Genomic DNA, 57,671 nt, shown 5'->3' on the forward strand with positions numbered 1-57,671 from the left:
GGCATGGTGGTCGTGGTGCCGGTGTTCGAGGTCGAGCAGTCGGGCTTCTACTACAACACCGCCGCAGTGATCGACGCCGACGGCACCTACCTCGGCAAGTACCGCAAGCACCACATCCCGCAGGTCAAGGGCTTCTGGGAGAAGTACTACTTCAAGCCGGGCAACGTCGGCTGGCCCGTCTTCGACACCGCCGTGGGCAAGGTCGGTGTCTACATCTGCTACGACCGCCACTTCCCGGAGGGCTGGCGGCAACTCGGTCTCAACGGCGCCCAGTTGGTGTACAACCCGTCGGCCACCTCGCGCGGTCTGTCGTCCTACCTGTGGCAGCTGGAGCAGCCTGCCGCGGCCGTCGCCAACGAGTACTTCGTCGCCGCGATCAACCGCGTCGGACAGGAGCCGTACGGCGACAACGACTTCTACGGGACGAGCTATTTCGTCGACCCGCGTGGGCAGGTTGTCGGCGAGGCCGCCAGCGACAAGAGCGAGGAACTCGTCGTACGTGACCTCGACTTCGACCTGATCGAGCAAGTGCGGCAGCAGTGGGCCTTCTACCGCGACCGCCGCCCCGACGCCTACGAAGGACTGGTGCAGCCGTGACCAAGGACCTGCTGGGACGCCACCGCGCCGTCATGCCGGACTGGCTCGCCCTCTACTACGAGGAGCCCCTGGAGATCACCCACGGCGAGGGCCGCCACGTGTGGGACGCCGAGGGCAACCGGTACCTCGACTTCTTCGGCGGCATCCTCACCACCATGACCGCGCACGCGCTGCCCGAGGTGACGAAGGCGGTGAGCGAGCAGGCCGGGCGGATCATCCACTCCTCCACCCTGTACCTCAACCGGCCGATGGTCGAACTCGCCGAGCGCATCGCCCAGTTGAGCGGCATCCCGGACGCCCGCGTCTTCTTCACCACCTCCGGCACCGAGGCCAACGACACCGCCCTGCTGCTCGCGACGGCCTACCGGCAGAGCAACACGATCCTCGCTATGCGCAACAGCTACCACGGCCGCTCCTTCAGCGCCGTCGGCATCACCGGCAACCGCGGCTGGTCGCCGACCTCGCTGTCACCGCTGCAGACGCTGTACGTCCACGGCGGTGTACGCACCCGTGGTCCGTACGCGCACCTGAGCGACGAGGACTTCATCGCCGCCTGCGTCGAGGACCTGAACGACCTCCTCGGCCACACCCGCCCGCCCGCCGCCCTCATCGCCGAACCCATCCAGGGCGTCGGCGGCTTCACCTCGGGTCCGGACGGGCTGTACGCCGCCTTCCGTGACGTACTCGCCGAGCGCGGCATCCTGTGGATCGCCGACGAGGTGCAGACCGGCTGGGGCCGAACCGGCGACCACTTCTGGGGCTGGCAGGCGCACGGACAGTCCGGCCCGCCGGACATGCTGACCTTCGCCAAGGGCATCGGCAACGGCATGTCGATCGGCGGTGTCGTCGCCCGCGCCGAGATCATGAACTGTCTGGACTCCAACAGCATCTCCACCTTCGGCGGCACCCAGATCACCATGGCGGCCGGCCTCGCCAACCTCTCCTACCTGCTGGAACACGATCTCCAGGGCAACGCACGGCGGGTGGGCGGGCTGCTCGTGGAGCGGCTGCGGGCCGTCGCGGCGCAGGTGCCGCACGTACGGGAGGTGCGCGGCCGGGGACTGATGCTGGGCGTCGAGATCACCAGGCCCGGCACCGACGACGCCGACCCCGCCGCCGCGTCGGCCGTGCTGGAAGCGGCCCGCGAGGGCGGCCTCCTCATCGGCAAGGGCGGCGGCCACAACACCAGCTCCCTGCGGATCGCCCCGCCCCTGTCCCTCACCGTCGCGGAGGCCGAGGAGGGCGCCGCGATCCTGGAGAACGCTCTGAGGAGCATCTAGCAGCATTCGGCCGAGCACGGCCTGAACAAGGCCCGAGCAAGGGAAACACCGCCATGACCACCACCTCGGAGCCCGCGCAAACCCTGGAGCCCGCCCTGTCGGTCCGCCAGGTCCTCACCCTGGAGCGGGTGCTCGCCGGGGAGCCCGAGGTGGTGGCCGGCGCCGGTCAGCTCGACCGGCCGGTGCGCTGGGTGCATGTCGCCGAGGCACCGGACGTCGGGGTGATGCTCACCGGCGGCGAAATGGTGCTCACCACCGGCGTGCTGCTCGCCGGGGACGAGGACAAACAGGCCGAGTACATCCGCTCCCTGCACCGGGCCGAGGCCGCGGCCGTCGTGCTGGGGCTCGGCCGGGCCTTCCCCGCCCCGCCGGACGTGATGCGCCGGGCGGCGGAACGGTGCGGGCTGCCCATGGTCGTCCTGCACCGCCCCTTCCCCTTCGCCGAGCTGACCGAGGAGGTGCAGTCCCGGCTCGTGCGGCGGAAGTTCGCCGCCGTCAGCTTCTCGGAGTCCGTACGGACCGCGCTCACCGGACTCATCACCGCGGGCGCCCCGCTGCAACGGCTGCTCGACGAGGTCGCCTCGCACAGCGCCTGCCCCGTGGTCGTCACCAACCTCGCCCACCGCGTCCTCGCCACGGCGGGGGAGCGGCCGGCCGTGGACGACGTGCTGCGCGACTGGGAGCGCATCGCCCGCCAGGCCGGCGGCAGCGAGGGCGACGGCTGGATCCGCGCCGAGCTGGGCGGGCGCGGGGAGCGGTGGGGCCGGATCGTGCTGTGCGGATACCGGGGCGACACCGCCACCGGACGGCTGCTCGCCGACCGCGCCGCCGAAGCCCTCGTCCTGCACCGCATGCTCGGCGGGAACGCCGCGCACACCTGGGAGGAGCAGTCCGCGCAGAGCCTGCTGACCGACCTCGTCAGCGGGGTCGTACCGGCACGGCAGCTGCTGCCACGCGCGCGTGCGGCCGGACTGCCGGTCAACCGGCGCGCCTTCGTGCCGCTGGTCGTGCGGGACGTCGATCCCGGCCAACTGGAGCGCGTGCTGCGGATGCTGGGGCTGCCCGGGATCGTCGCCGAGCTCACCGAGGGGGCCACCGCGGTCCTGCTGAGCCTCGCCCGGGACCAGGACGCCGCCGTGCTCACGGAGAACTTCGCGGCCCGGGTGCGCTCGGAGTCGGGCGCCGTCCTGACCGTCGTGGCCGCCGCCGACGCGCGTACCGCCTGGGACGACGTACCCGCCGGAGTGCGCGAGGCCCAGCATGTCGCCGACGCCGTCGCCGACTCCTCGGCCGCCCTCGACCTCCCGGCCGTCGTACGCCTCAGGGACGTCCATCTGCGCGGCCTGGTCCGGCTGTTGCGGGACGACCCGCAGGTCCAGTCGTTCGCGGAGCGGGAGCTGGACGGGCTGCTGTGCGGCCCGGACGACGAGGCCGGCGCCCTGCTCGCCGTGCTGCGGACGTACCTCGCCACCGGGCGCAACAAGTCCCGCACCGCGCAGCTCCACCATGTCTCGCGGCCCGCGCTCTACCGCCGACTGGAGGCGATACAGGCGCGCCTCGGCGTCGACCTCGATGACTTCGAGCAGGCTGCCTCCGTACACATCGCGCTCCTCGCGCATGACGCGCAACAGGGGTGAAACATGCGGCGACCTGGGAAAACGGCGGTGAAACATGGGTCCACGACAGGGTGACACCGTGGCACGCCGCGCGCCCGCAGACGTGACACCGTGCAACTCAAACCGGCCTCCCGGACTTCCTACGCTCGCTGCACACCGAGTGACCGGAGGTCCCGATGAGCAGAGTGATCCGTGCCGCGATCTTCCAGACCGCCTGGACCGGCGACAAGGAGTCGATGATCCAGGTGCACGAGCAGGCGGCGCGCGACGCGGCCGCACAGGGTGCGCAGGTGATGTGCTTCCAGGAGCTGTTCTACGGGCCGTACTTCTGCCAGGTGCAGGACAAGGCGTTCTACGAGTACGCCGAGCAGATCCCCGAGGGCCCGATCGTCCGGCGCTTCCAGGCGCTGGCCAAGGAACTGGGCCTGGTCCTGGTCCTGCCGATGTACGAGGAGGAGCAGCCCGGCGTCCTCTACAACACGGCCGCGGTGATCGACGCCGACGGCTCGTACCTGGGCAAGTACCGCAAGCACCACATCCCTCAAGTGCCCGGATTCTGGGAGAAGTTCTACTTCCGCCCGGGCAACGCCGGCTGGCCCGTCTTCGACACCGCCGTCGGCCGGATCGGCGTCTACATCTGCTACGACCGCCACTTCCCGGAGGGCTGGCGGGCGCTGGGCCTCGCGGGCGCCGAGATCGTGTTCAACCCGTCGGCCACCTCGCGCGGACTGTCCTCCTACCTGTGGCAGCTGGAGCAGCCGGCCTCCGCCGTCGCCAACGAGTACTTCGTCGGCGCGATCAACCGGGTCGGGGTCGAGGAGCTGGGCGACAACGACTTCTACGGCACCTCGTACTTCGTGGACCCGGAGGCCCAGTTCGTGGGCGAGGTGGCGAGCGACAAGGAGACCGAACTGGTCGTCCGCGACCTGGACATGGCCAAGCTGCGCGAGATCCGCGACCGCTGGCAGTTCTACCGCGACCGCCGTCCCGACGCGTACGGCCCGCTGACCGCACCCTGACCGAACCGTTCACTCTGGCAGGAGAGGGACCATGAGCAGCCGTACCGTCATCCGCGGTGGTCTCGTCATCACCGCGTCCGACGAGATCCATGCCGACGTGCTGATCGAGGACGGCCGCATCGCCGCCCTCGCCGCCTCCGGCACGCCCGCCGCCGAGGCTTTCAGTGCCGAACGGACCATTGACGCCACCGGGAAGTACGTCATCCCGGGCGGCGTCGACGCCCACACCCATATGGAGCTGCCGTTCGGCGGCACCTTCGCCTCCGACACCTTCGAGACCGGCACCCGGGCCGCCGCCTGGGGCGGAACGACCACGATCGTCGACTTCGCCGTGCAGAGCGTGGGCCACTCGTTGCGCGAGGGGCTCGACGCCTGGCACGCCAAGGCCGAGGGCAACTGCGCGATCGACTACGGCTTCCACATGATCGTCTCCGATGTGAACCAGGAGACGCTCAAGGAGATGGACCTGCTGGTGGAGGAGGGCGTGACCTCCTTCAAGCAGTTCATGGCCTATCCGGGGGTCTTCTACTCCGACGACGGCCAGATCCTGCGCGCCATGCAGCGCTCCGCCGAGAACGGCGGCCTGATCATGATGCACGCCGAGAACGGCATCGCGATCGACGTGCTGGTGGAGCAGGCGCTGGCGCGCGGGGAGACCGACCCCCGGTATCACGGGGAAGTACGCAAGGCGCTGTTGGAGGCCGAGGCCACCCACCGCGCCATCAGGCTCGCGCAGGTCGCGGGCGCGCCCTTGTACGTCGTGCACGTCTCGGCGATGGAGGCGGTCGCCGAGCTGGCACGCGCGCGTGACGAAGGGCTGAACGTCTTCGGCGAGACCTGCCCGCAGTATCTGTTCCTGTCCACCGACAACCTCGCCGAGCCCGACTTCGAGGGCGCGAAGTACGTGTGCAGCACGCCCCTGAGGCCGCGTGAGCACCAGGCCCACCTGTGGAAGGGGCTGCGGACCAACGACCTCCAGGTCGTCTCCACCGACCACTGCCCGTTCTGCTTCGTGGGCCAGAAGGAGCTCGGCCGCGGCGACTTCTCCAAGATCCCCAACGGTCTGCCGGGCGTCGAGAACCGGATGGACCTGCTCCACCAGGCCGTCGTCGACGGCCACATCTCACGCCGCCGCTGGATCGAGATCGCCTGCGCGACACCGGCCCGGATGTTCGGCATGTACCCGAAGAAGGGCACGATCGCGCCGGGTGCCGACGCCGACGTCGTGATCTACGACCCGGGGGCGGAGCAGGTCATCTCCGCCGAGACGCACCACATGAACGTCGACTACTCGGCGTACGAGGGCAAGCGGACGACCGGCCGGGTCGAGACGGTCCTCTCGCGCGGCGAACTCGTCATCACCGAGCGGGAGTACACCGGCCACGCCGGGCACGGCGTCTACACGCCCCGCTCCACCTGTCAGTACCTCAACTAGGAGCGGAGCACATGGACTTCGGACTCGTCCTGCAGACCGACCCGCCGGCCTCGCGGGTCGTGAGCCTCATGAAGCGTGCCGAGCGCAGCGGCTTCACGTACGGCTGGACCTTCGACTCCGCCGTGCTGTGGCAGGAGCCGTTCGTCATCTACAGCCAGATCCTGGCCAACACGCAGAAGCTGAAGGTCGGCACGATGGTGACCAACCCGGGCACCCGCACCTGGGAGGTCACCGCCTCCACCTTCGCCACCCTCAACGACATGTTCGGCAACCGCACGGTGTGCGGCATCGGACGCGGCGACTCGGCCATGCGCGTCGCCGGCCGCAAGCCCAACACGCTGGCCCGGATCAGCGAGGCCATGAAGGTCATCCGGGCGCTCGGCAGCGGCCGCGAGGCCGACCTCGGCGGTGGCACGGTCGTCAGCTTTCCGTGGATCAAGGAGGGCGCCGAACTCCCCGTGTGGATGGCGGCGTACGGCCCGAAGGCCCTGAAGATGACCGGCGAGGAGGCCGACGGGTTCATCCTGCAGCTCGCCGACCTGTATCTGACCGAGTACATGGTGAAGGCCGTGAAGGACGCCGCTGTCGCCGCCGGCCGTGACCCGTCCGAGGTGAAGATCTGCGTCGCCGCCCCCGCGTACGTCACCGAGGACGACTCGCCCGAGAAGCTCGCCCACGCGCGCGAGCAGTGCCGCTGGTTCGGCGGAATGGTCGGCAACCATGTCGCCGACCTGGTGTCCAAGTACGGCGAGCACTCCGCCGCCGTACCCGACGAACTGACCGACTACATCAAGGCCCGAGAGGGGTACGACTACTCCCACCACGGACGCGCCGACAACCCCGACACCGCGTTCGTGCCCGACGAGATCGTCGACCGGTTCTGCCTCATCGGCCCGGTCGAGAGGCACATCGAGAAGCTGCAGGCGCTGCGTGAGCTGGGCGTCGACCAGTTCGCCGTCTACGACATGCACGACGCGCAGGAGAGCGTCATCGACGCCTACGGCACGACGGTCATCCCCGCGCTCAACTCCTGATCCCCGCCCCCCGAGTTCACCGCCCACGCTTCCACCCGACCCCACCCCCCACCTTGTCTCCCTCCCCGTGATCCCGGCCTCCCCGCCGTCCCGTCCCGGAGAGGGGTGGCGGGGCCGGGACGCGGCCTGCCCGCCCCATCCCGGCCCCGCCCAAGGCCCCCGCACGGCCTTTCCCGTCCAGTCCCTGATCGATTGGCCTGCTCATGACCGAAACCGTCCCCACGGGGTCGCCGATATCGCAGTACGCCGGTGCCGACGGCCGGATCGAACTCGCCCCCGAGGCATTCCCCGCCCACAGCCCCTTCGCCAACGAGGACCTGCGTCCCGTCCCGGTCGCCGAGCGCAAGTGGACGACGTACAACTTCGCGGCCCTGTGGATCTCCATGGCCCACTGCATCCCCAGCTGGACCCTGGCCTCCGGTCTGGTCGCGCTAGGCATGGACTGGAAGCAGGCCGTCTTCACCATCGCGCTGGCCAACGTCATCGTGCTGCTGCCGATGCTGGCCACCGGGCACGCCGGACCCAAGTACGGCATACCCTTCCCGGTGCTGGCGCGGGCCTCCTTCGGGCTGCGCGGCGCCAACATCCCGGCGATGATCCGTGCGGCCGTGGCCTGCGGCTGGTTCGGCATCCAGACCTGGATCGGCGGCAGCGGCATCTTCGCCCTCGGGTCAAAGCTCACCGGCGGCCACTGGGAGAACGCGAGCAAGATCGCGGGCAACCCCTGGCCCCTGTGGCTCTGTTTCGTCCTCTTCTGGGCGCTGCAGATCGCCATCATCTACCGCGGCATGGACTTCCTGCGGCACTTCGAGAACTGGGCCGCGCCCTTCGTGATCGTCGGTGCGCTCGTCCTGCTGATCTGGATCGCCGTCAAGGCGGACGGGTTCGGCGCGCTGCTCGACCAGCCGTCGAAGCTGGGCTGGGGCGCGGACTTCTGGCCGGTCTTCTTCCCGTCCCTGATGGGAATGATTGGGTTCTGGGCCACTTTGTCCCTCAATATCCCCGACTTCACGCGCTTCGGCGCCAGCCAGAAGGCCCAGACCTGGGGGCAGTCCCTGGGGCTGCCCACCACGATGACCCTCTTCGCGGTCCTCGCCGTGCTGGTCACCTCCGGCTCCGAGGCCGTCTACGGGCAGGCGATCTGGGACCCGGTCGAGCTGGCCGCCAAGACGGACAACGCCTTCGGCCTGCTCTTCGCGCTCGTCATCGTGCTCGTCGCCACGGTCTCCGTGAACATCGCGGCGAACGTCGTCTCCCCGGCGTACGACCTGGCGAACCTGGCCCCGAAGCTCATCAACTTCCGTACGGGCGCACTGATCACCGGTGTCGTCGGCGTCCTGATCTTCCCGTGGAAGCTGATCTCCACACCCGAGTTCTACATCTTCACCTGGCTCGGCGTCGTCGGCGGCCTGCTCGGCACGGTCGCGGGCATCCTGATCGCCGACTACTGGATCGTGCGGCGCACGGTCCTGCACCTCGCGGACCTGTACACGCCCGGCGGCCGCTACTGGTACTCGTCCGGCTGGAACTGGCGCGCGATCGTCGCCTTCGTCGTCGGTGGCGTCCTGGCGGTCGGCGGCTCGTACTCGGGTGTCGGCGCCGACGGCACCAAGACCGGGCCCTTCCCGGCCGACGGACTGATCCCGTTCCTCAAGCCGCTCGCCGACTACGGCTGGGCCGTGGGCGTGGGCACGTCGCTGCTGCTGTACGTGGTGCTGATGTCCGGACACCGGGAACGTGCCGCGGCCTGAACCGGCTCGGTGTGAGGACGGTCAGGGGGCGGTCAGCCCTTCTGGCCGTCCTCCAGGGCGGCGACCGCCTCCTTGGCCGCCTTGATCGCGCCCTTGTTGATGTCGTCCGAGGCGGGCGCCTTCTTCGACTCGAAGTCGCTTCCGCTGTACGTGATGGAGATCAGCGCGTTGGACGAGCGGACCAGCACCACGCCCTCACGCGTCTGCTGCTTGTCCTCGGTGGAGAGGTTCACGACGGAGTAGCCCGCGTCGCCGATGCCGGGGACGTCACCGCCGCCGCTCTTGTCGGCGACGCGCTCCTTGAAGGACTCCTTCGCCGCGTCGTCCGACTGCGTGATCTCGAAGGAGACGTCCAGCCACCGGTACTCGTATCCCTTGAGCGCGTTCCACGAGCAGGTGCGACGCAGCTTCGAGTCCGTCGAGGGGATCTCCTTGCCGGCCGTCTTGGCGCCCGGAACCAGCGACTTTATGGACTTCGAGCCCAGGCTGTCGCAGGGTGCGGGAGCGGCGGAGTACGTCTTCGACACGGCCTCCGTCGCGGGCGCCGAGGGCTCCTCGCCGTCGGTCTTCTGTGTCGCCGCCCGGTCCTCGGCAGCCGGCGTCGCGGCCAGCGGTCCGGACGACAGCGCCCATCCCGCCGCGGCGAGCACGACGACGGGCGACAGACGCGCGGTGAGGGCGAGCGGCAAAGGAAGAGAACGCACGGCGCACTTTTCGTGGAGGACGGTGCGGAGGGAGTCCGCACTGCGGACGGGACGCCAGTGTCACATGACTCCCTGTGAGGCGGAAGTGCCAACTCGCTCCGTACTGACGCCGTTACGGGACGGCCGTAATTACGTGGTGGCCTGGGCGAGTTACGGGGCCTCCTGGATGATTTGGGAGGAGATAGCGCTTTCGATTCGGTCCACGGCGAGAAACGCGCCGTACGCGACCAGGCGCACCAGGCAGCGGTCGGTGTGCCCCGGCCGCCGCCAGGCCGCCACGTCCTCCGGCGTGATCCGGTACGGCGCCAGGGCGGCCAGCAGCGCGAGTCTCGCACCGGGACGCTCCCGCCGGTCCGGAAAGCCGGGCAGGGAGAGCGGCGGATGCGCACCGTCCCAGTCGTGGATGACCTCCTCGACGAGGTCCTGGTCGTCGGTGTCGAGCAGGTCGGCGCCCGCCAGGGCCGCCCTGAGCAGCGCCGCGTACGCGAGACCGACGGCCGTGCCGTCCGCCCAGGCGGGGGCCTCACCGGGGTCGGCGTGGTCGAGCAGCGCGAGGGCGGCACCCGGGCGGGCGGGGCGGCGTACGGTCCGGGCGAGCGAACGGCCCGTGAGGCTGCGCACCGCCCGGAACCGTTGGGCGCCGGCCGGCAGCAGGTTCTCGGTCAGCAGGGCCGACGCGGTCCGGTTGATGAAGTGGAAGGTGAGCGCGGTGCCGAGGTAGGCCGGGGCGTGCGCCTGCGGGAAGGGGTACGGCGCCAGGGCGGCGCCGGGCACACGCGTGTGCTTCCCCCAGGCCAGCACGCGTGCGTGCGCCTCGTCGCGCGGGGCCTCTCCCCGTGCCAGCCGCTCCGCCAGCGCGTGGTCGCCGGTGGCGTGCAGCAGCACGGTGTGCGCGTCCACGCAGAACGGGCACTTGTTGGCCAGCGACACCCCGAGCGCCACCAGCTCCTTGCCGGTGCGGCTGCCAGTGCCCGCGATGAGCGACTCGCGCATCAACGCCCAGGTGGGAGCGAGGAGTTCGGGGGCGGCGGACAGGACCACGAAGGTGGAGGGTGCGGCGATGCCGAAGTCGAGGGCGATCTGCGCGTACACCTCGGCGACGGTGCCTGCGGCCGACCTGGGCGGGAGGGGTTCGGTGTAACGGAAGGGTGTGGACATGGCAGCAGCGTGCGCCCGCCGGGCGGCCCGGGTCGTCGTACCGGCGAAGGGAGTCGGCGCTGCGACGGCCGGGCGGGGCGGCGGTGGTCACTACTACACAGGGAGTAGTCCGGGAGCCGTCCACAGGGCTGACGTCGCTGTCGGTGCCGCGGTCTAGTGTGCGTGCATGGGCGGGCTTCGAATCACACGCGAGCGGTTCGCCGACGCGGCCGTCGCGGTCGTGGTCGGCGCCATCACCCTGTTCGCCGCCGTGGCGGACGACCGTGCCGGACTCCTCGACCTGGCGCTGATCGCGGTCGGTTCACTGGCCCTCGCCGCACACCGCAGCGCCCCGCGCGTGGTGCTCGCGACCACCACCGGCTGCCTGCTCGCCGAGGTCGTCCACGCGGGACCCGCGGCCATCATGGCCCTGCCCGTCGCGGGCGCGGTGCACACGGCGGGACGGACCGGGTACCGGGGCACGGCCGCCGCTGCCGCCGCCGTCTTCCTCGGCGGATACGTGGCGGCCGGCTCGGCGAGCGCGGAGGTGGCACGCGAGGCACTGCTCCTCGCCGGCTGGTTCCTGTGCGCCGTGGTGACAGGGCTGGCCGACAGCAACTGGCAGGCGTATCTGCGCCAGACCGAACAGCGGGCGCTGGAGGCCGAACGCACCCGGGAGGAGGCGGCGTTGCGCAGAGCGGGCGAGGAACGCCTGCGCATAGCCCGTGAGTTGCACGACTCGCTCACCCACAGCATCTCGATCGTCAAGCTCCAGGCGGGCGTCGCCGTGCACCTGGCCCGCAAACGGGGCGAGGAGATACCGCCCGCGCTGCTCGCCATCCAGGAGGCGAGCGGCGAGGCGATGCGCGAGCTGCGCGCCACGCTGGAGGTGCTGCGCACGGACGAGCCGACCGGCACCCCCGCCCTGCTCGTGGAGCGGGCGCGGGCTGCCGGGCTCGCGGTCGAGCTGACGGTGACGGGGGAGGAGCGGCCGCTCGCGGCGACGGTCGACCGGGCGATGTACCGCATCGTCCAGGAGGCCCTGACGAACGCGGCACGGCACGCGGGACCGGCGAAGGTGGGTGTTCAACTCGCCTATGGTGAGGGTGACTTGATGATCCATATCGAGGACGACGGCGCCGCCGACCCGTCCAGCCCGCCCGCCCCCGGCATCGGTCTGACCGGCATGCGCGAACGCGTCACGGCCCTCGGCGGCACCCTGGACGCCGCCCCGCGCGCGGAGGGTGGCTTCGCGGTGCGGGCGCGGCTGCCGCTGGGGGAGACGGGATGACGGACGACGTGATAAGGGTGGCCCTCGTCGACGACCAGGCGCTGATGCGGGCGGGTTTCCGGGCCCTGCTGGACGCCGAGGACGGCATCGAGGTGGTCGGCGAGGCGGCGGACGGTGAGCGGGGCCTGGAGCTGATCTGCGCCCAGGTCCCCGACATCGCGCTGGTCGACGTACAGATGCCGGTGATGACGGGCATCGAGGCGACGCGCAGAATCGCCGCGGACCCGGCGCTGGCGGCGGTCCGTGTGGTGATCCTGACGAACTACGGCCACGACGAGTACGTCTTCGAGGCACTGCGCGCCGGAGCGAGCGGGTTCCTTCTCAAGGACACCGAACCGGCCGACCTGCTCCAGGCGATCGAGGTGGTGGCACGCGGGGAGGCGCTGCTGTCCCCGTCGGTGACCCGCACCCTGATCGGCGAGTTCGTGTCCAGGCCGCCGGACCGGGCCACCGCACCCGGCCTGGAGTGCCTGACCCGCCGTGAACGCGAGGTGACGGCGCTGGCGGCGCGGGGGCTGACGAACGAGGAGATCGCCGAGCACATGGTGATCAGTCCCTTCACGGCGAAGACGCACATCAGCAGGGCGATGACGAAGCTGGGGGCGCGGGACCGGGCCCAACTCGTCGTGTTCGCCTATGAGTCGGGTCTGGTGGCTCCGCGCAGCCCGGACGTGTCGGCACCCTGAAGGCCTTCGCCGACCGCATGGCGGTGCTCAACGGCGGCAGGCTCGTTGCCCAGGGGCAGGCTGAAACCGAGTTGAGGCCGTTCTGAACCGCCGCGGCCGCAAGCTCTCCGGCATGACGACGAACCACGAACTTGCGATCGCAGCCACCGGGCTGCGCAAGTCCTACGGGGACAAGACCGTCCTCGACGGCATCGACATCCGCGTGCCCGCCGGCACGATCTTCTCCCTGCTCGGGCCGAACGGCGCCGGCAAGACCACGGCGGTCAACATCCTGTCCACCCTGATCTCCGCGGACGGCGGACAGGCCCGGATCGCCGGGCACGACCTCGGCGCCGAGGCCCACGCGGTACGGGCCGCCATCGGTGTCACGGGTCAGTTCTCCGCCGTCGACGGCCTGATCACCGGTGAGGAGAACATGTGGCTGATGGCGGACCTGCACCATCTCTCCAAGCGGGAGGGACGGCAGGTCACCGCCGAGCTGCTGGAGCGCTTCGACCTGGTGGAGGCCGCGAAGAAGCCCGCCTCCACCTACTCCGGCGGCATGAAGCGCCGCCTGGACATCGCCATGACGCTGGTCGGCAGCCCGCGCATCATCTTCCTCGATGAGCCGACCACGGGCCTGGACCCGCGCTCCCGGCACAACATGTGGCAGATCATCCGCGAGCTGGTCACGGGCGGCGTCACCGTCTTCCTCACCACCCAGTACCTGGAGGAGGCCGACGAACTCGCCGACCGCATCGCGGTGCTCAACGACGGCAAGCTCGTTGCCGAGGGCAGTGCCGAGGAGCTCAAGCGGCTCGTTCCCGGCGGCCATGTGCGACTGCGTTTCTCCGACCCGGCGGTGTACGAACAGGCGGCGACCGCACTGCGCGAGACGACGAGGGACGACGAGTCGCTGTCCCTGCAGATCCCGAGCGGCGGCAGCCAGCGCGAGCTGCGCGCCATCCTCGACTGGCTCGACGCCGCGGGCATCGAGGCCGACGAGCTGTCCGTGCACACCCCCGACCTGGACGACGTGTTCTTCGCCCTGACCGGCAACCCCGTACCCGCCCCGTCCCCGCAGACCACCCCCAAGGAGACCGTCCGATGAGCGCGACGATCAGCAGGACTTCGAGCCCGGCGCCCGCATCCCGGCGGACCCACCCCTTCCGCGACAACCTCACCATGCTGCGGCGCAACCTCCTGCACGCCCGCCGCTACCCCTCCCTCACCCTCAACCTGCTCCTCACCCCGGTGATCCTGCTGCTGCTCTTCGTGTACGTCTTCGGCGACGTGATGAGCGCCGGCATGAACGGCGGCACCGCGGACCGCGCCGACTACATCGCCTACGTGGTCCCCGGCATCCTCTTCATGACCATCGGCGGGATCGCGATCGGCACAGCGGTGTCCGTGGCCATGGACATGACCGAAGGCATCATGGCCCGGTTCCGCACCATGGCGATCTCCCGCACCTCCGTGCTGATCGGCCATGTGGCCGGCAGCGTGATCCAGTCGCTGATGGCGCTGGCCGTGGTGCTGGGCGTCGGCCTGGCCATCGGCTTCCGGCCCGACGCCTCGCCGCTGGAGTGGCTCGCGGCGGTGGGCCTGCTGGCGCTGTTCAGCACGGCGCTGATCTGGCTCGCGGTCGGCATGGGCCTGGCGTCCCCCAACGCCGAGGGGGCCAGCAACGCCGCCCAGCCCCTGATGATCCTTCCGCTCCTGGGCAGCGCGTTCGTGCCGGTGGACGCCATGCCGGGCTGGTTCCGCTGGTTCGCCGAGTACCAGCCCTTCTCGCCCGCCATCGAGACCCTGCGGGGGCTGTTGATGGGCAGCGAGATCGGCACCAAGAACGCCGTCCTCACCGTCGCCTGGTGCCTGGGACTGACCCTGCTGGGCTACTGGTGGTCCAAGGTCCAGTTCAACCGCGAGTCCCGTCGGTGAGCTCCCGCAGGGCCGCTGCCCGCAGCTCCTCCCGCCCCAGGGCGGCGTACCTCGTCCCCGCGTCGGCGTACGCCGCCCTGTCGGCCTTCTCGGCCGCCTGCCGGGACCGGGCCGACGAGAAGGTGGGGAACTCCCGCACCACCGGCATCCGTTCCGCCAGCGCCATCAGCCGGACGGCCGACGTATCGCCCCGGGCGAGCCCGGCGAATCCGAGGGCGAGCAGGACCGTTCCGTACACCGGCAGTTCCACCGGAGCCCCGTCACCGGAGGAGCCCGAGGAACCGGAGGAGCCGGACGACAGCATCTCCAGCAGCCGTTCCCGCAGCCGCTCGGCCAGCTCGGCCACCGGCTCCAGCCGACCGTGCTGGGCGTGCGCGGCGACCGCGGCCGACTCCATCCGGAGCAGCCACGTATCCACGAACGGATCACCGGCATGGCGGAGACTGCCCTCCCGCATCCGCTCCACAGCCTGGCGCCACAGCCCGAGTCCGACCTCCGTCAGCCCCCGGGCCAGCGCGATCTCCGCCCGGGCCGGCAGATCGGAGTTGAAGGTCTGGGTGTCCTCGGGCTGCGGGTCCGACGCGGCGAGCCCCAGCCAGTACTCCGCTTCCTCGATCTCCCCGCGCTGCAGGCAGGCAAGGAGCAGTCCCCAGCGGACGCCGCCCGAGTCCAGCCAGCCGGCGAACCCGCCGAGGTCGTCCAGCGCGGCCCGCAGGTGGTGGTAAGCCTCCGCGCCCCGCTCGGACTGCAGGCACAACTCGCTGATCCGTCCGTGCGCGAGCAGTTGCATGGCCGGATTGGCGAGCGGCGTCAGCGAGTCGAGCATCTGCCGGGCGCACTCCAGCGCGCGCTCCGTCTGGTGCTCGGATTCCCATACGTAGCTGGCGACCCCGGCCGCCATGCCCGCCAGCATGGGCTCGTCGGCGTCGCAGAGTTCCTGCAGCCGCGCGTACTGCGGCGGCCGGATGTCCGGGACGGCACACAGCACGACGGCCATCGCCCGCATCAGGGTGTCCGGCGGGGCGGGCGGCAGCCGGCGCAGCGTGACCAGCTGGCGTACGGCGTGCGGGCCGAGGCCCATGAAGAGGCTTGCGGCGCACACGGTCGCCGCACTGCGGGCCGGCTCCACGTCCTCGGGGTTCTCGGGGCCGGGAAGGAAATGGGACAGCGGCCCGCCGGTCTCGGTGGCGAGGGCGGAGAGGCGGGCGTAGTCGCTGCCGGTGGCCCACAACGACGACAGCACGGCGGTGACGGCGGCGGTGGTGGGGCCCTCGGCACGGGCCAGCGCGTGGCGCAGTGCCAGGACGAGGTTGTCCTGCTCGGCCCGGATGCGGTTCCAGGAGGGCGTCGCGTCGCCGCCGAACAGCACATCGTGGTGGGCTCGGCCGAAATCCCGGGCCCAGGACAGGAACCGGTCGGTGACCACCTCCTCCTCGCCCGCCTCCGCCCGCCGGCCGGCGCTGAACTCCCGCAGCGTCTCCAGCATGCGGAAGCGCACCCCGGAAGGGCTGTCGTCCACCTTGATCAGGGACTGGTCTGCCAACTGCTCCAGCAGGCCCAGCGCGTCCCCTGCCTCGCCGAGTACGTACTGCGCCGCGTCCTCGGTGAAGCCGCCGGGGAACACCGACAGGGCCCGCATCGCCGTCCTGCCGTCGGGCTCCAGCAGATTCCAGCTCCACTCGACCACGGCCCGCAGGGTGCGATGCCGCTCGGGAGTATCGCGGGCACCGCCGCGCAGCAGGGTGAAGCGGTTCTGGAGCCGGCGGGAGATGTCGGCCACGGACAGCACCCGCACCCGGGCCGCGGCGAGTTCGACGGCCAGCGGCAGCCCGTCCAGGTGGCGACAGATCTCGGCCACCTGGTCGGCGGGCAGTTCCACGCCGGGCCGGGCAGCCCGTGCGCGCTGCACGAAGAGTTCGGCCGAGGTCGCCAGGGACAGCTCCGGCAGCGCGTACACGGACTCCGAGCTCAGTCCCAGCGGAGCCCGGCTGGTGGCCAGGACCCGCAGCCCCTTCGACCGCGACACCAGCGCCTGTACGAGATCGGCGGCGCCGCGGATCACGTGCTCGCAGTTGTCCAGCACCAGCAGTACGGGCCCCGGACCCAGCGCGGTGACGACGCGGGACACCGCGTCCGCGGCGCCGGCGAACTGCCGCCCTTCCCCGGCGCCGACGGCCGAGGCCACCTCGTCGGCCACGTCGTCGTCGGCGAGGACGCCGGCCAGGGTGACGAAGTGGACCACCGGCTGCTCGGCCGCGCGGCTCACCGCATGGGCGAGGCGGGTCTTGCCCAGCCCGCCAGGACCGATGACGCCGACCACCCGGACCTTGCGCAGCAGCTCCGCCACGGCAGCGATGTCGGCGTCCCGGCCCAGCAGCTGGTTCGGCTCGTGGGGCACGCCGTGACGGACCGGCGCGGCATCCGCGTGCAGCAACTCCTGGTACACGGACCGGAGTTCGGAGCCCGGATCGGTACCCAGCTCATCGCGCAGCCGACGACGATAGGCGTCGTACCGGGTCAGCGCGGCAGCCCGGCCCGCGGCCGCGGCCTCGCAGCGCAGCAGCTGCGCCAGCACTTCCTCGTCGTGCGGCAGTTCGCGGGCCAGCTCGGCCAGCGGCGCCACGGCCTCCTCGCGCCGCCCCAGCCGGGCGAGCGCGAGCGCCCGCGACCGGACCAGCGAACGGAACGCCCGGACACGGTCGACGCGCAGCGCGATCACCGGATCATGCAGGTCCTCTCCCGTGCCGGCACCCGCGCTTCCGTCCCACAGGGCCAGGCCCGCCTCGGCCTGCGTCAAGGCGCCCTCGTGATCCCCCGCCCTCGCGCGTTCGGCGCTCGCCGTCTCGTGCAGCAGCAGCGCGGAGCTGTCGACCTGGGCCTCGTCGAGCGCGATGCGGTAGCCCGTCGGCGTGCTCACGATCAGATCGGCACCCAGTTGTGTCCTGAGCCGCGACACCAGGATCTGCACCGCCTTGGCCGGCCGCTCCGGCAACTCCTCCCGCCACAGGCCCTCCACCAGCCGAGCAGTGCTGCAGCCGGTGCGCAGTTCCTCGGCGAGCAACGCCAACAACCCGCGCAGCCGCGGCGCGGTGATCTCCCGCCCACGACAGGCGACTCGGGACAGCAAGGTCAACTCGGTGGTCACACCCGAAGACTAGCCAGCAGGGTGCCGACCACGGTTACCGTGCTGCCCACCGCGATGCCGCGCACGTTCGCGGTTGCCGCCGACCGCTCCACCCGGGCGATGCCCCGAGTGTCTTGCTTCGTACGGCATCGGATCCTCGGCGAGGCGGCCGCCGGGTACAGCCACTGACCTGGTTCGTCCCACCGGATTCGAGGGCGTGACCCGGGTGAACTCGTCACCACGCCCACTTCGTGCCTGAGGTGGGGAAGACCTGAGGCGGAGAGGAAGGGACGCAGGGCGATCGATAGCCTGCCGGGGGAGTGGACGGAGGAGAGCTCCGGCCGCAACTCCACAGACAGCGAGGTGAGAGTCCCCATGTTCACCACCCGCCCCACCCTCCAGGGCACCTTCGGAATGGTGTCCTCCACCCACTGGCTGGCCTCGCAGTCGGCGATGGCCGTGCTGGAGGGCGGCGGCAACGCCTACGACGCCGCCGTGGCGGGTGCCTTCGTGCTGCATGTCGTCGAGCCGCACCTCAACGGGCCCGCCGGGGAGGTGCCGATCCTGCTCGCGCCCGCCGGCGGTGAGGTGCGGGTGCTGTGCGGGCAGGGCGTCGCGCCGGCCGGGGCGACGGTCGCGCACTACCGGGCACTCGGCCTGGACCTCGTCCCCGGCACCGGCCCGCTCGCCGCCGCCGTGCCCGGCGCCTTCGACGCCTGGATGCTGCTGCTGCGGGACCACGGCACTCGTACGCCCGCCGAGGTGTTGCGGTACGCCATCGAGTACGCCGAACACGGGCACGCGCCCGTGGAGCGCGTCGGCGAGACCGTGGAGACCGTGCGGAAGCTGTTCGAGACGGAGTGGCCCTCGTCGGCGGAGGTGTATCTGCCGGGCGGCAGGGCACCCCGGCCCGGCGAGCTGCTGCGCAATCCCGCCCTCGCCGCCACCTGGAAGCGACTGCTCGACGAGGTGGCCGGGGCCGGGGACCGGGTCGCGCAGATCGAGGCGGCACGGGAGGTGTGGCGTACGGGATTCATCGCCGAGGCACTCGTACGGCAGGCCCGGCGCCCCACCATGGACACCAGCGGCGAGCGGCACTCCGGCACGCTCACGGCCGCCGACCTCGCCGGCTGGTCCGCGACCTACGAGGAGCCGGCGACGTACGACTGGAACGGCTGGACCCTGTGCAAGGCCGGCCCCTGGAGCCAGGGCCCCGTCCTGCTCCAGCAGCTGGCGCTGCTCCCGCCCGAACTGCCCCGGTACGGGTCCGCCGAGTACGTCCATCTGCTGATCGAGGGCTGCAAGCTGGCCATGGCCGACCGGGAGGCCTGGTACGGCGACGCGGCCGAGGTGCCGCTGGCCGACCTGCTCTCGGACGAGTACAACGCGGCTCGGCGGGAGCTGATCGGCGCGAAGGCCTCCCACGAACTGCGGCCCGGCAGCCCGGGCGGCCGTGCCCCACGCATGTGCGCGCACGCGCGCGTGACGGCCGTCGGTGAGCCCGGCCACGACGTGCTGGGCGCCGGGGAACCGACGGTCGCCAAGCGCCCGGCATCGCCGGTGCCGGGCGAGCCGGACGTCTGCGCCGACGGCACCACCCGCGGCGACACCTGCCATCTCGACGTCGTCGACCGCTGGGGCAACATGGTCGCGGCCACGCCCAGCGGCGGCTGGCTCCAGTCCAACCCGGTCGTTCCGGAGCTGGGCTTCCCGCTCGGCACCCGGCTGCAGATGACCTGGCTGGAGGAGGGCCTGCCGAACTCCCTGACGCCCGGCCGCCGCCCCCGCACCACCCTCACGCCCTCCATCGCCCTGCGTGGCGGCGTGCCCGTGATGGCCTTCGGCACGCCCGGCGGGGACCAGCAGGACCAGTGGCAGCTGCACTTCTTCCTGGCCGTGGCGCTGCGCGACCGGGTCCGCGGCGGCCTCGACCTCCAGGGCGCGATCGACGCCCCGAACTGGCACAACGACAGCTTCCCGGGCTCCTTCTACCCGCGCGGGATGCGGCCGGGGAGCGTGACCGTCGAGTCCCGGACGGATGCGGAGGTGGTGGAGGAGCTGCGGCGGCGTGGTCATGACGTGACCGTCGGTGACGACTGGTCGGAGGGGCGCCTGTGCGCGGTCGCTCGGGACCCGGAGACCGGGGTCCTGTCGGCGGCGGCGAACCCGCGGGGGATGCAGGGGTACGCGGTCGGGCGCTGAGGCAGAAGGCCGAGGACCGCGGGCGGATGCCGACGGCAAGGCCCTGACCTGCTGGTTCGCGCCCCTCATGTTCACGCTGACGCCATCCGGCGGCCACTCGGCGGGCAGGGATTGTCAGTGGGGCGTGTTCTCATTGACACGTGATCGGATACAACGAAACCAACGACGAGTTTCTCGCACTGCACTCGTTTCTCGCACAGCACTCGGCCGACGTGGAGGAAGCCGTCCGCAAGGCGGCCGCGGCCGAGATCATGCCGCGCTTCCGGCAGCTCGGCCTGCACGAGGTCGACCAGAAGAGCGGACCGCACGACCTGGTGACCGACGCCGACCGGCTCGCCGAGCAGCACCTCACCGAGGCGCTCGGCGCCCTCCTGCCCGGCTCGGTCGTGGTCGGCGAGGAAGCGGTCCACGCCAACCCGGCGACCTATGACGCGATACGGGGCGACGCCCCGGTCTGGATCGTCGACCCCGTCGACGGCACCCGCCAGTTCGTGCACGGCGACGACGGCTTCTGCACCCTGGTCGCCCTCGCACAGCACGGCGTACTGCTCGCCTCCTGGACCTACGCCGCCGCCCGCGACCAACTGGCCACGGCGGTCCGGGGCCAGGGCGCCTTCCTCGACGGCGAACGCCTGCTCTCGGGTGCGCCGGAACCCGGCCGGGACCTCGAAGTCGCCACGTCCCACCCGGACTACACGACCGACGACGAGAAGCGCGCGCTGCGCCCACTGTGGACCGACGGCGTCGCACCGCGCGCGTGCGGCTCGGCGGGCCTGGAGTATCTGGCCGTCGCCCGGGGCGAGTTGGATGCGACGGCGTTCTCCTGGGAGGCCGCGTGGGATCACGCGGCGGGCATCCTCCTGGTCGAGGAGGCCGGCGGCGCGCACCTGACCCACACGGGGGAGCCGTTCCGTATCACCGGGCGCAACGCACTGCCGTTCACGGCGGCGCGGGACGCGGCCACGGCTCGCCGGGTGGCGGGACTGCTGCGGCAGTAGGCGACGCAGGCCGCACCGCTCCTCTGTCAGTGCCCGGGCATATCCTGATCCTTCAAGGCCATCGGCTGACGAAGGAGTCCGAAGGTGCCGTCGATGCTCGATGCGGTCGTGGTGGGTGCGGGGCCGAACGGACTGACCGCTGCCGTGGAGCTGGCCCGCCGCGGCTTCTCCGTGGCCGTGTTCGAGGCGCGTGACACCGTCGGCGGCGGAGCCCGCACCGAGGAGCTCACCCTCCCCGGCTTCCGGCACGACCCGTGCTCCGCCGCGCACCCCCTCGGCATCAACTCGCCCGCGTTCCGCGCCATGCCACTCGACCGCTACGGCCTGGAGTGGCTGCACGCCGAGCTGCCCATGGCACACCCCTTCACCGACGGCAGCGCCGCCGTACTGTCCCGGTCCGTCGCCGAGACCGCCGCCTCCTTCGGCCCGCGCGACGCCGGGACGTACCGCAGGCTGGTCGAGCCGTTCCTGCCGAAGTGGGACACGCTGGCCCGTGACTTCATGTCGCTGCCCCTGACCGCGCTCCCGCGCGACCCGGTCACCCTCGCCCGCTTCGGCCTCGCCGGGCTGCCCCCGTCGACCTGGCTGACGCGCCGCTTCCACGACGAGCCTGCCAAGACCCTGTTCTCCGGGCTCGTCGCCCACGTCATGGCCCCGCTCGGCGGCTTCGCCACCGGCGCCATCGGCCTGGTCTTCGCCCTCGCCGCCCACGCCCGCGGCTGGCCCCTGGCCCGCGGCGGCTCCCAGTCCATCTCCGACGCCCTCACCGCGTATCTGAAGGACCTCGGCGGCGCCGTCCACACCGACTACGAGGTCAAGCGGCTCGACGACCTGCCGCCCGCGCGCGCGTACATCTTCGACACCTCACCCACCGCCCTGGCCCGCATCGCCGGGTTCGGCCGGTACTACGAGGGCTATCGCTACGGCGCCGCCGCGTTCAAGATCGACTATGCGCTGGACGGCCCGGTGCCGTGGACCGCTGCGGAGGCCCGGCGGGCCGGCACCGTGCAGATCGGCGGGAACAGCGCGGAGATCGGCGCCGCGCTGCGTGCCGCGTCACGGGAGGGCCGTGCGCCCGACAAGCCGTTCATGATCACTGTGCAGCCCAGTGTCGTCGACCCGGGCCGGGCGCCCGAGGGCAAGCACGTCTTCTGGGCCTACGGCCATGTGCCCAACGGCTGGACCGGCGACCTCACGGACGTCCTCGAACGCCAACTGGAGCGCTTCGCCCCCGGGTTCCGCGACCGCGTCCTCGCCCGCGCCACGGCCGGACCGGCCGAACTCGCCGCCCGCAACGCCAACTACGTCGGCGGCGACATCGCCTCCGGCGCGGCCTCCGGGCTCCAACTCCTGCTGCGCCCCAAGCTGTCGCTCTTCCCGTACTCCACCCCGCACCCGGCGGTCTTCATCTGCTCGTCGGCGACCCCGCCCGGACCGGGCGTGCACGGCATGTCGGGGCACAACGCGGCCAAGGCGGTGTGGCGGCGGCTGCGGCAGCAGCGGTGAGGCCGCTCAGGTGGGACTGGTCATGCGTGGCCGGTCATGTGCGGCTGCTCAAACGACCCACGTTTACCGTCAGTTCGGGCCTCACGGTAAGAAGAGGACCGTGTCTACTTTGTCACTTGTCCTATCGGGGGTAGGTACCTGAATGCTCAACTGCCGCGAAGTATGGTGCGGGCATGAAAGATCGGAAAGCGGTTGCTCGCCTCGGATCCCGGTCTGCCGTGCGCCTCACCGACCTCGCCCAGCTCGTCAGGGCGCCGGCCGCGCTGAGTGTCCCCGGTGACGTGATCGCGGGAGCGGCCGCCGCCGGGCGCCCGCTGGGCGCCCGTACCCTCGGAGTGATCGGTTCCTCCGTCTGCCTCTACTGGGCCGGCATGGCCCTCAACGACTACGCCGACGCGGCGGTCGACGCCGTCGAGCGGCCCGAACGGCCGGTTCCCTCGGGGCGCGTTCCGCGCCGCACCGCGCTTGCCGTGGCCGGGGGGCTGACCGCTGCGGGGCTCGGCCTCGCCGCGGTGGCGGGTGGGCGCCGTAGTGTGTCCGTCGCGCTGCCGTTGGCCGGGCTGGTCTGGGCGTACGACCTGAAGCTCAAGTCCACGCCGGCCGGGGCTGCCGCGATGGCGGGGGCGCGGGTTCTGGATGTCGTGGCCGGAGCGGTTGTGGCTGCGCCCGGTGCGGGGTCGGTTGGTGGCGCACTTCGTCGGGTTACTGTGCCTGCCGCGTTGGTGGGGGCGCATACCGGGACGTTGATGGCGCTCAGTCGGCATGAGATCTCCGGTGCGGCGGTGCGGGTTCCCGTTGCGACGCTTGCTGTGTCGGCGGCGACGGCGGCTGCCACGGCTGTTCCGGTTGCGCGGGGCGACGTAGGAAGTGCCGCGAAAGATCGTTTGTCGTCTGCTGCGCCGTCGTGGCTTGTCGCGCCCCGCGGCGGAGCCGCAGATGAACACAGCCCCGCGCCCCTCAAGGGGGTTGCCGGCGCCGTCTCTGCCAAGAAGCTCGGGGCTGTCGTCGGTGCCCTTGCCTACCTCGGTACCTACGGCACAGCCCAGGTCCGCGCCGTTCAGGAGCCCTCGGGGGAGAACCTGCGGCGGGCCGTCGGGGCCGGGATCCTTGGGCTGATGCCCCTTCAGGCGGCGCTGACCGCGCGGGGCGGGGCGCCTGGCGTCGCCGCGGCGCTCGGTGTCGTCCACCCCCTCGCGCGACGGCTGGCCCGGCGCATATCGCCCACCTGAGACCTACCCACCTCCGTGTGAGGAACCGGCACCATGAGACCTCCCCCCACCCCCCTCAAGTTCGGCTACGGCACCAACGGTTTCACCCACCATCGGCTGTCCGACGTCCTGACCGTCCTCGCCGACCTCGGCTACGACGGCGTCGCGCTCACCCTCGACCACAATCACCTCGACCCGTACGCCGACGACCTGCCCCGGCGCGTCAGCGCCCTCACCCGGCAGCTCGGGCGGCACGGTCTGGACGTCACGGTGGAGACCGGCGCGCCCTACTTCCTCGACCCCTGGGGCAAGCACCTGCCGACGCTGATGTCGGACGGCTCCGAGCTCAGGATCGACCTGCTGCGCCGCGCCCTGCGTATCGCCGCCGACCTCGGCTCGCCCACCGTCCATCTGTGCAGTGGTCCGGCGCCGGGCGAACTGCCGGAGGCGGAGGCCTGGAAGCGGCTCGCGGCCGGTGTCGGGACCGTGCTGGAGGCTGCCGAGAAGTACGGGGTGGCGCTCGCCTTCGAGCCGGAGCCGTACATGTTCGTCGACACCGTCGAGCGCTGTCTGGAGCTGGCTCGACTGGTCGGCGGGCATGAGCTGTTCGGGATCACCCTGGACATCGGTCACGCGCACTGCGTGGAGGAGCGTCCCGTACTCGACTGCGTGCGTCTTGCGGCGCCGATCCTGCGCAACGTGCAGATCGAGGACATGCGGCGCGGCGTCCACCAGCATCTCGAATTCGGCGCCGGTGAGATCGACTTCCCGCCCGTGCTGGCCGCCCTGCGCGAGCTGGGGCACCGCGGCCTGGTCTCCGTCGAGATCCAGGGCGGCTCACTCGACGCGCCCGACGTCGCCCGCCGCTCGATCGAGTTCCTGCGGGCGGCGGCCGTGCAGACCGCTACTGCCGCAGAGACTCCCGAGGCCGCAGGGACGTCCAAGGCCGCAGAGAACCAGAGCCCCGCGGCCGCCGTATAAAACCCTCCGCAGCCCTTCACCTACGCACGGCTGTCTTTGCACCGCCCCACCCTCCCCCTCCTCCCCCCTCCTCCCCCCTCCTCCTTCTCGCCCAACCCCTCCCACCTCCCCGGAAGTTGCTCCCCCATGGCTGTGATGACCGCGTCTCAACCGGCTCCGGCAGACCCCCGCCCCGCCCTGGCCGCCGTACTGGACACAACGGCCCGCACCTGGCTGGACGAGAGTGCCGCCGAGATCGCCGCCGAACCCGCTGCCGTACGACGTCTCTTCCCCGCCGCCCGGAGGCGCTGCGGACACGGCCCTCTCACCGAGTACTGGACGGTGGACGAGGCCGCCCGCGCCGTCCTGCTCACCGCACTGCCCCTCAGCGGTGAGGCCCTCGCCGCCGAGGTCGGCCGTCTGCACCGGCACGGCGACCCGGCCGAACAGCGTGCGGTCCTGCGCACCCTGCCGCTGCTCGACCTGGGCGACCTCGCCCTGCCGCTCGTCAGGGAGACCCTGCGCGGCAACGACACCACCCTGATCGAGGCGGCCCTCGGCACGTACGCCGCCACTCACCTCCCGGACGCCGAGTACCGCCAGGCCGTACTGAAGTGCGTCTTCTGCGAGATCCCGCTCGACCGCGTCGCCGGCCTCGACATCCGGGCCGACCGCGAACTGGCCCGTATGCTCGCCGACTTCGCCCATGAGCGGATCGTCGCGGGACGGGCCGTACCCCAGGACATCCGGCCCGTCGTCCGTGCCTTCCCGGACGTCGTCGGTGCCGAACTCAAGCCCGCACTCATGGACGTAGTCGCGGACGTACTCAAGGAAGAGGACTGACCGTGCGCATCTTCGACCCCCACATCCACATGACCTCCCGAACGACCGACGACTACGAGGCGATGTACGCGGCCGGGGTGCGTGCCGTCGTCGAGCCCGCCTTCTGGCTGGGGCAGCCCCGGACCTCGCCCGAGAGCTTCTACGACTACTTCGACGGGCTGCTGGGCTGGGAGCCGCACCGGGCCGCCCAGTTCGGCATCCAGCACTTCTGCACGATCGCGCTCAACCCGAAGGAGGCGAACGACCCGCGCTGCCTCCCGGTCCTCGACGAACTGGACCGCTATCTCGCCAAGGACCGCGTCGTCGCCGTCGGGGAGATCGGCTACGACTCGATGACCCCGGAGGAGGACGAGGCGCTCGCCCGTCAGCTCCAGCTCGCGATCGAGCACGAGCTGCCCGCCCTGGTGCACACCCCGCACCGCGACAAGGCGACCGGCACCCGGCGCACCCTCGATGTCGTACGGGAGTCGGGCATCGCGCCCGAACTCGTCGTCCTCGACCACCTGAACGAGCTCACCGTCGGCATGGTCCTCGACAGCGGCTGCTGGGCCGGGTTCTCGATCTACCCCAAGACCAAGATGAGCGAGGACCGGATGGTCGAGATCCTCCGCGAGCACGGGACCGAGCGGGTACTGGTCAACTCCGCAGCCGACTGGGGGCGTTCCGATCCGCTGAAGACACGGAAGACCGCCGACGCCATGCTCGCCGCCGGGTTCGACGACGACGACGTCGACCGCGTGCTGTGGCGCAATCCCGTCGCCTTCTACGGGCAGAGCGGACGCCTTGAGCTGGAGGAGCCCAAGCCCGACGAGGCGGCCACCTTCCAGGGGAACTCCATACGTCGCGGGGGAGCGTGAGCATGCCATGCGGTTTCAGCACCCCGACGGCACCACCGTCCACCTCGGCTACTGCAGCAACGTCCATCAGGCGGAGGACCTCCAGGGCGTGATCGCCCAGCTCGCCGACTACGCCGAGCCCGTGCGTGCGCGCCTCGGCGTCGACCGGCTCGGCATCGGGCTGTGGCTGGCGCGCCCCGTGGTCAGCGAACTCGCCGACGACGAGGCCGCGTTGGAGCGCCTCAGGGCCGAGCTGCGGGCGCGCGGCCTGGAGACCGTCACCCTCAACGCCTTTCCGTACGCCGGATTTCACCGCGAGGTCGTCAAGAAGGACGTGTACCTGCCCGACTGGGCCGACGAGGCACGGCTGAAGTACACCCTGGACTGTGCCCGGGTCCTCGCCGCCCTCCTCCCGGACGACGTCGGCCACGGCAGCGTCTCCACCCTGCCGCTCGCCTGGCGTACCCCGTGGCAGCGTTCCTGCGCCGAGGAGGCCCGACGTGCCCTGGACCGGCTGACCGCGGGGCTCGCCGCCCTCGAAGCGTGGACGGGCCGCCGTATCCGGGTCGGCTTCGAGCCGGAACCCGGGTGCGTCGTGGAGACCACCACCCAGGCGGTACGTGAACTGGGCGGACTGGATCCCGACCGGCTCGGGATCTGCCTCGACGCCTGCCATCTCGCCGTGCAGTTCGAGGAACCGGCCGAGGCACTGCGGCGGCTCGCGGAGGCCGGGTTGCCCGTGGTCAAGCTCCAGGCGTCCTGTGCCGTGGAGGCCGCCGACCCGGCCGACCCCGCCGCCCGGGCGGCTCTGCACCGGCTCGCCGAACCCCGGTTCCTGCACCAGACCCGAACGGTGACCGACGGCGGTGTCCTGGGGGCCGACGACCTCCCGGACGCACTCGACGGCGAGCTTCCCGCCGACGGCGGCCCCTGGCGCGTCCACTTCCACGCCCCGCTGCACACACAGCCCGAGCCCCCGTTGCGCACCACCGCCGGACAACTGGACCAGGTCCTCACCGGGCTGCTCGGCGGGGCCTCGGCCGACTGCGCACACATCGAGGTCGAGACCTACACCTGGTCCGTCCTCCCCGAACCGCCCGCCGACCTGCCCGGCGGCATCGCCGCCGAACTCGCCTGGGCCCGTGACCGGTTGACCGGCCTCGGCCTCAAGGAGGACCCCTCATGAACCGCGTGGTCGTACTCGACATCGTCGGCCTGACCCCGAATCTCCTCAAGCACATGCCCGCCGTGGCCGCCCTCGGCGAGCGCGGCTTCCAGGCCCGGCTCGACACCGTGCTCCCCGCCGTCACCTGCACCGTCCAGTCCACCCTCCTCACCGGTGAGCCGCCGTCCACGCACGGCGCCGTCGCCAACGGCTGGTACTTCCGCGACCTCGGTGAAGTCATGCTGTGGCGCCAGCACAACGCGCTCGTCGGCGGCGAGAAGATCTGGGAGACGGCCCGGAAGACCGACCCCGACTACAAGGTCGCCAACGTCTGCTGGTGGTACGCGATGGGCGCCGACGTCGACTGGACGGTCACGCCGCGCCCCGTCTACTACTCCGACGGCCGCAAGGAACCCGACTGCTACACCTGGCCGCCCGCCCTGCACGACGAACTCGTCGACCGGCTCGGCCCGTTCCCCCTCTTCACCTACTGGGGCCCCAACGCGGGCATGCCCTCCACCCAGTGGATCCTGGCCGCCGCCCGCCAGATCTTCGACGAGAAGCGCCCCGACCTCACCCTCGTCTACATCCCGCAGATGGACTACGAGCCCCAGCGCTCCGGCCCGGACTCGGAAGAAACCATCCGGGCGGCCCGCCAACTGGACGAAGCACTGCGCCCGTTGCTCGACCACTTCCAGCGCGAGGGCGCGACCGTCGTGGCGCTCAGCGAGTACGGCATCGCTCCGGTCTCCCGCCCCGTCGACATCAACCGCCCCCTGCGCCGGGCCGGGCTGCTGGAGGTGTACACGCAGGACGGCATGGAGTACCTCGACCCGTGGACGTCGCGCGCCTTCGCGGTCGCCGACCACCAGGTCGCCCACGTGTACGTCCGAGACCCGGCCGACACCGAGGCCGTCGCGAAGCTCCTCGGTGAACTCGACGGCGTGGAACGGGTGTTGGACGCGGAGGGCAAGGCGGCGCACGGCCTGGACCACGAACGCTCCGGCGAACTCGTCGCACTCGCCGACCCGGACGCCTGGTTCACGTACTACTACTGGCTGGACGACGACCGCGCCCCCGACTTCGCCCGCCAGGTGGAGATCCACCGCAAGCCCGGCTACGACCCCGCCGAGCTGCTCTACGACGAGACGGTCCCGGCGGTGAAGCTGCGCGCCGTCGGCCAGGTCGCCCGCAAGAAGCTCGGCTTCCGCTACCGCCTCAAGACGGTCCCGCTGAACCCGTCCGGTGTCCGCGGCAGCCACGGCCGCCTGCCCGCCGACCCCGACCACGGCCCCGTACTGCTGTGCTCGGAGCCGGACCGGGCGAGGGACGCGTACGCCGCCACCGAGGTCAAGTCGCTGCTGCTGGACCTCGCGGGCCTGCACACCGAAGCACCGGAAGGCACGGAGAAATGACGACCCACCCGCCCCTCCCCACCATCCGCCCCCTGCTCGACCCGGCACCCGAGTACGCCAAGTGGCAGGCCGAGGAGCCGATCCGCCGGGTGACGATCTGGGGCGACAACAGCCCCTGGCTGGTCACCGGCCACGAGGACGCCCGCACGGTCCTCGCGGACCCCCGCTTCAGCGCGGACGCCAACCACCCGAACTTCCCGCACACCCGCCCCGGCGCGCCCCCGCAGGCGCCCGGCCTCTTCCACCAGATGGACCCGCCGGACCACACCCGGCTGCGCCGCATGCTGATCCCCGACTTCACCTTCCGGCGCATCGAGCAGATGGAGGGCGCCGTCCAGCGGATCTGCGACGACCTGCTGGACGCGATGACGGACGGCGGCGCGACGGAGGCGGACCTCGTCGCGGCGTACGCGCTGCCGCTGCCCACCCTGGCCATCTGCGAGTTGCTCGGCGTCCCCTACGAGGACCACGGCTTCTTCCGGGAGAAGTCCAACGCCCTCACCAGCGTCGCCGGCGACCCGGCGGAGGCCATGTCCGCCCGCATGGCGCTCTACGGCTATCTGCGCGCCCTCATCGAGCGGCGCGCACAGGAACCCGCCGACGACCTGATCTCCCGGCTGGCCACGGAACGCGTGGCGACCGGCGAGGCCACCCTCGACGAGGCTACGGGCATGGTCTCGCTGCTTCTGCTGGCGGGCCACGAGACGACGGCGAACATGTTCCCGCTCGCCGTGATCGCCCTGCTGCACAACCCGGACCAACTCGACGCACTGCGCGCCGACGACTCCCTGTGGCCCGCGGCGGTGGAGGAACTCCTGCGCCATCTGACCGTCGTCCACTCCGGGATACGGCGGGTCGCCACGGAGGACGTCGAGCTGTCGGGGGTGCGTATCCGGGCCGGGGAGGGCGTGGTGGTGGCGTTGCAGTCCGCCAACCGTGACCCGTCCGCGTATGCCGACCCGGACGCCCTCGACGTACGCCGCGACGCGGCCGGTCACCTCGCCTTCGGCCACGGCCTGCACCAGTGTCTGGGCCAGTCGCTGGCCCGTACCGAGTTCCGCCTGGGCCTGTCCGCCCTGTTCCGCAGGCTCCCGACGCTGCGGATGACGGCCCCGCCGGAGTCGCTGGCCCTGTCCACGAGCACGGTGCACGGGGTGCGCTCACTGCCCGTGGCCTGGTGATGAACCTTCCGTGATCCGCGGTGGCCCGCCCCCTGGGCCGAACTGAAATTCCCGGCAGGAGAGGGATAATTGGCCCAGGGGGCGTGCGAAGGGTGGAGCGACATTGATCCGCGTCCTTCTCGTCGAGAAAGCCCGCCTCGTGCGGGGAGCGTTCGTCGCTCTGCTGTCTCGCGAAGAGGACATCGAAGTCGTCGCCGAGGCCGAGGGCAATGGTGAGGTGCTCGCGAGGGCACAGTCGTGCCGCCCCGACGTGGTCGTCATCGACGTCGACTCCAAGGAGGGGGAGGAGTTCGCCGCGCAGGGCGAGCTGGGGGCGCGGCTGCCGGACTGCCGGATGCTGCTGCTGATGGCGTCGACGACACCCGACCGGCTGCGTCGCATCCTCGACCTGCACGCGCCCGGTGTCATCAGCACGAACGCCCCGGCGGACCGCTTGGTCCACGGTGTCCGCAAGCTGGTCAGGGGGCAGCGGTTCATCGACCCCGAGTTCGCACTGGTCGCGCTGGACGCGGGGGAGAACCCGCTGACTCCGCGGGACGTGGAGATCCTGCGGCTGACCGCCGACGGTACGCCCACCCGCGAGATCGCCGAGCGGTTGTCCCTGTCCGTGGCCACGGTCCGCAACCACCTGTCGGCGATCACCAGGAAGACCGGCGGACGCAATCGGATCGACGCCATCCGGATCGCCCGGGAGTCGGGCTGGGTGTGACCGTGTGGAGGTGAACGGCGAGCCGCAGGAGGACGCGGACCGCCTCCCGTACCCGCCTCGTACGGCTCCTCGGCCCGACGGGTGCCAAGGGCGGGTCCGGCGCGCCCCAGTGGCCGACCAGGTCGCGGTAGAGCGCACAGCCGGCGATCAGCTCCTCGTGGGTGCCGAGGACGATCCGCGTGCCGTCCATGACCAGGATCCGGTCGGCCCGCAGCGCCGAACTGATGCGATGGGCCACCACGATCAGGGTGCCCGGGCGACGGGCGAAGGCCCGCTCGGCGACCGCCTCGGCGACCGGGTCGAGATGGCAGGTGGCCTCGTCCAGCAGGGTAAGTCGCGGTGCCGGGAGCAGGGCGCGGGCCAGGGCCACGAGCTGGCGCTCCCCGGCCGAGAGGTCCCCCGGGTCCAGCGGTGCGTCGTAGCCGCCCAGCCGCTGCACCAGCTCGGCCGCGCCCACGGCGCGGACCGTGGCCTCCACGTCCGCCCTGGCGGCGCCGGGCACCAGGTAGGTGAGGTTCTCCTCCAGCGTCCCGGAGAACACGTACGCCTCCTGCGGGATGAGCACCCGGTGCCGGGCCAGGTCGTCGCCGGCCAGTTCGAGGACCGGCACCCCGTCGAGGCGCACCCGCCCCGCCCGCGGTTCCAGCACTCCCGCGATCAGCGCGGCGAGCGTGGACTTCCCGGCACCGCTCGGCCCCACCACAGCGAGGTGCTCGCCGGGCCTCACGACGAGGTCCAGGCCCTGGACCACCGGCTCCGCGGACTCGGCGTAACCGAAGGTGAGACCACGCACCTCTACACGCCCGCCACCGGGCGGCACAGGAGCGTGCGTCGGCACGGCACCGCTCCCGGCCTTGGCGGCACCGGCTTCAGTGGCACGGGCCTTGGCGGCACCGGCTTCAGTGGCACGGGCTTCAGTGGCACCGGCTTCAGTGGCACGGGCCTTGGCGGCACAGGCCTCAGTGGAACCGGCCTCAGTGGCACGGGCCTTAGTGGCACGGGCCTCAGTGGCACGGGCCTCAGTGGCACGGGCCTTGGCGGCACCGGCTTCAGTGGCACGGGCCTCAGTGGAACCGGCCTCAGTGGCACGGGCCTCAGTGGCACGGGCCTCAGTGGCACGGGCCTTGGCGGCACCAGCTTCAGCGGCTCTGGGTTCGGCGATTCCGGTCTGTGCGGCTCTGGGGTCGGTGGCTCCGGCCGTCGCGGCCCCGGCCCCCGCCGCCCCGGCCTCAGGGCCGGCGGCTCGCGGTTCGGTGGCTCCGGTTTCGGTGGGCTCGGGGCGGGGCGGCTCCGCTGCGATCTCGGCCATCCGGCCCACGGTGACCAGCAGCCACAGGCCGCTGCTGCCGAGCCCCTGGACGAACCCCTGGAGGGCCGGTTGCAGCGCCTGTGACACGTAGGTGACCGCACCGAGGATCGCGCCCGCCGTCGCACCGTTGCGTACCAGCCAGGGTGCGCCCAGCAGGATGAGCAGCAGAGGTACCCAGCCGCTGATGCCCAGGGCGGCGGTCCGTACGGCGGTGAGCCGGGCCAGCGACACGGCGGCCCGCGCCGCGGCGTCCACCCGGGCACCGGTCTGTGCCCGTACGCGTTCCTCGGCGCCGCACGCGACCACGTCCCGCAGTCCGCCCGTGAGGGCGCCGGCCGCCTCGGCGATGCGCTCGTCCGCCAGGATGACCTCCCGCTGTCGTGCGGCCATCGCCCGCAGCGCCGCGGCGAACAGGGCGAGGCCGATCAGCAGCGGGGGCAGCACGAGCACGAGCAGCACGGGATCGAGGCCGGCCAGACCCACGCACACACCCACCGTGGTGACCAGGAATCCCTGCACGAACAGCACGATCGCGCCGTAGGCGTCCCGGGCCCGTTCGACATGCTCGGTGAGCCGGGCCACCCCTGCGGTGTCGGCGGGCTCGCCCAGCCGGGCGGACCGGCGCAGGGTGCCCGTGGTCACGAGGGTGACCAGCTCGTCCCGGAAGGGTTCGATGAGCGCGGCGAGCCCCAGGGTGGCATGCCGGGTGGCCCAGGCTCCGACGAGACAGGCGAGCGCCAGGACGCCCAGCCAGAGGAAGCCGGTGGCGGGCCGGCCGGTGAGGAAACCGTCGTCCACGGCGCGGGCCACGATCCACCCGGACAGAAACGCCGGTACGGCCTGGACGAGCGACCAGGCCACGAGTCGCCCGTACTCCCGGCGTCGACTGCTCAGCGAGGAGCGAAGGATCCGGACCGACCGCCGTCGCACCGCACACCCCCTCCATCCGCCTGGAACGCGGCCCGGTACGCGGGATCGGCCCACAGCGCGCGATGCGTGCCCCGCCCGCGCACCGAGCCGTCGGCGAGCCAGACCACGAGGTCCGCCCGGGCCGCCGTGGAGGCCCGGTGCGTCACGACGATCCGCGTACGGTCGGCGAGCGCGCCGGTGAGCACCTGGCTGATGTGGTGCTCGGTCACCGTGTCCAGGCTGGCGGCGACGTCGTCGAGGATCAGCACCCGGCCGGCCTGGACGAAGGCACGGGCCAGCCCGACCCGCTGGGCCTCCCCGCCGGAGATCGGCGTGTCGGCGACACGGCTGCCGTAGCCGGCCGGCATGTGCCGGATGAACGCGTCGGCCCGGGCAGCCCTGGCCCCGGCCGTCAGCTCCTGGGCGGATGCGGTCCGGGGGCCGAACCCGATCGCGTCGGCGAAGGTCTCCCCGAGCAGCACCGGGCGTTCGAAGCCGTACCCGACGGCCCGCCTGAGCTCCTCCCGGCGCAGGCGGCGCAGCGGCACACCGTCCAGCCGTACCTCGCCCTCGTCCGGGTCGACCAGCCGCCCGGCGAGGGCCGCCAACAGCGACTTGCCGGAGCCCGACCTGCCCACCACGGCGACCAGGGCGCCTCCCGGGACGACCAGATCGAGACCCGAGAGCACGGCGCCGCCCGTACCGCCCGCACCGCCTTTGCCGCCCGCACTGCCCGTGGTGCCTTTGCCGCCCGCGTTGCCCGTGCCGCCTTGGTCGCCCGCACTGCCCGTGCCGCCTGTACTGCCCGTGTCGCCAGTGCCGCCCGCGCCGCGCATCGTCACGTGCCGGAACTCCAGTCGGCCGGATCCTTCGGGGAGGTGGTCGTTGCCGTACGACACCGGCGGTTCGGCGACCACCTCGGCGATCCGGGCGGCCGTCGCGCGGGCCTGGGCGAGCTGGTTCAGCGACGACATCACGTCGCCTATGCCGGCCGCCATGACGACGTACTCGCTCGCCGCGAGCACGTCTCCCGCCGTGATGCGCCCCTGCGAGAGCGCCAGACCGGCCACGGCCAGCACGGCGACCTCCAGCAGGGGGACGACGAGGGCTCCGCTCGCCGAGACCCGGGCGACCGTGTTCCACATGCTCAGCCCGTGCCGCCGCAGTTCGGGCAGCGGTGCCAGGACACGGCGCGCCTCGCGGTCGACGGTGCCGGCCGCGGTGATCGTCCGGATTCCGCCCAGGGCGTCGGTGAGCCGTGCGGCGATCCTTCCCTGCACGCGGAAGTAGCCCTCGTTGGCGTCGGAGATGTCACGGAGGAAGGCCCGCACCAGGAGCACCACGAGCGGCATCCCCGCGAGAAAGGTCAGGCACAGCCAGTAGTCGATGAGCGCCAGCGCGACGATCGCGCCGAGCGGCGGGACGAGGCCCATGACGACCCACACCAGACCCGAGGCGACGTTCCCGGTCCGGGCCGCGTTGCCGACGAGGCGACTGACCAGGTCACCCGGCGTGAACCTGCGGGTGGCCCGGGTGCCCAGCCCCAGTACGTGCCCGAGCAGCGTGTGCCGCAGCCAGGCGGTCGACCGGGCCTCGGCCACCTGCCCCACCAGGTCGTCCACGGCTTCGCAGGTCACCAGGACGAAGATCAGCAGGCCGCTCAGGGACAGCCAGCGCGTGATGTCACCGTCGCTCAGGACGGCGTCCACGGTGCGGCCCATGACGGCCGGCAGCGCCAGGGAGGCACCGGTGAGCAGCAATGCCATGAGCATCGTGACGCCCACCCAGACACCACCGTGCCGGGCCGTCGACAGCAGGAGGCGATCCGGTGCGCGCAGGCCCATGGCTCCTCCCGGGCGGCCCCGGTCGTGCGCGAGGGGGGATCGGGCGCGACCGGGGCAGGGTGGCGGGGGCGCGGGAAGCGCCCCCGCATCGGACGGCTACTTGCTGCTGCAGAGCAGCAGGCTGATGTTGCTGGCCTTGCCCGCGCAGAGCGTGACACTGAGGTTGCTGTGCTTCTTGCCGCCTCCGCCTCCGCCGCCGGTGGCGACGGTGGGGTCCAGGGTCTGCAGCTCAAGAACGATCATCAGGGCTCACCTCCTTCCTGGCCTCGCGGGAACGAGGATCTGCGGTCGTGCGCTGCGGTCCGGCGGTCACGAGGAGCGAGGAACGGCAGCCGCACGGGGCGGTCGTGCAGGGCCGAGCCGACGGCGAGCAGGACGCCCGCGCTGCCGGTGGCCAGGTCCGTGGACAGGCGCAGTAGTTGATCGCCCGGGAAGGCCAGCTGCCCCTGGTGGTCGAGTGCGTGCCGGGACAGCCGGCGCACCTGCTCGGCCACCACCGGATCCCGTACGCAGGCCGTGCCGGGCGGATGCGGCCTGCTGAGGGCGAGGATCATCCCGGCCATGCCCGAGAAGAGCCCGGACTGGATGAAGAAGCGTTCCCTGGCGGCGGTGCGGATCGCTGCGGACGCCGCACGGAACCCGTCGTTCGCACGGTGGGTGAGGTAGTCGTCGAGCACGAGGCCGATCCCCGCGCTGCCGCCGCCCAGATACGGCAGGGTCCGCCAGCCCTCGTCGACCTCCATCGCCCCGCTGTCCCGGACGACGCAGCGGCGCAGGTCCCGCTGCAGCGCGGTGCCGGCCAGCTCCAGGAACTCCGGGTCGCCGGTGGACTCGTGCAGCCGCAGGAACATCAGGGCGGGCCCCGTCCAGCCGCGCAGCAGCCCCGCGGCCATGCTCGCGTCGTTGTCGTTGTCGTCGTCGCCGTCGGCCGACGCCAGCCGGTCGGCGACGAGGCCCGCCACCGTCAGGGCCGTGTCACGCAGCGTGGGGTCACCGGTGGCGGCGGCGAAGTGCTGGAGGTTCAGGCCGATGCCGGCCAGCCCGCCGTGCAGTCCGGGCCCCAGCCGCTGCCACCGCTCGCCCAGGCACAGGTCGAGGATCTTCATCGCGACGTCGTGGTGCCCGAGGCGGTCGAGTGTGTACGCGACGCCGTGCAGGCCGTCGTAGAAGCCGAGGTGGGTTCCGGGCTCCGGGTGCAGGGCGTGCCGTACGAGCCAGTCCTCGTGGTCCGGGTGGCGGCCGGCGCCCACCTCGTCGAGCGCGTACAGCACCCCCGCCGCACCGTGCGCGAGCCCCAGCCCGCCGCCCGGCGCGGTGAACTGCTCGACGTCGCCCGGGAACAGCCGGTCCTCCCGCTCGGGTGTGGCGGACGCCAGGATGCCGGCGGCCAGGGACGCGCGGGCGCGCACCCAGCCCGGCCGGTCCGGCTCCAGCCGCCGCGGCGCTCCGGAGCCGACCGTCGTACGGCAGTCCTCTCCGGTGATCACTCGTACGGCCTGGTCGAAGAACCCGGCGGGCAGGGGGAACTCCCGGGCGGCCTCTTCGGCGAGTTGCGCCGCCTTTGCCGGCTCCAGCTCCAGCAGACCGGTGAGCGGCATGAACAGGGAGAGCCGCAGACAGGCCAGTGCGTAGTGGTCGATGTCGGTCCCGGTACGGTCGGCCGGGGCCGCGAACCCCGGCGCGGCGAGACGCTGCCGTCCCCGCTCGGCCGAGTCGGCGGCGCCCTCGAAGTCGATCAGCACCACATGGCCGTCGGGGCGGACCAGCATGTTGTCGGAGTGGAGGTCGCCGATGATCACGCCTCGGCCGTGCACCGCGGCGACGGCCTGCTCGATCTCGTCGAGCATGTCGAGGGCCCAGGAGGTGTAGCCGCCGGTGTGGGTGACGTCGGCCTGCGGCAGCACCAGCGGGTACTGGTCCACGAAGAGGCTGTTGAGCGTCTGTCCCTCGATGAACTCCTCGACCAGGAAGTGGTGTTCGCCCAGCACGAAGTGGTCGAGCAGCTCCGGCACACAGTCGAGCCCGCGCAGCCGTTCGAGGGCCTCCGCCTCGCGCCGTTGCCTGGTGACCGCGTCGGCGCCGTCCAGGGTGAGCCCCGCGTGCGGCCGGGCCTCCTTGAGGACGACCCGCCGGCAGGTCCGCAGGTCGTGGCCGGTGTACAGGCCGCCGCCGTTGGAGAAGTGCACGGCGCCCTCGATGCGGTACGGCAGCCCGGCGACGGTCGTGCTGTCGCGCGCCGCCACATGGGGTTCGAGGAACCCGGGCAGCGTCACCCACTCCGGCACCCGGAACGCCGGTCCGCGCACATCGGGCACCAGCCGCCCCGACCCGTCCTCGATCGCCGGGACCGTCTCCCCGTCCGGCGCCACGCAGGTCCGGGAACTGAATCCGCCGTACCTGACGTACAGCGGGCCGTCTCCCCAGCGCAGGTCACTGAGGATGTACGGGCCGGACCGGCCCCGCAGGACCGCGCCCAGCTCGGTGAGGACCGTCTCCAGCAGGTCCTCGTCGGCCGGGTAGACGGTGACGAACTTGCCGCTCGATCCGCGGTGGGCGTACTTGGCGTTGGCCAGCAGCAGGTTGTCCGCGCCGCGCAGGAACTTGAAGGCGATACGGCGGGGAACGCAGTAGTCCCACACCGCGGTGAGCACGTCCTGGGCGTTGTCGAGAGTGGCCGATACATGGATCTTCCAGCCCTGTGGGGGCAGTTCGACACCCTCGGGACCGAGCACCACCCAGTCGTCCAGTCCGGAGCGCTGCCACGCGTCCGGGACCGGGCACCGGGCCTGGTGGAAGTCGTTTTCCTGCTCCTGGACACGGGTGGGCGTGTCATAGAAGCAGGGGTCCATGAGGCAATAGGCCTCGTATCGCATGTCCACGGGTGTCTCCGCAGTTCCGCTCATCGGCGTCTGTGGACTTCTTGGGGGAACGTTCACCCGGGATCAGTAATGAGCATCCCAGAGTCGCCCGCCGCGGAACACCACCGTTCCTCACGGATACGGCGTGAAACCGTCCTCTCGCGGCCGGGAGCAATGACGGTCACTCCCGGCCCGTTCGTACGGGGGGCTGCTATAGAGGCAGGCATGACCACCATCAGGCTCGTCCAGGGCGACATCACACGAGAGAGCGTCGACGCGATCGTCAACGCCGCGAACTCCTCCCTCCTGGGAGGAGGCGGAGTCGACGGCGCGATCCACCGCCGCGGCGGCCCCGCGATCCTCGACGACTGCCGCAAGCTGCGCGCCTCCCGGTACGGCAAGGGCCTGCCCACGGGGCAGGCGGTCGCCACCACCGCCGGGGAGCTGGACGCCCGGTGGGTGATCCACACGGTGGGGCCCCGGTACTCCCACGAGGAGGACCGGTCGGAGCTGCTGGCCTCCTGCTACCGGGAGTCGCTACGGGTGGCGGACGAACTCGGCGCCCGTACCGTCGCCTTTCCGGCCGTGTCGGCGGGCATCTACGGATGGCCGATGGACGACGCCGCCCGGATCGCGGTGGAGACGGTACGGGCGACCCGGACGTCGGTCGAGGAGGTCAGGTTCGTCCTCTTCGACGAGGACGCGCACAACGCGTTCGCACGGCAGGTCCGATGACCCCGAGCGACGCCCTCGGCACCCTGCGTGACCTCTCCCATGATTTCTCCCGTAATCGTCTGCCATCGCGGCCCTGTCACATTTGACGTATACGGGCGTCTAGTACAACCTCCCTCCTCTATCGCCCGGCGAGCCGGGAGCGATTCCCGGCGAGCCGCACGGCGCGGGACGGTGGCCGACCTGGCTGAGCGGGCGATGGCCGAAAGCCGGTCACTGCACTTCTCGCAGTTCGAGGCACAGTGCATGCTGCGACTCGGCCTCGTCCTGCGGGACATGGGCCGCGGCGAACGCGTCCTCGCCTGTCTGCACCGGGCGGCGCGGCTCTACGACAAACTCGGCATGTGGGACTGCGAACTGGACGCGCTGGTCGTCGATTCGGAGCGGTGACCGCCAGGTTGGTACACACCCGACTTCACGGATTCGTGTACTCCGCATCCCGCGCAGGTCGACAGGCCGTCGTCATCCTGTCCCGAGATTCGGGGCCCAATTCGCACGGGGTTGGAAAAATGCTGAGTGAAGAACTGATTCGGCCTGTATCCAGGCTGCTTGAAACACATGCCGAGCGCACGCCGGACCGCCTGGCGTTCTCCGACTCCACGCGCGGCGTCTCCTACGTCGAACTGGAGCTGCGCACCGCCAGACTCGCGGCACATCTCGCCCGGGTGGGCGTCGGCCGCGGTGACCGGGTCGCGTTCTGCCTCGGGACGTCCGTGGAGACGGCGGAGAGCTGTCTGGCCGTTCTCCGGACGAGCGCCGTCGGAGTTCCCCTGAACCCGCGCACCTCCGACGCGGAACTCGCCCAACTGCTCGCCGACAGCGGGGCGTCGGTCGTCATCGTCGACCCCGCACGCCTGGCCCGCGTGAAGCGGCTGCCGCCCCGGTGCCGGCCCTCCCACGTGCTGCTGACCGGCGCCGACCCGGTCCCCGCGGACGCGCCCGCCTCGACCGTGCTGTTCAGCGACGTCGCCGGCACGGACACCGCCGACCGGCCACGGGACGATCTCGGGCTCGACGAGACGGCGTGGCTGCTCTACACCTCCGGCACCACGGGCCGGCCGAAGGGCGTGATGTCCACACAGCGCGGCGCGCTGTGGTCGGTCGCCGCGTGCTACGCCCCGCTCCTCGGCCTCTGCGCCGACGACCGGCTGCTGTGGCCCCTCCCGTTGTTCCACAGCTTCGGGCACTCGCTCGCGATCCTGGGAACCGTCACGGTCGGTGCGAGCACACACCTCACCGGCGACCTGCTCGCGCCCGGCGACCTCCTCCACCAGGTGCGCGCCTCGGTCGGCCACCCCGACGGCCCGTTCACCATGCTGGCGGGAGTACCTACGACGTACCGCCAACTGACGCTCGCCACCGCCGACTTCGGGGACACCGGGCCGAAGCGCACGGGCCTGCGGGTGGCCGTCGTGGCCGGCGCACCGAGCTCCGTACGACTGCGGCAGTCCGTCGAGAGCCTGCTGGGAGCACCCCTCCTCGACTTCTACGGCAGCACCGAGACCTGCGGCGCGATAGCCATCTCCCGGCCGAACGAGCCGAGTGCCGAAGGCTCCTGCGGGCAGCCGGTGCCGGGAGTCCAGGTGCGGCTGGTCGACCCGCGGTCCGGCGAGCCCGTCGCGGCGGACGGGGAGGGGGAGGTGTGGGTGCGGAGCCCGGGGATCATGACGGGCTACCGCGACCAGCCCGAGGCGACGGCGGCGGCCCTGGTCGACGGCTGGTACCGCACCGGCGACATGGGTCGCTGGGCGGAACACGGAAGCCTCACGCTCACCGGCCGGGTCACCGAGATGATCATCCGGGGCGGCGAGAACATCCACCCGGCCGAGATCGAGGACGTGCTGCTGAGCTGTCCCGGCGTGGCCGACGCCGTCGTGATCGGTGCTCCGCACCCGGTCCTGGGCGAGGTGCCCGTCGCGGGTGTGGTGCCGGGTGCCGAGAGCCTCGACCTGACTCAAGTGCAGGCCCGTTGCCGGGCGTTGCTCGCCGAGCACAAGGTCCCGGTGACGATCCGGCGGATCGAGTCCGTTCCCCGTACGGCATCCGGCAAGATCACGCGTACGGCCGTCGTACTGGACCTGCCCCGACCGGACGCGCCGTCCGGCGCGGACCCCGACGACCCGAGCCCGGCCGAGCCGCCCGCCTCCCCGGACGCCCTCCTTGCGACGGTCCTGGACGAGACGGCCGCACTGTGCGGGGCGGAGCCCGGCCAACGGCCCGCCGCCGACCGCGCGTTCACCGACCTCGGACTCACCTCCGTGGGTGCCGTCACGCTGGTCGAGCGGCTGGGCGCACTGACCGGCCTGCGCCTGCCGGACACGCTGGTCTTCGACCGGCCCACGCCCGCCGAGGTCGCCCGGCACATATGGGCCGAACTCACGACCACGCAGAACCCTGGTGCCGGTACGGCCGTCCGGCGTGCCGTGCGGGACCCGGCCGACGATCCGGTGGTGATCGTCGCCATGAGCTGCCGATTCCCCGGCGACGTCGGCTCGCCCGAGGACCTCTGGCATCTGGTGTCCGAGGAGGGCGACGCGATCTCCGGCTTCCCGGCCGACCGGGGCTGGGACCTGGAAGCCCTCTACGACCCCGACCCGGACGGGTTGGGCACGTCCTACACCCGGCACGGCGGCTTCCTGCACCGCGCCGCGGATTTCGACACGGGCCTGTTCGGGATCTCGCCGCGCGAGGCCCTGGCCACCGACCCCCAGCACCGGCTGCTGCTGGAGACCTCCTGGGAGGTACTGGAACGCGCCGGAATCGACCCGCTGTCGCTGCGCGGAAGCGACACGGGCGTGTTCGTCGGGTTGATGTTCGACGACTACGCCACCCGGTTCGACGGCCCCCACGAACTGGAAGCCCATCTGGGCATCGGCTCGGCCGGCAGCGTGGCCTCGGGCCGCATCTCCTACACGTTCGGCTTCCACGGGCCCGCCGTCACGGTCGACACCGCGTGCTCGTCCTCGCTCGTCTCGATGCACTCTGCGGTGGAGGCACTGCGTTCGGGCAGGTGCTCGCTGGCCCTGGCCGGGGGCGTCACCGTCATGGCGACGCCCAAGTCGTTCGTCATGTTCAGCCGACAGCGCGGCCTCGCCCCCGACGGCCGGTGCAAGTCGTTCTCCTCGTCGGCGGACGGCACCGGTTGGAGCGAGGGAGCCGGCATGGTGCTCCTGGAGCGGCTGTCCGACGCCCGCCGCAACGGCCACCCGGTCCTGGCCGTGCTGCGCGGCTGCGCCGTCAACTCCGACGGCGCCTCCAACGGCCTCACCGCGCCCAGCGGACAGGCCCAGCAGCGGCTGATCGAGCAGGCGCTGGACAGCGGGGGGCTGCGACCCGGCGACGTGGACGCGGTGGAGGCGCACGGCACCGGCACCACCCTCGGCGACCCGATCGAGGCGCACGCGCTGCTGGCCACCTACGGTCAGGGACGTACTCCTGAGCAACCGCCGTTGTGGCTGGGCTCGGTCAAGTCCAACCTCGGGCACACCCAGGCGGCCGCGGGCGTCGCCGGGGTCATCAAGATGGTGATGGCGATGCGCCATGGCGTGCTGCCGCGCACCCTGCACGTCGATACGCCGTCGCCCCATGTGGACTGGACCTCGGGCCGAGTGGAGCTGCTGACCTCCTCCCGCCCGTGGCCGACCACCGGCCGCCCACGCCGAGCCGGTGTCTCGGCGTTCGGGATCGGAGGCACCAACGCCCACGTCATCCTCGAACATGTCCCGGAGCCCGCGGAGCCCGCGGAGCCCGCGGAGCCCGCGGAGCCCGCGGAGCCCGCGGAGCCCGCGGAGGCCGCGGAGGCCGCGGAGCACGCGGAGGCCGTCGAGCACGCGGAGCACGCGGAGGCAGCCGAGCCCGCGGAGCCCGCCGAGCACGCGGCGTCCCACGCCGGGCCGACTCCCGGGGCCGTGGCGTCCGACGCCGGGTCTGCCCCCGTCCCCCCGGTGCCCTGGCTGATCTCCGCGGCCGACGAGACCGCACTGCGCGCCCAGGCACGGCGGCTGGCGGCCTGGGTGGCGGCCCGCCCCGACGTGCCGATGACCGACACCGGCTTCTCCCTCGCCATGTCGAGGTCCGCGCTGCCCCACCGGGCGGCGGTGTCGGCCGGTGACGCGGACGGCATGGTGGACGCCCTGCGCATCCTCGCCCGCGGCGAGCGCGGCGGCACGACCTTCCAGGGCGTAGCGGACGACACCGGCCCTCGTACGGCGTTCCTCTTCACCGGGCAGGGCGCTCAACGGGTGGGCATGGGAAGGGAGTTGAGCGAGGCGTTCCCGGTCTTCGCCGCCGCGCTCGACGAGGTGTGCCGTGAGCTGGACCGCCATCTGGAGCACCCGCTGCGCACGGTGATGTTCGCCGACCCCGCAGCAGTCGAGGCCGCGCTGCTCGACCGTACGGACTTCACCCAGACCTCGCTGTTCGCCTTCGAGGTGGCGCTGTTCCGCCTTCTGGAGTCCTGGGGCGTCCGTCCGGACTTCCTCGCGGGACACTCGGTCGGCGAGCTGGCTGCGGCACATGTCGCCGGTGTGCTGGACCTCGCCGACGCCGCGGAACTCGTCGCCGCCCGAGGCCGTCTGATGCAGGCGCTCCCGGCGGGCGGATGGATGGTGGCACTGCACGCGGCGGAGGACGAGGTGGCCGCGCTCCTCGCGCAGTCCGGGCTCGCGGGACGGGTCGCGATCGCCGCGGTGAACGGGCCCCGCTCCGTCGTCGTCTCCGGTCCTGGCGAGGACGTGGGCTCCTTCGCCGACCGGTTCGCCGCACAGGGACGACGAGTCGTACGACTGCGGGTGAGCCACGCCTTCCACTCCCCGCTCGTGGAGCCGATGCTCGACGAGTTCCGCCGTGTCGCCGAACGGCTGACGTTCCGGCCGCCGCGGATCCCGGTCGTCAGTGCCGTGTCGGCGGGCCTGGGGGAGGACCTGTGCTCCGCGGAGTACTGGGTGCGGCATGCGCGTCTGCCGGTCCGGTTCGCGGACGCGGTGCGGTGGCTGCACGACGCGGGTGTCGCGGCGTACCTGGAACTCGGGCCGCGCCCCGTGCTGACGGCGGCCGCCGAGGACTGCGTCGCGGCGGCCGCGGGGGGCCGGGAGCCGGAGCCGGTGCTCGCCGCGAGTGTCCGGCCGGGCCAGCCGGAGTCGTTGCTGGCCGCGACCGTCCGGCCGGGCGAGCCGGAGCCGGAGACCCTGCTGTCCGCCCTGGCCCAGCTCCATGTACGCGGAGCGGGCGTCGACTGGCCCGCCGTGTTCGCCGGCAGCGGGGCGCGCCGCGTGGACCTGCCGACGTACGCCTTCCAGCGCCGCAGGTACTGGCTGGACCCCCCGAGCACGACGGACGGCGCCGCCACGGTGACCCGCGCCCAGGGCCATCCGCTGCTGGGCCCGGCCTTCACACTGCCGGACACGGGCGGCGCGGTGCTGTCCGGGCTGCTCTCCGCCGAGACCCAGCCATGGCTGGACGACCATGTCGTCGCCGGTGTGCGTCTGGTGCCCGCGACGGCCTTCGTGGAGATGGCTGTCCGCGCCGGGGACCAGCTGGGGTGCGGGGGAGTGGAGGACCTGGTCGTCCTGGCACCGCTCACGCTGCCCACCGGTGCCGCGGTGTGCGTCCAGGTCGTGGTCGGCCCCGCCGACGCCGAGGGCCGGCGCTCGGTCGACATCCATGCCCGCCCCGGGAATCCGGAATCCGCCGCGGACGACTCCGACGTGCCGTGGACTCGGCACGTCACAGGAGTACTGGCGAGCGTGCCGAAGACAGCTGAACGCGACTTCCCCGAGGGCGACTTCACGGTGTGGCCGCCCCAGGACGCCGCCGAGCTGGATCTCACGGACGCCTACGACACGGTGGCGGACGACGGCATCGTCTACGGGCCCGCCTTCCAGGGCGTCCAGGCGATCTGGCGGCGGGGCGGGGAACTGTTCGCCGAGGTACGGCTGCCCGAGCGGGGGGCCGATCAGGCGGCCCGGTTCGCGATGCATCCGGCGCTGTTCGACGCCGCCCTGCACGTCGTCCTGCTGGCCGCGTCCGGTCCCGGCTCGGAGCCGGCGCCGGTCCGGGTGCCGTTCGGCTGGAGCGGGGTGCGTCTGTACGCCGGCGGAGCCACGGAACTGCGGGTGCGGCTGACCGAACAGGGCGCGGACTCCGTCTCGGTGACCATGGCCGACCCGACGGGCAGGCCGGTCGCCACCGTCGGCTCCCTGACCACCCGGGAACTCCCCGACCTGCGGCGGGATTCCGTCGAGGACCTGGTCCGGCGCGCACTGCTGAGCCCCGACTGGGTGCCCGTCGAGACACCCGACAGCGCGCAGGGCGGCCTCTGGACCACCGTCGGCCCCGACGACCTGGGCCTCGCCGCGCTGCTCCCCGGCCTCACCCACCCGGCGGATGCCGTCGGAACCAGGCCCGACCTGGTGGTGGCCACGGCAGTGGGTCTCGTGGACGACCCCGATCCGGTGTCCGGGACACACGACCTCACCGCCAGGATGCTCAGGACGTTGCAGAACTGGCAGGACGACCCCGCCTCGGCGGGGGCCCGGCTGCTGGTCCTGACGCGCAACGCCACCGCCGCCGTACCCGATCTGGCCGGGGCCGCCGTCTGGGGGCTGGTGCGCACGGCGCAGTCGGAGATGCCCGGACAGGTCGTGCTGGTCGACGTGGACGGGCACCCGGAGTCCCTACGACGACTCCCTGCGGCCGTGGCCACGGGCGAGCCCCAGATGTCCATCCGGGTCGGCCGGACGACGGTGCCCAGGCTGGCGAGGACCAACCCCGGCACCGGCCCCGGCACCACCCTCGGCACCACCCTCGGCACCGGCCTCGGCCCCGGTACCGGCACCACCCTCGGCACCACCCTCGGCACCGGCCTCGGCCCCGGTACCGGCCCCGGCTTCGGCACTACCCCCGGCTCCGGTGCCGGCTTCGGTACCACCCCCGGCTCCGGTGCCGGCTTCGGCACTACCCCCGGCTCCGGTGCCGGCTTCGGCACTACCCCCGGCTCCGGTGCCGGCACCACCGGATTCGGTGAGCAGGGCACGGTCCTGATCACCGGCGGCACCGGCGCCCTCGGCCTGGAACTGGCCCGGCACCTGGTCACCGCCCATGGCGTACGGCATCTGCTGCTCACCGGACGTCGCGGTCCGGCGGCGCCCGGGGCGGCCGAACTGCGCTCCGCCCTGGAGGACTTGGGCGCCCGGGTCCGCATCGTCGCCTGCGACGCGGCCGACCGTGCCGCGCTCGCGGACGTGATCGGCGCGAGCGAGCCGCCCCTGTCCGCCGTGGTCCACGCGGCCGGAGTGCTCGACGACGGCGTCCTGGCGAGACTGACCCCCGAACGCCTGGCCACCGTGCTGCGGCCGAAGGCCGACGCTGCCTGGAACCTGCACGAACTGACCCGGGAACTCGACCTCTCGGCATTCGTGATCTTCTCCTCGGCCTCGGGCCTGCTGGGCCGTCCCGGGCAGGGAAACTACGCGGCCGCGAACTCCTTCCTGGACGCCCTGGCCCGCCACCGCACCGCCCATGGGCTGCCCGCGCAGTCACTGGCCTGGGGGCTGTGGGAGCACTCCGGCGGCATGGCCGCCCAACTCCGGCAGGGCGTACGGCCCCAGGCCGCCGACGACGGCTTCCCCGCACTGTCCCCCGAAGCGGGCCTGGCCCTCTTCGACGCGGCCCTGCGACAGGGGGAACCCGTGCTGGCGCCCTTCCTCCTGGACCGGGCCGCACTGCGGTCCGCCGGCACGCCCGTGCCGCCTCCGCTGCGCGAGCTGATCCCCTCCGGCCGGCCCGGCATCGCGTCCGGACCACACGCCCGGGTCGGAGAGCGAGCCGCGGAGCAACCCGGCTCGTGGCGCAGCCGGTTGGCCGACCTGCCCGCCGGGGAACGCGAGGGAACCCTCTCCGCGCTGGTCCGCCAGGCCGTGGCCGAAGTCCTCGGCTACCCCGACGCCGACGCGCTGCCATCCGGAAAGGCCCTCACCGACCTCGGGTTCGACTCCCTGATGGCGGTCCAGGTCCGCGACCGGCTGAGCCACGCCTGCCAGATCCGGCTTCCCGCCGCCGTCGTCTTCGAGCACCCCACGACCCAGGCGCTGACCCGGCACATCCTGGACCTGCTCGGCGAACTGCCGGAAACGGAAGGGGAATCGGAGGAAGCGGCGGCAGCCCCGGGCGACCGGCCCACGTACAGCCTTGCCGCCATCTACCAGGCGCTCTGCGCGGCCGGCCGATTCGTCCCGGCGATGCACCTGCTGCTCAGCGCCTCCTGGGCCCTGCCCACCTTCGACGCCTCCGAGAGCGGGGAGCGAGCCCTGCCGCCCCTGCGCCGGACCAGCGGCGGCGGGGGACCGGTGCTGGTCTTCTTCCCGGGACTCCAGCCCCGGCTCGACTTCCCCGGCGGGGAGTACGCGCAGTTCCAGCGCTGCTTCGACGGCGAGTCGGAGATCATCGAGTTCCGGCATCCGGGACTGGACGAAGGCGACGCCGTACCCGCCGACCTGGAGGCGCTGGCCCGCACCCAGGCCGAGGCCGTACTGCGGCACGTGGGGGACCGGCCCTTCGTCGTCATCGGCGTGTCCAGCGGCGGCGCCGTCGCCCATGCCGTGACCCGCCGCCTCGAAGCACACGGCGCGCCGCCGCTCGCCCAGGTCCTTCTCGACACCTACCTCGTCAACGACCGGAACCACGGCAAGGACTGGCTCCTGGCGCTGCCGGCCACCATCGCGCCGCTGCTCGGTACGAGCCGGTACTCGGCGGACGAGAACACCGGGCTGGCCGCGATGGGCGCGTACACACGGCTGTTCCTCGACTGGGCGCCGGAACCGGTGGCCACCAGGACACTGCTGGTCCGCGCCACCGAACCGACACCGCAGATGGCGGCCGGGCCCGACGCCAACCACTGGCAGACCTCCTGGCCCCTGCCGCACGACTGCGTGGACGTCGCCGGGGACCACTTCGGCTTCCTCCAGGAGCACGCCCGGACCACGTCCGAGGCCGTACGCGCCTGGATCGGCTCCCTCGGCTCCCTCGGCCCCGTCGGAGGCGGTGCGGTCCGGGCGCACACCCTCGGCGAAAAGGGGGCGGACCAGTGATACCCCTGCTGAGACCACTTGCCGCTCATGAGTCACCCCCGGTGAATCCGGAGGAATTCCCGGCACTCGGCGTGATCAACTACACCACTCGACATCTCGGCCCCGTGATCCGCGACGGAATTCCGCAGCTGGACATTCACATGTCCCATACGACCCGTGACGGCTTCACGGAGGTGTGGCCGGCCCAAGGCACCGTGCTGTCCGGTGAGGACCGGGGAATCGTCCATGCCCGCGACGGCGTCCACATGTTCTGCGCCGGCCGGATGGCCCCCGCTCCCGCCTACGTCAAAACCGCCCGTGACGCGTATATGACCGCCTTGGACCTCCTCGCCTCGGCCGGCTACACCGACGTATTCCGGGTCTGGAACGTCATCGGACGCATCAACGACGACAACGCCGAAGGGCTGGAGATCTACCGGGACTTCTGCCGGGGGCGCGCCGAGGCATTCGAGGCGTGCGCTCCGGAAACCTCGCAGATACCGGCGGCCAGCGGAGTGGGCGCACTGGGCGAGGGCATCTCCTTCTACCTCCTGGCCGCACGTCCCGGACGTACGACCAGTATCGAGAACCCTCTCCAAGTCCCCGCGTACCGCTATCCCGTACGGTACGGGCCGAAATCGCCCACCTTCGCCCGGGCCACCCATCTGCGGCCCAGGCCGGCCGAGGCGAACGGCGCCGACCGGATCTATGTCTCCGGTACGGCGGCCATCCGCGGACACGAAAGCCTGCACATCGGCGATGTCGAGGCCCAGTGCCGGATGTCGCTGGCGAACATCGCCCGCCTGCTCGCCCCGGGGAACATCACCCGGCACGGCCTGAGCGGCCCCGCCGGACTGACGTCGATGCGCCAGGCCCGGGTCTATGTCAGGGAACAGGCCGACATTCCGCTGGTGCGACGCCTTTGCCACGAGGCGTTCCCCGCCGCGACCGACATCTCATTCCTCAACGTCGACCTGTGCCGCCGGGAACTCCTGGTGGAGATCGAGGGGATCGCGCATGACCAGTAACGTCAAGGACGTCGACGTCGTAGTGATCGGCGGCGGCCCCGGCGGTTCCGTCGCCGCCGCCACGCTCGCCAAGGCCGGACGCAGCGTGCTCCTGGTCGAACAGCGGCGATTCCCCCGCTTTCACATCGGAGAGTCGATGCTGCCGTACAGCATGGGACTCTTCGAGCGCATGGGCATAGCCGACCATGTCGCGTCCCAGGGATATGTGATCAAACCGGGAGCGGAATTCATCGTGCGGGACGCGGTTTTCCGTATTCCCTTCGCCGACCAGGGGCCGGACCGGCATCCGGTGACCTATCAGGTGGAACGCTCCCGGTTCGACGCCATGCTGCTCCAGAACGCCCGCGATCAGGGGGCGATGGTGCTGGAGAACGCATCGGTCACCGAAGTCCTCTTCGACGACGCCGAACGCGCCGAGGGAGTGCGTTTCCAGGTCGGCGGGCTGACGCGCACGGTGACCGCACGCCATGTGATCGACGCCGGTGGACGGTCCAGCCGGATCGCCAAACAGTTGGGTCTGCGGCGCATCAACACCAAGCTCCGCAATGTGGCGGTGTTCCGGCACTACAGGGAATTCGACGACGGCAACACGCCCGGCCATCGCGGAGACATCCAGATCGGTGCGCACCAGGACGGCTGGGTGTGGGCCATTCCCATCGCGGAGGACCGGATCAGCATCGGCGCGGTCACCGCCCGCTCCACGGTTCGCGAGTCGAGCCCCGAGGCCGTTTTCGACGAGCATCTCTCCCGTGTGGCACGTATCGGTCAACGGCTTGCCGGGGTCGTCCCGGATTCCGGCATCAAGGTCGAGACCGACTACACCTACTACGCGGACGACGTCTGCGGGCCGGGCTGGTCCCTGGTCGGCGACGCGGGCTGCTTCGTCGACCCCATGTTCTCCGGCGGGGTGTTCCTCGCGATGGCGACGGGCATGCGGGCCGCCGAGACGGCCGCGGTCATTCTCAAGGACCCGGACTCGGCGGAGATCTGGCAGGCCGGATACGCCAACTTCTTCAAGACCGGCTACGACACCTACATGCGGCTCGTCTACATGTACTACGAGTCCCATTTCAATATGCCGAGCGTCCTCACGCCGGCCGGACTCGGCATTCTGGGCGACCCCTGGTTCGCCCGGCTCGTCAGCGGTGACTTCTGGAGCAAGGAGAACCCGATCGCCGAATTCCTCCGCGCCCAGCCCCGGTGGAACACCTTCTCCCCTTTCTCGGTGGCCTACGGCTGCCCGGTCTACCCCACCGACACCGAGCCGATGTGACGAGAACGGCGCGGACGCCCTGCGGGAACCGCCCCTCTGGACCCACCACGTCCTGACCAGCCCGGAGGCGGGCCGCACCGGCCCGGCCTCATGGCACCGTGACTTCCTCGGCCCGGTCACGGACGGTCTGCGAGATCCCGCGGGCCCCGCCCGGAGTGAACGGCGCCTCCACTTGATCCGTACCACTCGTCGTACGGCTCGCGGACTCGCGGATCACGGAGAGGCATGTGCCACAGCAGTCACACCGAGGAAGCACCGGGCGCCCCGCGCCTGCCGTCCGTCCGGTACGAGGCGCCGCGACGGCCGGCGGCCTGGTCCTGCTTCTCCTGGCCACCGCGTGCGGCGGAGGCGGCGGCGGGGACCAGGAGAAGACCGCCGCGAAGAGCAGCCCCACGCAGGTATCCGCCTCGGCGGCAGGCGTCGTCGCTCCGGCGAAGGTCGAGGTCATCGCCGACCTGACCGGCTGCAAGGTCAAGATCCGGACCGACGCCGAGGAACTGCGCGAGGGCGTCTGTCACACGGAGAAGGGCGACTACCTCATCACGACGTTCCCCGCGGAGAAGTACAAGCTGACCTGGCTGGACTCGGCCTCCATATACGGCGGCAAGTACCTCGTCGGCACCCGCTGGGTGGTCAGCGGGACCCCCAAGCTGCTGGAACAGCTCCGCCCCCAGCTGGGCGGCACCATCCAGAACCTGCGCGGCACGTCCTGACGGCGTCGGAGATCACCGGCGTCGGTGGTCACCGGCGTCGGCGACCACTGCCGTAGGCGGTCACTCCGCCGCGTCGCTGAGCCCCAGCCGCAGATGCTCGACGTGGTACACGGCCTGGTCGAGCAGCTGGGCGACATGGTGGTCGTGCAGCGCGTACACGACCGACCGGCCCCGCCGCTCGCCCACCACCAGGCCGAGATTGCGCAGCAGCCGCAGCTGGTGCGAACAGGCGGACTGCTCCATGCCCACCTCCGCCGCCAACTCCGTGGCCGGCAGCGGACCTTCGCGCAGGCGCGCCAGGATCAGCAGGCGGGACGGGGTGGAGAGAGCCTGGAGGGTGGTGGCCACCTTGGCGACATTGGCCGCGTCCAGGCGTACGCGCTCGGTGGACTCCTGCGCGGTGGTGACAGCTCCATGACCCATGAGCGGTATCTTACTCGTCGCACCCGGATATATGAATGATCCTTCATGTATATGTGGCTGCGGCGATCCGCCGGACCCCAGGACAGCCGAGGTTGATGTCGGATTCTCGCCAGCCCGCTCTGTTCCGGTGGCCGATGCTGGACGTATGCAGAAGGGGATGCACACCGACACGGAGCGCTGCGTGCGCGCCGTACAGTCCAAGGACGCCCGCTTCGACGGCTGGTTCTTCACGGCGGTCGTGACGACCGGGATCTACTGCCGGCCGAGCTGCCCGGTGGTCCCGCCCAAACCGAAGAACATGCGGTTCTTCCCGAGCGCGGCCGCCTGCCAGCAGGCCGGGTTCCGGGCCTGCAAGCGCTGCCGCCCGGACACGAGCCCCGGCTCCCCGGAGTGGAACCAGCGCGCCGACCTCGTGGCCCGCGCGATGCGGCTGGTCGCCGACGGCGTCGTCGACCGCGAGGGCGTGCCCGGCCTGGCCGCCCGGCTCGGCTACAGCACCCGGCAGATCGAACGCCAACTCCTCGCCGAACTCGGCGCGGGCCCGCTCGCCCTGGCCCGCGCCCAACGCGCCCAGGCGGCCCGCCTCCTCATCGAGACGACGCCCCTGCCCATGGCGGACATCGCCTTCGCGGCCGGTTTCGCCTCCATCCGCACCTTCAACGACACCGTCCGCGAGGTCTTCGCCCTCTCGCCGACGGACCTGCGCACCCGCGCGCCTCGCCGGGCACCGGGGGGCACCCCGGGTGGCGCCACCGGCGCCCTGACCCTGCGTCTGCCGTTCCGCGCCCCCCTCAACCCCGACAACCTCTTCGGCCACCTCGCGGCGACCGCCGTACCCGGCGTCGAGGAGTGGCGGGACGGCGCCTACCGGCGCACGCTCAGGCTGCCGTACGGCCACGGCATCGTGTCCCTGACGCCCCAGCCCGACCACATCGCCTGCCGCCTCACCCTCGGTGACCTGCGCGACCTGACCGTGGCGATCAGCCGTTGCCGCCGAATGCTCGACCTGGACGCCGACCCGGTCGCGATCGACGACCAGTTGCGCACGGACCCCATGCTGGCGCCCCTGGTCGACAAGGCGCCCGGCCGCCGGGTGCCGCGCACGGTCGACGAGGCCGAGTTCGCCGTACGGGCCGTGCTGGGCCAGCAGGTCTCCACGGCGGCGGCCCGCACCCACGCGGCCCGCCTGGTCACCGCGCACGGCGAGCGGGTCGACGACCCCGAGGGCGGCCTCACCCACCTCTTCCCGGCGCCCGCGGCACTGGCCTCGGTGGACCCGGAGTCACTGGCGATGCCCCGCACCCGCCGCACGACGTTCACCACGCTGGTCCGTCAACTCGCAGGCGACGAGGTGCGTTTGGGCCCCGACAGTCACTGGCCCGAGACCCGGGCCCGCCTCCTGTCCCTCCCCGGCTTCGGCCCCTGGACGGTCGACGTCATCGCCATGCGCGCCCTCGGCGACCCCGACGCCTTCCTCCCCACCGACCTCGGAATCCGCCGCGCCGCCCAGGAACTGGGCCTCCCGTCGACACCGGCGGCCCTCACGGCACGCGCGGCGGCCTGGCGCCCCTGGCGGGCGTACGCCGTCCAGTACCTGTGGGCGACGGACAGTCACCCGATCAACTTCCTCCCGGTGTAAGCACGTTGAGCACGTCAAGCCAGTAAGGAACCGCAGATGAAGCAGCACACCGTCATCGACAGCCCGTACGGCCCGCTCACCCTCGTCGCCGAGGACGGCGTCCTGTGCGGCCTCTACATGACCGGCCAGCGCCACCGACCACCCGAGGAGACCTTCGGAGAGCGCGACGAGACGCCCTTCGGGCCGGTGATCGACCAGCTGACGGACTACTTCACGGGCGAGTTGAAGGAGTTCACCCTCGAACTGAGCCTGAACGGCACCGAGTTCCAACGCCGCGTCTGGGACCAGCTGCGCCGCATCCCCTACGGCGAGACCCGCTCGTACGGCCAACTCGCCGACGCGCTCGGCAACTCCGGAGCCTCCCGCGCGGTCGGCCTCGCCAACGGCAAGAACCCGATCGGCATCATCGTCCCCTGCCACCGCGTCGTCGGCGCGAACGGCGGCCTCACCGGATACGGCGGCGGCCTGGACCGCAAGCAGCGTCTGCTGGACTTCGAGAACGGAATGGCGCTGTTCTAGCCGGCCCGCGTCAGCCGGCCAGCTCCGCCGCACTGCGCTCCACGCAGAACTCGTTGCCCTCCGGATCGGCGAGTACCGCCCAGCCCTTCCCGTCCGGCTTGCGACGGTCGTCGACCAGGGTGGCGCCGATGGCGAGGAGCCGCTCGACCTCCTCGTCCCGGGTGCGATCCTGCGGCTGAAGATCCAGATGCACCCGGTTCTTGACGGTCTTGGGCTCCGGGACCGTGACGAACAGCAGCCCCGCCCCCTCGATCAGTACGTCCTCGTCCCCGGGCCCTCGTCCTCGTGTATGGGCAGGCCCAGCACCTGGGACCAGAAGCCGGCGAGACGGTAGGCGTCGGCGGAGTCGATCGTCGTATGGCGGACGGCAGAAGTCATGGCCTGGATTCTGATCCACTCGCCGAGCGTGCGCAGCCGGATTTCCGGTCGCCGGGTCCCGGAGCGAGCCGGTGGCCGTGACCTGGATGGCGTATCGCGGGCTTCCTCCCGAGTGACCCCGGTGGCGCGCGGCCCGCGATCGCTGGTGGCTGTACGAAGGAGGAGCAGGCAGAAGGCGGGAGACCATGGAGCCGAAGCACGAGCGCCTCGCGACACCCCGGGCCGCCGGAGTGGCCGGGGTGGTGTTCGCGATCCTGATGGCCACGGCGATCGTCCTGGTACGCACCGCTCTGCCCGACGGCGGGGACGACGCGGCCGTCGGCGCCGGACAGCGCAGCGCCCTGCGGACGGCACTGGAGCTGCTTCCGCTCGCCGGGATCGCGTTCCTGTGGTTCATGGGCGCCCTGCGTGAACAGGCCGGCGAGGGCGAGGACCGGTTCGTCTCCACCGTTTTCCTCGGCAGCGGCCTGGTCTTCGTCGCCACCCTGTTCGGCACCGCCGCCGCGGCCGGCACCGCACTCGACGAGAGCCCGCAGAGCTCCGGCTTCGGCCGCGACTTCGCCTACGCCCTGCTGACCACGTACGCCATGCGGATGGCGGCGGTCTTCATCATCACGACCTCGACCATCGGCCGCCGGCTCGGCGTCTTCCCGCGCCCGCTCGTCGTCCTCGGCTATCTGGCGGGCCTGACACTGCTGGTGGTGGGGGCGGACGTGCCCTGGTCCGAACTGGTCTTCCCGGCCTGGGCGCTGATCCTCAGCCTGCACATCCTGCGGGGCCGCCGCCCCGCCGGGGCACGGCCCGCCGCCCCGACCTGATCGGGCCGCACTCCTCACCTCTCACCTCTCTCCCCTCACCCGAACGGCCTCCTCCTCGTCGTCGCAGCCCCGCCGGCCACCGAGAGTGGTCGCAGGAGGGTTGACCGGGCCCTTGGAGAGGACCGATCCCGTGGTCAGGATTGCCGTCGATCTGAACCGCTGTCAGGGGTATGCGCAGTGCGCGTTCCTCGCCCCGGAGGTCTTCGCCATGCACGGCGAGGAGGGGCTGCTGTACGACCCGGACGTCGACGAGGCACAGCGCGAGAAGCTGGCCCGGGCCGCCGCGGCCTGCCCCGTCCAGGCGATCCTCGTGGATGCCGTGGATGCCGTGGATGCCGTGGACGCCGTGGACGCCGTGGATACCGCGGACCTACCGGCCGAGGCGGTGTCCGGTGCCCGGTGACGGATCCCTGGAACGACTCAAACGCGAGGGCCGCATCGCGGTCGTCGGCGCCTCGCTGGCCGGTCTGCGGGCCGCGGAGGCGCTGCGGGAGAAGGGCTTCGCGGGGTCACTGACCATGATCGGCGACGAGCCTCACGAGCCGTACGACCGCCCCCCGCTGTCCAAGCAGGTGCTGCTGGGCAGGGCCAGAGCCGAGCGCACCGCGCTGCCCCGGCTCCGGGCCGTCGACGCGACCTGGCGGCTCGGCGTCGCCGCCACCGGCCTGGACATGGCCGACCGTCGGGTGCGGCTGGCCGACGGCGACGAGGTGCCCTACGACCGGCTGCTGATCGCCACCGGGGTGCGGGCCCGACCGTGGCCGCACGAGGCCGAGGCGGAGCTCGACGGCGTCTTCGTACTGCGGGGCCGCGACGACGGTGCCGCGCTCGCGCGCCGGCTCGACGCGCGCCCCGAGCGGGTCCTGGTCATCGGGGCCGGGTTCACCGGCTCGGAGATCGCCTCCGCCTGCCGTGAGCGCGGCCTCTCCGTCACCGTGGTGGAGCGCGGCGCGGCACCCCTGGTCGGCGCACTCGGCGGGGTGGTCGGCGCGGTCGCCGCCGAGATGCAGCGCGAGCACGGGGTGGACCTGCGGTGCGGGGGCATGGTGACCGCGCTGGAGGGCGACGCCGCGGGACGGGTGCGTGCCGCGCGGCTGTCCGACGGCTCCACCGTGGAGACCGACGTGGTGATCGTCTCGCTCGGCGCCACCCGCAACACCGAATGGCTCGCCGGGTCCGGACTCGGCGCCGGGCCCCGCGGCATCGCCTGCGACGCGGGCTGCCGTGCCTTCGACATCCGCGGCATCGTGACCGACGACATCTACGCGGCCGGCGATGTCGCCCGCTGCCCGCACCCCCTGTTCGGCTACCAGTTCCTGGCCCTGGAGCACTGGGGCAACGCCGTCACCCAGGCCGGGATCGCCGCGCACAACATGCTCAGCGAGAGCGCCGACCGCCTGCCTCACATGGAGGTGCCGGCGTTCTGGTCCACGCAGTTCGGAGTCAACATCAAGTCGGTCGGGGTGCCGTCGCTGGGCACGGAGATCCTCATCGCGCAGGGCTCGCTCAAGGAACACCGGTTCGTCGGCGTCTACGGCTACCAGGGGCGCGTCATCGGCGCCGTCGCCTTCGACCAGGCCCGGTGGCTGCCGTTCTACCAGGAGCTGATCGAGTCCACCGCGCCGTTCCCGCCGCCGTTCGCCACGGTCGACCGGCGTCCGGACGGACAGCGGCCGCTCGACGCGGACTTCCCCGACCCGTCGGTCCCCACCCACGGCCCCACCGTGACCGTCAGCGGATACTCACCGGCCGACCGCCGGATGACGTTCACCCCGGCGCACTGATCCGCACGGCTACGAGGACCTACGGCTACGAGGACCTACGGCTACGAGGACCTACGGCTACGAGGACCTACGGCTACGAGGACCTACGGCCACGAGGACTTGAGGACTCGCCATGACGCAATCCCTGGTGCACCAGATCCTGGACCACGCAAACCGCGCCGACCCCTACCCGCTCTACGAGGAGCTGCGGAAGACACCGGTCCACCACGAGGACGACGGGCCGTATCTCGTCAGCACCTACTACGAGATCCGCAGCCTCCTGCACGACCCCCGGATCAGCTCCGACGCCCGCAACCTCGCCTCGCACGCCGCCGACCCGCTGGCCGAGGCATCCCAGGAGGAGGGCGCCCTGCCGCCGGGCTTCCTGAAGCTCGACCCGCCGGAACACGACCGGATGCGTCGGATGACGAACCGCCACTTCGGCCCGCCGCACTCTCCCCACCGGATCGACGGGATGCGCCCGGAGCTCCATGACATCATCTCCGGCCTCATCGACGGCATCGGCGACCCGGGCCGCATCGACCTGGTGGAGCAGTTCTCGTATCCCTTCCCGGTGACGGTGATCTGCCGGCTGCTCGGCGTGCCCCGCGAGGACGAGGCACGCTTCCACACCTGGGCGGACACCCTCGCCGCGAGCCTGGACCCCGACCCGGACGCGGACCCCGCCGAGCGGGGCAAGGGCGCGCACGACGCCCGGATGCAACTGGGCATGTATCTGGCCGGCCTGATCGAGGAACGCCGCAAGAACCCCGGCGACGACATGCTCTCCCAGCTGGCGACGGCCAAGGACGGCGACGGCCCGATGAGCACGATGGAGCTGCTCAGCACCGCGGCGCTGCTGCTGATCGCCGGGCACGAGACCACGGTGAACCTCATCACCAACGGCATGCTGACCCTGCTGCGCCATCCCGACGTCCTGGAACGCCTGCGCCGCGACCCCCGGCTGGCCGTGCCCCTCGTCGAGGAGCTGCTGCGCTACGAGCCCCCGGTGCAACTGCTGCCCCAGCGCGCCACCCTCGCCGACATCGAGGTCCGCGGCGTCACCATCCCCAAGGGCGCCTCCCTCTGGCTGGTCCTGGCATCGGGAAACCGCGACCCCCGACGCTTCCCGGACCCGGACCGCTTCGACCCGGACCGTCCCGACATCCAGCACCTCGGCCTGGGCAGCGGCATCCACAGCTGCTTCGGCGCACCGCTCGCCCGGCTGGAAACCCAGCACGCCCTGTCCGAGCTGGCCCGCAGACTGGAAAACCCACGCCTGCTTCAGGACCCGCCCCCGTACCGCGAGAACGCCGTCCTGCGCGGCCCACGGCATCTGCACATCGCCTGCGACGGGATCCGTCCCTAGAGCCCTGTCCGGCCGATCAGCTAGGCACCGAGCCGGCGCAGCAGCAGCGGCAGCGCCGTGCCGATGGGCTCCCGCACCACCTCGTCGGCGCGTTCGTCGTACGGCGTCGGCTCGGCGTTGACGATGACCAGCCGCGCTCCGTGATCGGCGGCCACCCCGGCCGGCCCGGCGGCGGGCTGCACCTGCAGGCTGGTGCCGACCGCGATGAACACCTGGCAGGCCTTGGTGATCGCGACCGCCTCACCGAGGAAGGACCACCGGGTCGAGCCGCTCGCCGAATATCACCGTCGCCGATTTCAGGATCCCGCCGCACTCCAGGCACGGCGGATCCTCCTCACCGGCCTCCACCCGCGCTGGGGCGTCCTCCATCGGCCCGCGCGCGTGACACTTCGTGCAGATCACACTCCGCGCGCT

43 protein-coding genes and 2 pseudogenes (2 of these 45 running past the window's edge) are annotated in these 57,671 nt (G+C 71.9%); 35 read left to right on the forward strand and 10 right to left on the reverse strand.

The annotated features are described in order from the left end of the window. The 7 genes from POF73_RS05140 to POF73_RS05170 form a co-directional block, all read left to right on the forward strand. Positions 1-597, forward strand: partial view of a nitrilase-related carbon-nitrogen hydrolase gene (locus tag POF73_RS05140; RefSeq protein ID WP_272113252.1) — the 3' portion only. Its footprint begins 246 nt before the window's first position; the window shows 597 of its 843 coding nt (coding positions 247-843); its start codon lies beyond the left edge, outside the window; its stop codon occupies positions 595-597. Next, positions 594-1,877, forward strand: a complete 1,284-nt coding sequence (locus POF73_RS05145; protein WP_272113253.1) for an aspartate aminotransferase family protein — start codon at positions 594-596, stop codon at positions 1,875-1,877. Before POF73_RS05140 ends, POF73_RS05145 begins: the two co-directional genes overlap by 4 nt. 53 nt (positions 1,878-1,930) lie before the next feature. Further along, positions 1,931-3,514, forward strand: a complete 1,584-nt coding sequence (locus POF73_RS05150) for a PucR family transcriptional regulator (protein WP_272113254.1) — start codon at positions 1,931-1,933, stop codon at positions 3,512-3,514. Between the two features lie 155 nt (positions 3,515-3,669). Continuing rightward, positions 3,670-4,512: a nitrilase-related carbon-nitrogen hydrolase gene (locus POF73_RS05155; protein WP_272113255.1), complete on the forward strand. Its 843-nt coding sequence runs from the start codon at positions 3,670-3,672 to the stop codon at positions 4,510-4,512. Positions 4,513-4,543: 31 nt separating this feature from the next. Further along, positions 4,544-5,947 (forward strand): dihydropyrimidinase, encoded by a 1,404-nt coding sequence (gene hydA / locus POF73_RS05160; protein ID WP_272113256.1) that lies wholly within the window; start codon positions 4,544-4,546, stop codon positions 5,945-5,947. Positions 5,948-5,958: 11 nt separating this feature from the next. Further along, on the forward strand, positions 5,959-6,981 hold the full coding sequence (locus POF73_RS05165) for a TIGR03842 family LLM class F420-dependent oxidoreductase (protein WP_272113257.1): 1,023 nt from the start codon (positions 5,959-5,961) through the stop codon (positions 6,979-6,981). A 203-nt stretch (positions 6,982-7,184) separates the two neighbouring features. Continuing rightward, a complete protein-coding gene (locus tag POF73_RS05170) occupies positions 7,185-8,732 on the forward strand; it encodes an NCS1 family nucleobase:cation symporter-1 (RefSeq protein WP_272113258.1) in 1,548 nt (515 codons plus the stop codon). A 32-nt stretch (positions 8,733-8,764) separates the two neighbouring features. Here the strand turns inward: POF73_RS05170 and POF73_RS05175 are convergent, their stop codons facing one another. Both POF73_RS05175 and POF73_RS05180 read right to left on the reverse strand, forming a co-directional pair. Then, positions 8,765-9,436 carry a hypothetical protein gene (locus tag POF73_RS05175; protein ID WP_272113259.1) on the reverse strand — a complete coding sequence of 224 codons (672 nt, stop codon included), beginning with the start codon at positions 9,434-9,436 and terminating at the stop codon, positions 8,765-8,767. Positions 9,437-9,586: 150 nt separating this feature from the next. Continuing rightward, positions 9,587-10,594 (reverse strand): carboxymuconolactone decarboxylase family protein, encoded by a 1,008-nt coding sequence (locus tag POF73_RS05180; protein ID WP_272113260.1) that lies wholly within the window; start codon positions 10,592-10,594, stop codon positions 9,587-9,589. 166 nt (positions 10,595-10,760) lie between these two features. Between POF73_RS05180 and POF73_RS05185 the strand changes: the two genes are divergently transcribed. From POF73_RS05185 to POF73_RS05200, 4 genes are all read left to right on the forward strand, one after another. Next, complete coding sequence (locus tag POF73_RS05185) at positions 10,761-11,864, forward strand: sensor histidine kinase (RefSeq protein ID WP_272113261.1); 1,104 nt, start codon at positions 10,761-10,763, stop codon at positions 11,862-11,864. Next, complete coding sequence (locus POF73_RS05190) at positions 11,861-12,550, forward strand: response regulator (protein WP_272113263.1); 690 nt, start codon at positions 11,861-11,863, stop codon at positions 12,548-12,550. Before POF73_RS05185 ends, POF73_RS05190 begins: the two co-directional genes overlap by 4 nt. 112 nt (positions 12,551-12,662) lie before the next feature. Next, on the forward strand, positions 12,663-13,640 hold the full coding sequence (locus POF73_RS05195) for an ATP-binding cassette domain-containing protein (RefSeq protein WP_272113264.1): 978 nt from the start codon (positions 12,663-12,665) through the stop codon (positions 13,638-13,640). 74 nt (positions 13,641-13,714) lie between these two features. Further along, positions 13,715-14,470: an ABC transporter permease gene (locus POF73_RS05200; protein ID WP_272113479.1), complete on the forward strand. Its 756-nt coding sequence runs from the start codon at positions 13,715-13,717 to the stop codon at positions 14,468-14,470. Here POF73_RS05200 and POF73_RS05205 read toward each other — a convergent pair. Continuing rightward, positions 14,448-17,615 (reverse strand): ATP-binding protein, encoded by a 3,168-nt coding sequence (locus POF73_RS05205; RefSeq protein WP_272113265.1) that lies wholly within the window; start codon positions 17,613-17,615, stop codon positions 14,448-14,450. The genes POF73_RS05200 and POF73_RS05205 overlap by 23 nt on opposite strands. A gap of 21 nt (positions 17,616-17,636) precedes the next feature. On the opposite strand from POF73_RS05205, the gene POF73_RS05210 reads away from it, so the two are divergent. From POF73_RS05210 to POF73_RS05265, 12 genes are all read left to right on the forward strand, one after another. Continuing rightward, positions 17,637-17,783, forward strand: coding sequence for a hypothetical protein (locus POF73_RS05210; protein WP_272113266.1), 147 nt, complete (start codon positions 17,637-17,639; stop codon positions 17,781-17,783). A gap of 186 nt (positions 17,784-17,969) precedes the next feature. Then, complete coding sequence (locus POF73_RS05215) at positions 17,970-19,796, forward strand: gamma-glutamyltransferase family protein (RefSeq protein WP_272113267.1); 1,827 nt, start codon at positions 17,970-17,972, stop codon at positions 19,794-19,796. 140 nt (positions 19,797-19,936) lie between these two features. Continuing rightward, positions 19,937-20,794, forward strand: a complete 858-nt coding sequence (locus tag POF73_RS05220; RefSeq protein WP_272113268.1) for an inositol monophosphatase family protein — start codon at positions 19,937-19,939, stop codon at positions 20,792-20,794. A gap of 93 nt (positions 20,795-20,887) precedes the next feature. Beyond that, complete coding sequence (locus POF73_RS05225; RefSeq protein ID WP_272113269.1) at positions 20,888-22,300, forward strand: phytoene desaturase family protein; 1,413 nt, start codon at positions 20,888-20,890, stop codon at positions 22,298-22,300. 173 nt (positions 22,301-22,473) lie between these two features. Continuing rightward, positions 22,474-23,529, forward strand: coding sequence for an SCO3242 family prenyltransferase (locus POF73_RS05230; RefSeq protein WP_272113270.1), 1,056 nt, complete (start codon positions 22,474-22,476; stop codon positions 23,527-23,529). 33 nt (positions 23,530-23,562) lie between these two features. Beyond that, positions 23,563-24,489: a sugar phosphate isomerase/epimerase family protein gene (locus POF73_RS05235; RefSeq protein WP_272113271.1), complete on the forward strand. Its 927-nt coding sequence runs from the start codon at positions 23,563-23,565 to the stop codon at positions 24,487-24,489. A 126-nt stretch (positions 24,490-24,615) separates the two neighbouring features. Continuing rightward, positions 24,616-25,311, forward strand: a complete 696-nt coding sequence (locus tag POF73_RS05240; protein WP_272113272.1) for an EboA domain-containing protein — start codon at positions 24,616-24,618, stop codon at positions 25,309-25,311. Positions 25,312-25,313: 2 nt separating this feature from the next. Continuing rightward, positions 25,314-26,168 (forward strand): TatD family hydrolase, encoded by an 855-nt coding sequence (locus POF73_RS05245; RefSeq protein ID WP_272113273.1) that lies wholly within the window; start codon positions 25,314-25,316, stop codon positions 26,166-26,168. A gap of 7 nt (positions 26,169-26,175) precedes the next feature. After that, positions 26,176-27,333, forward strand: coding sequence for a metabolite traffic protein EboE (gene eboE, locus POF73_RS05250; protein WP_272113275.1), 1,158 nt, complete (start codon positions 26,176-26,178; stop codon positions 27,331-27,333). Next, entirely contained in the window at positions 27,330-28,727 is a 1,398-nt protein-coding gene (locus POF73_RS05255) for an alkaline phosphatase family protein (RefSeq protein ID WP_272113277.1), read from the forward strand. Before eboE ends, POF73_RS05255 begins: the two co-directional genes overlap by 4 nt. Beyond that, positions 28,724-29,908 carry a cytochrome P450 gene (locus POF73_RS05260; protein ID WP_272113278.1) on the forward strand — a complete coding sequence of 395 codons (1,185 nt, stop codon included), beginning with the start codon at positions 28,724-28,726 and terminating at the stop codon, positions 29,906-29,908. Before POF73_RS05255 ends, POF73_RS05260 begins: the two co-directional genes overlap by 4 nt. Before the next feature lie 103 nt (positions 29,909-30,011). Continuing rightward, positions 30,012-30,617, forward strand: coding sequence for a response regulator transcription factor (locus POF73_RS05265; protein WP_272113279.1), 606 nt, complete (start codon positions 30,012-30,014; stop codon positions 30,615-30,617). Here POF73_RS05265 and POF73_RS05270 read toward each other — a convergent pair. From POF73_RS05270 to lanKC, 4 genes are all read right to left on the reverse strand, one after another. Beyond that, positions 30,547-32,787, reverse strand: coding sequence for an ATP-binding cassette domain-containing protein (locus tag POF73_RS05270; RefSeq protein ID WP_272113280.1), 2,241 nt, complete (start codon positions 32,785-32,787; stop codon positions 30,547-30,549). The genes POF73_RS05265 and POF73_RS05270 overlap by 71 nt on opposite strands. Before the next feature lie 29 nt (positions 32,788-32,816). Further along, a complete protein-coding gene (locus POF73_RS05275) occupies positions 32,817-34,679 on the reverse strand; it encodes an ABC transporter ATP-binding protein (RefSeq protein WP_272113281.1) in 1,863 nt (620 codons plus the stop codon). A gap of 96 nt (positions 34,680-34,775) precedes the next feature. Next, positions 34,776-34,922, reverse strand: coding sequence for a SapB/AmfS family lanthipeptide (locus POF73_RS05280; protein ID WP_272113282.1), 147 nt, complete (start codon positions 34,920-34,922; stop codon positions 34,776-34,778). Continuing rightward, entirely contained in the window at positions 34,922-37,558 is a 2,637-nt protein-coding gene (lanKC, locus tag POF73_RS05285; protein WP_443049435.1) for a class III lanthionine synthetase LanKC, read from the reverse strand. Before lanKC ends, POF73_RS05280 begins: the two co-directional genes overlap by 1 nt. A 204-nt stretch (positions 37,559-37,762) precedes the next feature. Here lanKC and POF73_RS05290 point away from each other — a divergent pair, with 204 nt between their 5' ends. The 6 genes from POF73_RS05290 to POF73_RS05315 all read left to right on the forward strand — a co-directional run bounded on the left by POF73_RS05290 (position 37,763) and on the right by POF73_RS05315 (position 50,348). After that, entirely contained in the window at positions 37,763-38,272 is a 510-nt protein-coding gene (locus POF73_RS05290; RefSeq protein ID WP_272113284.1) for an O-acetyl-ADP-ribose deacetylase, read from the forward strand. A gap of 171 nt (positions 38,273-38,443) precedes the next feature. Then, entirely contained in the window at positions 38,444-38,659 is a 216-nt protein-coding gene (locus tag POF73_RS05295; protein ID WP_272113285.1) for a hypothetical protein, read from the forward strand. Between the two features lie 119 nt (positions 38,660-38,778). Beyond that, on the forward strand, positions 38,779-47,355 hold the full coding sequence (locus POF73_RS05300) for a type I polyketide synthase (protein ID WP_272113286.1): 8,577 nt from the start codon (positions 38,779-38,781) through the stop codon (positions 47,353-47,355). Between the two features lie 41 nt (positions 47,356-47,396). Next, complete coding sequence (locus POF73_RS05305; RefSeq protein ID WP_272113287.1) at positions 47,397-48,362, forward strand: FkbO/Hyg5 family chorismatase; 966 nt, start codon at positions 47,397-47,399, stop codon at positions 48,360-48,362. Further along, entirely contained in the window at positions 48,352-49,635 is a 1,284-nt protein-coding gene (locus tag POF73_RS05310) for an NAD(P)/FAD-dependent oxidoreductase (RefSeq protein WP_272113288.1), read from the forward strand. The genes POF73_RS05305 and POF73_RS05310 overlap by 11 nt, the downstream gene beginning before the upstream one ends. 227 nt (positions 49,636-49,862) lie before the next feature. After that, entirely contained in the window at positions 49,863-50,348 is a 486-nt protein-coding gene (locus tag POF73_RS05315; RefSeq protein ID WP_272113289.1) for a hypothetical protein, read from the forward strand. Between the two features lie 60 nt (positions 50,349-50,408). On the opposite strand, the gene POF73_RS05320 is transcribed toward POF73_RS05315, so the two are convergent. After that, positions 50,409-50,771, reverse strand: a complete 363-nt coding sequence (locus POF73_RS05320; RefSeq protein WP_272113290.1) for an ArsR/SmtB family transcription factor — start codon at positions 50,769-50,771, stop codon at positions 50,409-50,411. 157 nt (positions 50,772-50,928) lie between these two features. On the opposite strand from POF73_RS05320, the gene POF73_RS05325 reads away from it, so the two are divergent. Both POF73_RS05325 and POF73_RS05330 read left to right on the forward strand, forming a co-directional pair. Beyond that, a complete protein-coding gene (locus POF73_RS05325; protein WP_272113291.1) occupies positions 50,929-52,410 on the forward strand; it encodes an AlkA N-terminal domain-containing protein in 1,482 nt (493 codons plus the stop codon). 36 nt (positions 52,411-52,446) lie between these two features. Continuing rightward, on the forward strand, positions 52,447-52,929 hold the full coding sequence (locus POF73_RS05330; RefSeq protein ID WP_272113292.1) for a methylated-DNA--[protein]-cysteine S-methyltransferase: 483 nt from the start codon (positions 52,447-52,449) through the stop codon (positions 52,927-52,929). A 10-nt stretch (positions 52,930-52,939) separates the two neighbouring features. Here POF73_RS05330 and POF73_RS05335 read toward each other — a convergent pair. Then, a pseudogene (locus POF73_RS05335) lies at positions 52,940-53,307 on the reverse strand (VOC family protein). 185 nt (positions 53,308-53,492) lie between these two features. On the opposite strand from POF73_RS05335, the gene POF73_RS05340 reads away from it, so the two are divergent. The 4 genes from POF73_RS05340 to POF73_RS05355 all read left to right on the forward strand — a co-directional run bounded on the left by POF73_RS05340 (position 53,493) and on the right by POF73_RS05355 (position 57,257). Continuing rightward, positions 53,493-54,125, forward strand: coding sequence for a hypothetical protein (locus POF73_RS05340; protein WP_272113293.1), 633 nt, complete (start codon positions 53,493-53,495; stop codon positions 54,123-54,125). A 130-nt stretch (positions 54,126-54,255) separates the two neighbouring features. After that, entirely contained in the window at positions 54,256-54,528 is a 273-nt protein-coding gene (locus tag POF73_RS05345) for a ferredoxin (protein ID WP_272113294.1), read from the forward strand. After that, positions 54,518-55,909: an NAD(P)/FAD-dependent oxidoreductase gene (locus POF73_RS05350; RefSeq protein ID WP_272113295.1), complete on the forward strand. Its 1,392-nt coding sequence runs from the start codon at positions 54,518-54,520 to the stop codon at positions 55,907-55,909. Before POF73_RS05345 ends, POF73_RS05350 begins: the two co-directional genes overlap by 11 nt. Before the next feature lie 112 nt (positions 55,910-56,021). Beyond that, positions 56,022-57,257, forward strand: a complete 1,236-nt coding sequence (locus tag POF73_RS05355) for a cytochrome P450 (protein WP_272113296.1) — start codon at positions 56,022-56,024, stop codon at positions 57,255-57,257. A gap of 20 nt (positions 57,258-57,277) precedes the next feature. Here POF73_RS05355 and POF73_RS05365 read toward each other — a convergent pair. Beyond that, positions 57,278-57,671 (reverse strand): annotated as a pseudogene (locus tag POF73_RS05365) (Sir2 family NAD-dependent protein deacetylase) (it continues 294 nt past the right edge of the window).

The organism is Streptomyces sp. HD, assembly GCF_028369295.1.
Classification (GTDB): Bacteria; Actinomycetota; Actinomycetes; order Streptomycetales; family Streptomycetaceae; genus Streptomyces.

What these genes read in the sequence shown, in the direction of transcription:
- POF73_RS05150 (WP_272113254.1), top strand. Translation starts at nt 1,931, where the DNA reads ATGACCACCACCTCGGAGCCCGCGCAAACCCTGGAGCCCGCCCTGTCG.
- POF73_RS05155 (WP_272113255.1), top strand. Translation starts at nt 3,670, where the DNA reads ATGAGCAGAGTGATCCGTGCCGCGATCTTCCAGACCGCCTGGACCGGC.
- hydA (WP_272113256.1), top strand. Translation starts at nt 4,544, where the DNA reads ATGAGCAGCCGTACCGTCATCCGCGGTGGTCTCGTCATCACCGCGTCC.
- POF73_RS05165 (WP_272113257.1), top strand. Translation starts at nt 5,959, where the DNA reads ATGGACTTCGGACTCGTCCTGCAGACCGACCCGCCGGCCTCGCGGGTC.
- POF73_RS05170 (WP_272113258.1), top strand. Translation starts at nt 7,185, where the DNA reads ATGACCGAAACCGTCCCCACGGGGTCGCCGATATCGCAGTACGCCGGT.
- POF73_RS05180 (WP_272113260.1), bottom strand. Translation starts at nt 10,594, where the DNA reads ATGTCCACACCCTTCCGTTACACCGAACCCCTCCCGCCCAGGTCGGCC.
- POF73_RS05185 (WP_272113261.1), top strand. Translation starts at nt 10,761, where the DNA reads ATGGGCGGGCTTCGAATCACACGCGAGCGGTTCGCCGACGCGGCCGTC.
- POF73_RS05190 (WP_272113263.1), top strand. Translation starts at nt 11,861, where the DNA reads ATGACGGACGACGTGATAAGGGTGGCCCTCGTCGACGACCAGGCGCTG.
- POF73_RS05195 (WP_272113264.1), top strand. Translation starts at nt 12,663, where the DNA reads ATGACGACGAACCACGAACTTGCGATCGCAGCCACCGGGCTGCGCAAG.
- POF73_RS05200 (WP_272113479.1), top strand. Translation starts at nt 13,715, where the DNA reads ATGCTGCGGCGCAACCTCCTGCACGCCCGCCGCTACCCCTCCCTCACC.
- POF73_RS05215 (WP_272113267.1), top strand. Translation starts at nt 17,970, where the DNA reads ATGTTCACCACCCGCCCCACCCTCCAGGGCACCTTCGGAATGGTGTCC.
- POF73_RS05225 (WP_272113269.1), top strand. Translation starts at nt 20,888, where the DNA reads ATGCTCGATGCGGTCGTGGTGGGTGCGGGGCCGAACGGACTGACCGCT.
- POF73_RS05230 (WP_272113270.1), top strand. Translation starts at nt 22,474, where the DNA reads ATGAAAGATCGGAAAGCGGTTGCTCGCCTCGGATCCCGGTCTGCCGTG.
- POF73_RS05235 (WP_272113271.1), top strand. Translation starts at nt 23,563, where the DNA reads ATGAGACCTCCCCCCACCCCCCTCAAGTTCGGCTACGGCACCAACGGT.
- POF73_RS05240 (WP_272113272.1), top strand. Translation starts at nt 24,616, where the DNA reads ATGGCTGTGATGACCGCGTCTCAACCGGCTCCGGCAGACCCCCGCCCC.
- eboE (WP_272113275.1), top strand. Translation starts at nt 26,176, where the DNA reads ATGCGGTTTCAGCACCCCGACGGCACCACCGTCCACCTCGGCTACTGC.
- POF73_RS05255 (WP_272113277.1), top strand. Translation starts at nt 27,330, where the DNA reads ATGAACCGCGTGGTCGTACTCGACATCGTCGGCCTGACCCCGAATCTC.
- POF73_RS05260 (WP_272113278.1), top strand. Translation starts at nt 28,724, where the DNA reads ATGACGACCCACCCGCCCCTCCCCACCATCCGCCCCCTGCTCGACCCG.
- POF73_RS05275 (WP_272113281.1), bottom strand. Translation starts at nt 34,679, where the DNA reads ATGGGCCTGCGCGCACCGGATCGCCTCCTGCTGTCGACGGCCCGGCAC.
- POF73_RS05280 (WP_272113282.1), bottom strand. Translation starts at nt 34,922, where the DNA reads ATGATCGTTCTTGAGCTGCAGACCCTGGACCCCACCGTCGCCACCGGC.
- POF73_RS05290 (WP_272113284.1), top strand. Translation starts at nt 37,763, where the DNA reads ATGACCACCATCAGGCTCGTCCAGGGCGACATCACACGAGAGAGCGTC.
- POF73_RS05300 (WP_272113286.1), top strand. Translation starts at nt 38,779, where the DNA reads ATGCTGAGTGAAGAACTGATTCGGCCTGTATCCAGGCTGCTTGAAACA.
- POF73_RS05310 (WP_272113288.1), top strand. Translation starts at nt 48,352, where the DNA reads ATGACCAGTAACGTCAAGGACGTCGACGTCGTAGTGATCGGCGGCGGC.
- POF73_RS05320 (WP_272113290.1), bottom strand. Translation starts at nt 50,771, where the DNA reads ATGGGTCATGGAGCTGTCACCACCGCGCAGGAGTCCACCGAGCGCGTA.
- POF73_RS05325 (WP_272113291.1), top strand. Translation starts at nt 50,929, where the DNA reads ATGCACACCGACACGGAGCGCTGCGTGCGCGCCGTACAGTCCAAGGAC.
- POF73_RS05330 (WP_272113292.1), top strand. Translation starts at nt 52,447, where the DNA reads ATGAAGCAGCACACCGTCATCGACAGCCCGTACGGCCCGCTCACCCTC.
- POF73_RS05340 (WP_272113293.1), top strand. Translation starts at nt 53,493, where the DNA reads ATGGAGCCGAAGCACGAGCGCCTCGCGACACCCCGGGCCGCCGGAGTG.
- POF73_RS05355 (WP_272113296.1), top strand. Translation starts at nt 56,022, where the DNA reads ATGACGCAATCCCTGGTGCACCAGATCCTGGACCACGCAAACCGCGCC.